Annotated in this window: 44 protein-coding genes and 1 pseudogene; 14 read left to right on the top strand and 31 right to left on the bottom strand. The window is 54.2% G+C overall.

The window, feature by feature from the left end:
- The first annotated feature begins 68 nt into the window (after positions 1–68).
- The 3 genes from RE6C_RS12670 to RE6C_RS12660 all read left to right on the top strand — a co-directional run bounded on the left by RE6C_RS12670 (position 69) and on the right by RE6C_RS12660 (position 2,899).
- Positions 69–488, top strand: a complete 420-nt coding sequence (locus RE6C_RS12670) for an OsmC family protein (RefSeq protein ID WP_008657073.1) — start codon at positions 69–71, stop codon at positions 486–488.
- A gap of 87 nt (positions 489–575) precedes the next feature.
- Positions 576–1,970, top strand: coding sequence for a beta-ketoacyl-[acyl-carrier-protein] synthase family protein (locus RE6C_RS12665; RefSeq protein WP_008657072.1), 1,395 nt, complete (start codon positions 576–578; stop codon positions 1,968–1,970).
- A gap of 170 nt (positions 1,971–2,140) precedes the next feature.
- The gene (locus RE6C_RS12660; RefSeq protein WP_008657071.1) at positions 2,141–2,899 is read left to right on the top strand and encodes a hypothetical protein; all 759 of its coding nucleotides are present in this window, start codon (positions 2,141–2,143) and stop codon (positions 2,897–2,899) included.
- 147 nt (positions 2,900–3,046) lie between these two features.
- Here RE6C_RS12660 and RE6C_RS12655 read toward each other — a convergent pair whose 3' ends face one another.
- The 5 genes from RE6C_RS12655 to RE6C_RS12635 form a co-directional block, all read right to left on the bottom strand.
- Positions 3,047–4,612 (bottom strand): bifunctional GNAT family N-acetyltransferase/carbon-nitrogen hydrolase family protein, encoded by a 1,566-nt coding sequence (locus RE6C_RS12655; protein ID WP_008657070.1) that lies wholly within the window; start codon positions 4,610–4,612, stop codon positions 3,047–3,049.
- An 89-nt stretch (positions 4,613–4,701) separates the two neighbouring features.
- Positions 4,702–6,708 (bottom strand): biosynthetic arginine decarboxylase, encoded by a 2,007-nt coding sequence (speA, locus tag RE6C_RS12650; protein ID WP_037252186.1) that lies wholly within the window; start codon positions 6,706–6,708, stop codon positions 4,702–4,704.
- 43 nt (positions 6,709–6,751) lie between these two features.
- Positions 6,752–7,273, bottom strand: coding sequence for a hypothetical protein (locus RE6C_RS12645; protein ID WP_008657068.1), 522 nt, complete (start codon positions 7,271–7,273; stop codon positions 6,752–6,754).
- Between the two features lie 199 nt (positions 7,274–7,472).
- The gene (locus RE6C_RS12640; protein ID WP_008657067.1) at positions 7,473–8,480 is read right to left on the bottom strand and encodes an FAD:protein FMN transferase; all 1,008 of its coding nucleotides are present in this window, start codon (positions 8,478–8,480) and stop codon (positions 7,473–7,475) included.
- A 263-nt stretch (positions 8,481–8,743) separates the two neighbouring features.
- Positions 8,744–12,514, bottom strand: a complete 3,771-nt coding sequence (locus RE6C_RS12635) for a CHAT domain-containing protein (RefSeq protein ID WP_008657066.1) — start codon at positions 12,512–12,514, stop codon at positions 8,744–8,746.
- A gap of 295 nt (positions 12,515–12,809) precedes the next feature.
- Here RE6C_RS12635 and RE6C_RS12630 point away from each other — a divergent pair, with 295 nt between their 5' ends.
- Positions 12,810–14,150, top strand: coding sequence for a Gfo/Idh/MocA family oxidoreductase (locus RE6C_RS12630; protein ID WP_236618165.1), 1,341 nt, complete (start codon positions 12,810–12,812; stop codon positions 14,148–14,150).
- A gap of 322 nt (positions 14,151–14,472) precedes the next feature.
- Here RE6C_RS12630 and RE6C_RS12625 read toward each other — a convergent pair whose 3' ends face one another.
- The 7 genes from RE6C_RS12625 to tnpA all read right to left on the bottom strand — a co-directional run bounded on the left by RE6C_RS12625 (position 14,473) and on the right by tnpA (position 21,574).
- On the bottom strand, positions 14,473–14,670 hold the full coding sequence (locus RE6C_RS12625) for a cold-shock protein (RefSeq protein ID WP_037198672.1): 198 nt from the start codon (positions 14,668–14,670) through the stop codon (positions 14,473–14,475).
- A gap of 157 nt (positions 14,671–14,827) precedes the next feature.
- Positions 14,828–16,846 carry a lactonase family protein gene (locus tag RE6C_RS12620; protein WP_008657062.1) on the bottom strand — a complete coding sequence of 673 codons (2,019 nt, stop codon included), beginning with the start codon at positions 16,844–16,846 and terminating at the stop codon, positions 14,828–14,830.
- A complete protein-coding gene (locus RE6C_RS12615; RefSeq protein WP_039961910.1) occupies positions 16,843–17,577 on the bottom strand; it encodes a rhamnogalacturonan acetylesterase in 735 nt (244 codons plus the stop codon). Before RE6C_RS12615 ends, RE6C_RS12620 begins: the two co-directional genes overlap by 4 nt.
- A 100-nt stretch (positions 17,578–17,677) precedes the next feature.
- Positions 17,678–18,964 (bottom strand): 3-keto-disaccharide hydrolase, encoded by a 1,287-nt coding sequence (locus RE6C_RS12610; RefSeq protein WP_008657060.1) that lies wholly within the window; start codon positions 18,962–18,964, stop codon positions 17,678–17,680.
- A gap of 344 nt (positions 18,965–19,308) precedes the next feature.
- Positions 19,309–20,844 (bottom strand): IS66 family transposase, encoded by a 1,536-nt coding sequence (tnpC, locus tag RE6C_RS12600; protein WP_008657058.1) that lies wholly within the window; start codon positions 20,842–20,844, stop codon positions 19,309–19,311.
- A gap of 80 nt (positions 20,845–20,924) precedes the next feature.
- Positions 20,925–21,278 carry an IS66 family insertion sequence element accessory protein TnpB gene (tnpB, locus tag RE6C_RS12595; RefSeq protein ID WP_039961909.1) on the bottom strand — a complete coding sequence of 118 codons (354 nt, stop codon included), beginning with the start codon at positions 21,276–21,278 and terminating at the stop codon, positions 20,925–20,927.
- Positions 21,272–21,574, bottom strand: coding sequence for an IS66 family insertion sequence element accessory protein TnpA (tnpA, locus tag RE6C_RS12590; protein ID WP_008657056.1), 303 nt, complete (start codon positions 21,572–21,574; stop codon positions 21,272–21,274). Before tnpA ends, tnpB begins: the two co-directional genes overlap by 7 nt.
- Positions 21,575–21,633: 59 nt before the next feature.
- On the opposite strand from tnpA, the gene RE6C_RS32860 reads away from it, so the two are divergent.
- The gene (locus RE6C_RS32860; protein WP_008657055.1) at positions 21,634–22,455 is read left to right on the top strand and encodes a sigma-70 family RNA polymerase sigma factor; all 822 of its coding nucleotides are present in this window, start codon (positions 21,634–21,636) and stop codon (positions 22,453–22,455) included.
- 63 nt (positions 22,456–22,518) lie between these two features.
- Here RE6C_RS32860 and RE6C_RS12580 read toward each other — a convergent pair.
- Together RE6C_RS12580 and RE6C_RS12575 are read right to left on the bottom strand one after the other, a co-directional pair.
- A pseudogene (locus RE6C_RS12580) lies at positions 22,519–23,269 on the bottom strand (SDR family oxidoreductase).
- Positions 23,270–23,378: 109 nt separating this feature from the next.
- Complete coding sequence (locus RE6C_RS12575) at positions 23,379–23,936, bottom strand: carboxymuconolactone decarboxylase family protein (RefSeq protein WP_008657051.1); 558 nt, start codon at positions 23,934–23,936, stop codon at positions 23,379–23,381.
- 355 nt (positions 23,937–24,291) lie between these two features.
- Between RE6C_RS12575 and RE6C_RS12570 the strand changes: the two genes are divergently transcribed.
- Complete coding sequence (locus RE6C_RS12570) at positions 24,292–25,134, top strand: transglutaminase-like domain-containing protein (RefSeq protein ID WP_008657049.1); 843 nt, start codon at positions 24,292–24,294, stop codon at positions 25,132–25,134.
- A 132-nt stretch (positions 25,135–25,266) separates the two neighbouring features.
- Here the strand turns inward: RE6C_RS12570 and RE6C_RS12565 are convergent, their stop codons facing one another.
- Positions 25,267–25,863, bottom strand: coding sequence for a c-type heme family protein (locus tag RE6C_RS12565; protein ID WP_236618164.1), 597 nt, complete (start codon positions 25,861–25,863; stop codon positions 25,267–25,269).
- 198 nt (positions 25,864–26,061) lie between these two features.
- Here RE6C_RS12565 and RE6C_RS12560 point away from each other — a divergent pair, with 198 nt between their 5' ends.
- The gene (locus RE6C_RS12560; RefSeq protein WP_008657045.1) at positions 26,062–26,244 is read left to right on the top strand and encodes a hypothetical protein; all 183 of its coding nucleotides are present in this window, start codon (positions 26,062–26,064) and stop codon (positions 26,242–26,244) included.
- A 96-nt stretch (positions 26,245–26,340) separates the two neighbouring features.
- Here the strand turns inward: RE6C_RS12560 and nhaA are convergent, their stop codons facing one another.
- On the bottom strand, positions 26,341–27,663 hold the full coding sequence (gene nhaA, locus RE6C_RS12555) for a Na+/H+ antiporter NhaA (protein ID WP_008657043.1): 1,323 nt from the start codon (positions 27,661–27,663) through the stop codon (positions 26,341–26,343).
- 50 nt (positions 27,664–27,713) lie between these two features.
- Complete coding sequence (locus RE6C_RS12550) at positions 27,714–28,001, bottom strand: hypothetical protein (RefSeq protein WP_039961913.1); 288 nt, start codon at positions 27,999–28,001, stop codon at positions 27,714–27,716.
- A gap of 555 nt (positions 28,002–28,556) precedes the next feature.
- On the opposite strand from RE6C_RS12550, the gene RE6C_RS12545 reads away from it, so the two are divergent.
- Positions 28,557–29,789, top strand: a complete 1,233-nt coding sequence (locus tag RE6C_RS12545) for a two-component system sensor histidine kinase NtrB (protein ID WP_008657041.1) — start codon at positions 28,557–28,559, stop codon at positions 29,787–29,789.
- The gene (locus tag RE6C_RS12540) at positions 29,786–31,207 is read left to right on the top strand and encodes a sigma-54-dependent transcriptional regulator (RefSeq protein ID WP_008657040.1); all 1,422 of its coding nucleotides are present in this window, start codon (positions 29,786–29,788) and stop codon (positions 31,205–31,207) included. The genes RE6C_RS12545 and RE6C_RS12540 overlap by 4 nt, the downstream gene beginning before the upstream one ends.
- A 181-nt stretch (positions 31,208–31,388) precedes the next feature.
- On the opposite strand, the gene RE6C_RS12535 is transcribed toward RE6C_RS12540, so the two are convergent.
- Entirely contained in the window at positions 31,389–32,204 is an 816-nt protein-coding gene (locus tag RE6C_RS12535) for an HPP family protein (RefSeq protein WP_039961907.1), read from the bottom strand.
- A 645-nt stretch (positions 32,205–32,849) separates the two neighbouring features.
- On the opposite strand from RE6C_RS12535, the gene RE6C_RS32855 reads away from it, so the two are divergent.
- From RE6C_RS32855 to RE6C_RS12505, 5 genes are all read left to right on the top strand, one after another.
- On the top strand, positions 32,850–33,212 hold the full coding sequence (locus RE6C_RS32855; RefSeq protein ID WP_236618163.1) for a RedB: 363 nt from the start codon (positions 32,850–32,852) through the stop codon (positions 33,210–33,212).
- A 2-nt stretch (positions 33,213–33,214) separates the two neighbouring features.
- Complete coding sequence (locus RE6C_RS12520) at positions 33,215–35,170, top strand: PAS domain-containing protein (RefSeq protein WP_008657036.1); 1,956 nt, start codon at positions 33,215–33,217, stop codon at positions 35,168–35,170.
- A complete protein-coding gene (locus RE6C_RS12515) occupies positions 35,167–37,005 on the top strand; it encodes a putative bifunctional diguanylate cyclase/phosphodiesterase (RefSeq protein WP_008657035.1) in 1,839 nt (612 codons plus the stop codon). Before RE6C_RS12520 ends, RE6C_RS12515 begins: the two co-directional genes overlap by 4 nt.
- 199 nt (positions 37,006–37,204) lie before the next feature.
- Positions 37,205–38,221, top strand: coding sequence for a TolB family protein (locus tag RE6C_RS12510; RefSeq protein WP_236618162.1), 1,017 nt, complete (start codon positions 37,205–37,207; stop codon positions 38,219–38,221).
- A 155-nt stretch (positions 38,222–38,376) separates the two neighbouring features.
- Positions 38,377–39,126 carry a polysaccharide lyase family 7 protein gene (locus tag RE6C_RS12505; protein ID WP_008657033.1) on the top strand — a complete coding sequence of 250 codons (750 nt, stop codon included), beginning with the start codon at positions 38,377–38,379 and terminating at the stop codon, positions 39,124–39,126.
- A gap of 58 nt (positions 39,127–39,184) precedes the next feature.
- Here RE6C_RS12505 and RE6C_RS12500 read toward each other — a convergent pair whose 3' ends face one another.
- The 13 genes from RE6C_RS12500 to RE6C_RS12430 form a co-directional block, all read right to left on the bottom strand.
- Positions 39,185–40,183 (bottom strand): Kelch repeat-containing protein, encoded by a 999-nt coding sequence (locus tag RE6C_RS12500; protein ID WP_008657032.1) that lies wholly within the window; start codon positions 40,181–40,183, stop codon positions 39,185–39,187.
- Between the two features lie 40 nt (positions 40,184–40,223).
- Positions 40,224–41,552, bottom strand: a complete 1,329-nt coding sequence (gene xseA, locus RE6C_RS12495) for an exodeoxyribonuclease VII large subunit (protein WP_008657030.1) — start codon at positions 41,550–41,552, stop codon at positions 40,224–40,226.
- Positions 41,549–42,844, bottom strand: a complete 1,296-nt coding sequence (locus RE6C_RS12490; protein ID WP_008657029.1) for an aminotransferase class V-fold PLP-dependent enzyme — start codon at positions 42,842–42,844, stop codon at positions 41,549–41,551. The genes xseA and RE6C_RS12490 overlap by 4 nt, the downstream gene beginning before the upstream one ends.
- Positions 42,841–43,275 (bottom strand): Fe-S cluster assembly sulfur transfer protein SufU, encoded by a 435-nt coding sequence (gene sufU, locus RE6C_RS12485; RefSeq protein ID WP_008657027.1) that lies wholly within the window; start codon positions 43,273–43,275, stop codon positions 42,841–42,843. The genes RE6C_RS12490 and sufU overlap by 4 nt, the downstream gene beginning before the upstream one ends.
- A gap of 118 nt (positions 43,276–43,393) precedes the next feature.
- Complete coding sequence (locus tag RE6C_RS12480; RefSeq protein WP_008657026.1) at positions 43,394–44,122, bottom strand: polysaccharide deacetylase family protein; 729 nt, start codon at positions 44,120–44,122, stop codon at positions 43,394–43,396.
- Complete coding sequence (locus RE6C_RS12475; RefSeq protein ID WP_039961906.1) at positions 44,115–45,434, bottom strand: glycosyltransferase; 1,320 nt, start codon at positions 45,432–45,434, stop codon at positions 44,115–44,117. The genes RE6C_RS12480 and RE6C_RS12475 overlap by 8 nt, the downstream gene beginning before the upstream one ends.
- 154 nt (positions 45,435–45,588) lie before the next feature.
- A complete protein-coding gene (locus tag RE6C_RS12470; protein ID WP_008657024.1) occupies positions 45,589–47,241 on the bottom strand; it encodes a GumC family protein in 1,653 nt (550 codons plus the stop codon).
- Positions 47,242–47,973: 732 nt separating this feature from the next.
- Positions 47,974–48,633 carry a hypothetical protein gene (locus RE6C_RS12460; protein ID WP_008657021.1) on the bottom strand — a complete coding sequence of 220 codons (660 nt, stop codon included), beginning with the start codon at positions 48,631–48,633 and terminating at the stop codon, positions 47,974–47,976.
- The gene (locus RE6C_RS12455) at positions 48,630–50,564 is read right to left on the bottom strand and encodes a cation:proton antiporter (protein ID WP_008657020.1); all 1,935 of its coding nucleotides are present in this window, start codon (positions 50,562–50,564) and stop codon (positions 48,630–48,632) included. Before RE6C_RS12455 ends, RE6C_RS12460 begins: the two co-directional genes overlap by 4 nt.
- Positions 50,565–50,737: 173 nt before the next feature.
- Positions 50,738–51,142 carry a hypothetical protein gene (locus tag RE6C_RS12450; RefSeq protein WP_008657019.1) on the bottom strand — a complete coding sequence of 135 codons (405 nt, stop codon included), beginning with the start codon at positions 51,140–51,142 and terminating at the stop codon, positions 50,738–50,740.
- A gap of 115 nt (positions 51,143–51,257) precedes the next feature.
- Positions 51,258–52,220 (bottom strand): alpha/beta hydrolase family protein, encoded by a 963-nt coding sequence (locus RE6C_RS12445; protein ID WP_039961905.1) that lies wholly within the window; start codon positions 52,218–52,220, stop codon positions 51,258–51,260.
- 153 nt (positions 52,221–52,373) lie between these two features.
- Positions 52,374–52,733, bottom strand: coding sequence for a hypothetical protein (locus RE6C_RS32850; RefSeq protein WP_236618161.1), 360 nt, complete (start codon positions 52,731–52,733; stop codon positions 52,374–52,376).
- A gap of 235 nt (positions 52,734–52,968) precedes the next feature.
- Positions 52,969–53,325, bottom strand: a complete 357-nt coding sequence (locus RE6C_RS12430; protein WP_236618160.1) for a hypothetical protein — start codon at positions 53,323–53,325, stop codon at positions 52,969–52,971.
- Between the last annotated feature and the right edge of the window lie 213 nt (positions 53,326–53,538).

Below are 53,538 nucleotides of genomic sequence, written 5' to 3'. Positions count from 1 at the left end.
GCGTTTTTTTGTTGGACAATCGGCTCGAACGATTGTCCGTGATTGCCCATCTCATTCGAAAGTGACTAATGTCAGTCGAGATCACAGCGGTTTACCAAGGTCAACTTCATTGCGAAGCGACTCACGGGCCGAGCGGCACCAAATTGGTCACCGACGCTCCCACGGACAATGGAGGTCGAGGCTCCTCGTTTTCGCCGTCCGACTTGGTTGCGACCGCTTTGGGAACCTGCGTGATGACAATCATGGGATTGGTTGCTGATCGACACGAGCTGGACTTGAGTGGGACCACCATTCGCGTCGAAAAGGAAATGGCGAGCACCCCCGTTCGGCGAATCGCGAGCCTGAAAACGAAGGTCACATTCCCAGCTGGGTTGGATTTGCAACCTGAGATGCGAGATCGACTGGTCGCCGCGGCGAGGAAGTGCCCCGTTCATCAAAGTTTGCATCCAGACATTGATGCACCAATCGACTTTGTCGACCTAGATTGACAGGCACGGTCTGGTTTCACTCCATCGCTCGGATCATACTGCTGCCACCCGCTTGTCCCGTTTCTCTTGTTTTGACCGATTTCTTTCATGAACCGCAGTGACATCGTGATCACCGGCGTCGGCGTGGTCTCATCAATCGGCTTGGGGCGGGAAGCCTTCACGGAATCTCTGCTGAACGCGGCCAGTGGCGTCATCGAACTGGTCGACTCCACCGTTGGCGATCGAAACGCGACGGCACGATACAAGTTTGTTCAGGGATCCGAGGGCGATACAACGCAAGAGTCGCCAGTGGAAATCGGAGCACCGATCACCGGCTTTGATCCGAAGCTCTTCGTCAAACCGCGAAAAGCTTTGAAGGTGATGTGTCGCGAAATTCAAACATCGTTCGCAGCTTCGCAAATGGCAATTGAGGATGCTGGACTGTCATCGCTGTTGCCAGCCGAGCCTGCTGACCAAGCCAAAATTTCCGGTCGCATCGTGGTCGATCGGATCGGTACCGTCTTTGGCAGCGAAATGTTGTACGGCGATCCCGAAGAATTGGCGGATGCCTTTGCCGCTTGCAAAACCGAAGACAACGAAATCGATCGATCGAAGTTTGGCAACGCTGCGATGCGTTCGATCACTCCGCTGTGGATGCTGAAATACCTTCCCAACATGCCCGCGTGTCATGTGGGCATTGCGGTCAATTCTCACGGACCCAACAACACTCTGACGGTCGGCGATGTGTCCGGCCCCAATGCGGTATTGGAAGCGTGTGGTTACCTGCGACGTGGAATCGCGGACATCATGGTCGCCGCGGCGGCCGGTTCGCGAATGAATACGACGCGAACCATGTTCACTGAAGATCAGCCACTCACCGGTGCGTCGGAACAAGTGGAACGAAGCAGCCGACCTCACGCGAAAGACGCCAAGGGAATCGTGCGTGGCGAAGGAGCGGCTTGTGTCATTTTGGAAACCGCCGAATCCGCTGAACAGGGAAACCGCAAACCAATCGCGAAGGTTGTGGGAATGGCATCGCGATTCGTCCCCTCAGCCGCTTTCGCGGAGGGCAGATTCACCAGTTCGTCCGAAGAGAATGCTGGTCGGGGTTCGGCCGCCGCCATCGAAGCCGCTATCGCGGGCGCATTGTCTGACGCTGGACTGACCGCCGATGACATCGGATTGGTCGTCGGCCACGGGATGGGTGACCCGGTCATTGATGCTCAAGAAGCCGAAGCGATTGCGAAAGCTCTGCCGGGTATTCCGGTGACTCTGCCGATTGGGTTGTTGGGTCACACCGGTGCAGCGACAGGAATGCTGGGACTGACCGCCGCGGTGGTTGCGGCTCAGCAAGGCACGGCACCGCCCGTCGCACACGCGTCGGATTGTCCAGACACGCTGAATATCGTTGAGAAATCGGTGCCGCTCAAGCGACCTCACGTGATTGCCCTGTCGCATACCTCTCACGGATCGGCGACAGCGGTCATCGTTTCCGCGACTTGAGGAAAAATGCATCCGTCGTTGTGATTTCGACAAACGGGTCACGCGTCGACTTCTGATCAGGACTTGAGACCATTCTTCAAACTTTCTGGTCGCGTCCAATGGATCCCAGCCGAAGTCAACTCAGACAGACGCGTGAGGCGGTCCTCGCGTCATATCGGACAAGCCACGGCATGTTCGTTCCTGTGCATCCTCCCAATGCCAATCTGAGCGACGCGATGACAAAGAAACGATTTGATTCCATTTTGATGATTGCGGTGGCCGTGCTCGGCTTCGCATCGGTGACCTGGTCGGCATCCTCGGCCCAGGCTGTCGACGGTACCGAGCTGACCAGTCGCAAAGCGATCTGGGCTCCATTGTTGCCCACCTACCAAGGCGACTCAGGCGATTCCGTTGGCTTCCTGACCGACATTCGCGGACACCATCGCTTTGAGGGCTATCGAACCAGCGTGGAAGGCAATTTCACCTACGCCGTTTCTGACAACACAGAAATGTATGGCTTCGATGCGATCATGCGTGACACGTGGACATTCGGCGTTCACGATCTGTCCGCCGGTACTGGTTACAGCCAAATGGAATGGAAACAAGAGATTGGCGACAACGAGCTGGACAACTCGTATCGCGGTGCCCTGGTCGTCGCTGGTTGGGAAACAGTGTTCGGTCGTCGTCCAGTTTGGGTCGACTTGCGTTTGGGGCTGTATGATCTCGATGGCAAGTACGTTGGCAACGATGGTGTGACCACCGGAACGAACAACAAGTTCACCACGACGTTCGGTGTTGACGTCAAACATGACATCACCGTGTGCGGAATCCCTGGTCGAACCGTTCTCGGAATCGACTACCTCAGCGATTACGCAACTTGGGATGGAGCCAACATGGGCTTCGATGATGCGGTCGTGCTGAAGGCCGGCTTCGAGTTGCTGCTCTACTAGAGCCAACAACGCCGACGCGATTCATCATCGAGACAACCTGAATCACATCGGACAAAACAATCAAACGATCAAGAGCGTGTGCGAATCATTTCGCACACGCTCTTTCTTCATGAATACCGCGAGCTGTTTCAAAGAAGCTCATCCCGGCTACTCGCCCGAGTCGGTTTTCGTCTCAGTCAGACGATACAAGTCCAGGCGTCGATCGTTCCAATTTTGAACGCTGCCTTGTTCACGATGTCGACGCAGCAACTCAAGATCGACGTCGTAGATCACAACGGTCTCGATATTTGGGTTGGCCTCCGCCCCAATCCCTTCACGAGCGAACGTCACATCCAACGGCGTCAGCACGGCTGATTGAGCGTAGTGGATGTCCGCGTTCTCGCAGAACGGCAGATTGCCCGTGCAACCGGCGATCGCGACATACACGTGATTTTCGACGCAACGGGCAGCGGCGCAGGTGCGAACTCGCATGTAGCCATGTCGGTTGTCGGTGTTGAATGGCACGAAAATGATCTGGGCTCCCTTCTCCACCGCGAGACGCGAGAGTTCAGGAAACTCAATGTCATAGCAAACCTGGATGCAGATCGGCCCGCAGTCCGTTTGAAGGACTTCGATCCCAGGGCCGCCTGCGACGCCCCACCATTTACGTTCGCTCGGCGTGATGTGCAGCTTATACTGCTTGTCGATTCTGCCGTCCCGGTGGAACAAGAATGCGACGTTGTATAGTTTTTCGTCTTCGATCACGAAGTGCGAACCACCGACAATGTTGGTGTCGAATTTCACCGCCAAGTGACTGAACAACTCCAAATACTGCGGCGTGTACTCAGCCAACGTTCGAGCGGCTTGTCCCGGCCGTTCGTTCGGCAAAAAGGAAAGCAACTGCGTGGTGAATAATTCTGGGAACAACAGAAAGTCACATTTGTAGTCGCCGGCCACATCCACGAAATAGCGAGCCTGCTGAGCGAACTCTTCAAAGTCCTTCACCGCTCGCATTTGGTACTGAACGGAGCCAATTCGCACCGGCCGAACCGTCCGGCGGAACCGCCGTTTTCCAGCCGAGACATAATCCAGGTTCCTCCATTCCAAGAACGTCGCGTAACCGCAGCTTTGCAAATCAGTCGGCAAGTAGTTTGGGATCAAACCTTGCAGCGAAAAACCGTTCGCAATTTGAGCTGTCAGAACTGGATCAAAGAACGTTTTATCGATGACGCGGTCGATATACTCGGACGCCTTCATCTCCTCCGCGTGCAAGTGATAGCCGGGAATACGGCCGCCGACGATCATCTGCTCGATGTTTCGCGAACGACAAAGCTCTTTTCGAGCATCGTAAAGTCGCCGAGACAGTCGCATCCCGCGAAAATCGGAATGCACCATGATCTCGATGCCATACAACGTGTCGCCGGTCGGCTGATGGTTTCGAATGAAACCGCTGTCGGCGATCTTCTTGTAATCGTGCCATTCCAGGTCATCGTCGTAGTGCAACAGCAAGCTACTGCTGCTGGCGACCAGCTTGCCGTCACACTCGATGACGATCTGCCCTTCTGGAAAATGTGCCAACTGGCTTTCGACCTGCTCCTTCGTCCATGGTTGCATGTCTGGGAAGCACGCCTTTTGCATGGCAACCATCGAGTCATAGTCCTCGATGCGCATGTTCCGAAGAATCAGCTCACGTTCAAAATTGGAAACATCAAAGTCAGGTGTGGGTGTCGACATAAAGGCCAGTCAAAGAACCGAAGAGGAGATAACGACTCAACAACGAACCGTGCAATTGTCCTGCCACGGAACCACAGCAGATCCACGAACTATTTCGTCCGCGTCGACAAATACGTGTAGCCACTGAGTGCGCGTTCGTACGCCGCAACCGTCTCGCCTGCTTGTTGATGATCGATGTGCCCGTTTCCAATCGCGGATTCCACCGACTCTTGCAGGTTCTCGATCAACTCTCGATCTTCGTATTGGACGTAACCCAACACTTCTGAGACCGTGTCGCCTTTGACGATCGAACGGACTTTGGTCACGCCATCTTCGATGTCCACGTGCACGGCATGCGTGTCACCAAACAGGTTGTGCAAATCACCCAAGATCTCCTGGTAAGCACCGACCATGAAGACCGCCAACTGATACGGTTCACCGGACTTCAGCGGATGAAGCATCAGAGTCCGTTGACGTCCGCCGCCGCATACAAACGCGTCGACCTTGCCATCGCTGTCGCATGTGATATCGCCTAAAACAGCGTGCCGCGTTGGCTTCTCCAGCAAACGATGGATCGGCATGATCGGGAACAACTGGTCAATCGCCCAGGAATCAGGCATCGATTGAAACAACGAAAAATTCGCGAAGTAGATGTCTGACAACATCCGATCGAGATGCTTCAAATCATCGGGACGATCCTTCATCGATTCCGCCAACTCACGGACTCGGTGGCAAATCGCAAAGTACAAATTCTCCGCCGCGACGCGTTGTTCCAATGGCAAGTAGCCACCGCTGAACAGGTTCATGCACAAATCCAGTGCCACCTGCGCATCGTGAAATGTTTCCATCATGTTGGCCTGCGTCATGTTGACGTAGCCCACCCACAAGTCATGCACCGGTTGCTCGTACGATTCCGGTGGACCTTCCATTTCAGAAGTTTCGATCGCGCCCACGGAATCCATTTCGATCCCGCCGTGATCGGGCGAGACCGGTTCGCCTTCGACTTTGGCCCATGCCGGCAAGTTGGCAACGCCTTGAGATGTCACTCCCAATGTTTCCATCACCAACACGCTGTGGTGAGCAGCGACGGCGCGACCTGATTCCGAAATCAATTCCGGGTGCGGGACACCCGCTTCGTCGCACACCGTTTGAGTGTGGTAAACGACGTCGTTGGCGTATTCCTGCATCGTGTAGTTCATGCTCGATTCGCTGTCGCTGCGCGAACCGTCATAGTCGACTCCGAGTCCACCGCCCACGTCGAGGTAACGCATTCCGGCACCTCGGCGAACCAAGTCGACATAGATTCGAGCTGCTTCCAAGATGGCCGATTTGAGCTGACGAATGTTTCCGATCTGACTGCCGACATGAAAGTGCAGCAACTGAAGGCAATCGCCCATGTCCATCGCGATCAAACGATCCAATTGAGCCAACAGTTCGGCGACGGTGAGACCGAACTTGCTGCGGTATCCACCGCTCGCTTGCCAGCGTCCACTTCCGCGAGTCGCCAGTTTGACTCGCATCCCGATCGTCGGACGCACGCCGATGTCCTTCGCGACGTCCAAAATCAAATCCAGCTCACTGACCTTTTCGACGACGGGCAGAACGTTTCGGCCCAATCGCTGTGCGAGCAATGCCAACCGAATGAATTCTTCGTCTTTAAATCCGTTGCAAACGACCGGCACGTTGGAATCGCCCATCGCCACGGCAGCAACCAACTCCGGCTTGCTCCCCGCTTCGATGCCAAACCCCAACCGGGCGCCTTCGCTGACAATCTGCTGGACCACTTCGCGTTGCTGGTTGACTTTGATTGGAAAGACGCAGCGATAGCGGCTTTGATACTTGTGATCATGAATCGCGTTTTTGAAACAACGATCGAGCTCGCGCAGTCGATCACGCAAAATCCCGTTGAAACGCAGCAGAATCGGAAGGTCCAGGTTCCGCTGCCCTAAACGGTCAACCAACTCTTTCAAGTCGATGCTTTGGGACGGATCCCGATCGGGTGAAACCAGCACTGTGCCGGCGTCAGAGATCGAAAAGTATCCAGCGCCCCAGCGGTCGATGTCGTAAATATCGGACGCGTCGCTGCGAGTCCATTTGGGATCCAAAACCGAGCTCACCCAGAATTCCATGTGAAAGAGGTTTGCGTTTGAAACGTCAGATTCAGAATTGCACCTCTTTCACGCCTCTTGCACCAGTGGGCAACTTCCCAGTTACGGTAATTTCTGTGATCGGATAGCGTCCTGGTACCCAAAACTGGCTGCTCTTGGTCGCAAAAGCCGCCTGACGCAGCACCAACGTTTCTCCCACCGCGAGCGGTTTGTCCTGGTACAGAAAGTACTGTCCATTCAGGTTCATCGTGATATTGGGGATCTCGAAATCAGCTTCGTTGGTGACGACAACCACATCGTCCATCAACTGCGAGTTGCCCTCGACGGTCATCAGCGGACGTCGGTCGATCAGGATCTCGACTGGCAATTCATGCTCGCTCGCCTTTCCAAAGATCACCGCGTAAATACTGAGCCCAAACAGCGGGACAAAACAAACCGTCGCGAGAGCAATGAACAACCCGCGGGTGGAAAGCTGGGGTGTCGGCGCGATCGACCGCGGTGGCTCATGGACTGCCTGATTGCTATCAGGCTCAGGAACGGTTGTCGCGTTGCTGTTGGTTGAAGAATCAGACATGAAGACGTATCAGCGAAAACAAAGCAGACGTAGGAAGTGTCAACGATTTTGTGGCGTGATTTCGATTCGGGCGCCGGTGCGAACAACGTATCAGTGTCATCGCAATGAAACGCGACGCCTTTTCACTGAGCGCCGAACCAGCCCGAAGCATCAAACGCTGGCCACGGGAAATTCCCACCCGAATGAATCCCGGGGGTGCTCAAGTGTTGTGCCAGATCAAGGGGCCCGACTTGTCCAACAGGACCTCCTCCTTGCGTTTCCCGGCACTGACCAAGATCAATCCGATCCCGTGCTCGGTAGCATACGCTTCTGCGTCGTCTTTTCCCATGACAAACAAAGCCGTTGAAAGGGCATCCGCGTCCACCGCGTGAGTCGTCGTCAGCGTCAACGACAGCCACTGGCCAGCCGGGTACCCCGTCCGTGGATCAATGACATGCCCGTATCGTTTGCCTTGATGATGGAAAAACTGTTTCCCACTTCCACTGGTCGACAACGCCTCGTCGCGAAGCCAAAGTCCGCCCATGCGTTTCCCCGGTCGGGTCGGATGAGAGACGCCAACCAGCCATCCCTTGGGGCGTTCTGCGTCATCATCAAGCTCATCCTCTTCTGGCTCCGCCACTGGTTGTTGATCGCCCGCCGCCAGAACGCTGCTGTGCCCAGCATGGACGAGAAAGTCACGCATGCCTTCGGCCCGCAACGCTGCGGCAAGAACATCGATCGCGTGCCCTTTGCCGATCGCCCCCATGTTCAGCGACATGCCCTCGACGGCGAATCTTGCAGTGCGACTTTCAACATCCAAAATTAGGTGCTTCCAACCAACGCGTGCGCGAGCCGATTCGATCTCGTCCGGTTTTGGCTTTCGACCTTCACGCTTGGTGAACCCCCAAGTCTCCACGAGAGGTCCTGCCGTGATGTCGAATGCTCCCTGGGTGCGTTCAGCGAGGGCGTTTGCTTTCTGCAGGAGCTCGAACGTGGCGGGCTTCAAATGAACAGGCTTTTCATACGCCAACGCATTGACGCGAGCGATTTCGCTGTCGCCCCGATAGACCGTCAGCGAATTCTCGATCTCTTCAATCGCTTCCAAGTGACGCAGCACCGCATCAGCGGCCGACCGATTGCCCACACGTTGATTCTCGTCCGGCACCAGCACCACAAAGTCGCACGCCATCGCACGATGCTTCAATTCCAACAATGCAACTTCCCACAAAAGCTTGGTGTATTCAGTGAGGCGGGCGAGGAAGACTACAGAGCGTCATAGCCTTTCCACATTGAACACGGTTTCAATGTTGAGTCCGGATGGCCGATGAGACGCTCTCAGTCGACGAACTGCTCCCGCATGGCCGGCGATGCAGTCCCGCCAGCACATGATACGTCCAAGACCATCCCACTGAGAAACCCCCTTGTTTGCCAAGCGACATACTCTCGTTGCACTGTTAACAATGGTCCTGGCTGAAACGACCGCCGCAAAATTCATCGAGCTGAGTCTGTTTGGCGTAGCTTCCGGATCGCGTCCAAATCATCCGAATGCAGTTTGATTAGCGGGACCTTGCTTAGCATTCCGTCTTCTCTTCGCAAGACAACGTGCTGATCATCCGCAGAAACGAACTTCGCCCGCACCGAAAATTTCCCATCGGCGCTTCGCCACGTGCGAACAACACTTGCGGTTTGAGTGGATGAAACGTCTTCCGAGTTCAATTCATCTAAATCATTTTTAGGTGGAGGACCGGCGATGGTGAAGGCAGCCCATAGCTGTGGTGCAGCATAGTAGCCTGCATCTTCCAGCTTTTCGATGATGGAGAGTTGTGCGTGACGTAGTGCGGCCCCTCCCGTTTCGCCAGCAGCATAGTGCCGGAAGAAGTCAGTCATCATTTCGGCGGTGATTCGGTCGGGGATGGACCAAAGCGTGGCGGCGACATTGCGAGCTCCCGCGAGTTGGAATGCATAACGCAATCCGGTGACACCTTCGCCGCTGTTGGCAGTTCCGAGCCCTGTTTGGCACGCGCTCAATACAACCAGTTCTGTTCCTCGATAATCGGCCGCCAATACTTCCAACCCGGTCAGCACGCCTTCCCCGCTCCCCTTGATCGCCGAATTTGCGTCACAAAAAGCCAATCCGCAAGTCGCGAGGGGATGCTGACCGTCCCGGTGTTCAGCAAAACCGTGTGTGCTAAAAACGGCTACCTTAGGTCGTCGTGCCGATTGAACGATTGATTCTGTCGCTTCCGCTCCCAAATAGACTTCGGGATCACCGGTCGCTAATACCTTTAGCGACGGAAGGATGCCACGTGCTTCCTCGGCTGTACCTGGAAGAGGTGCAAATGGAACCACCTGGGCGTCCTGGTTCGCAACGGTTCCGTAATCGGGGTTTGCGACAACCAAAGGAGCGGACTTCGGTTCGAGCGATGCCTGGTTCAGCAAGTCACGGCCGCTGAGTAGGTATTGAAATTCATGTCGATGAATTAAGAAACGTCCTTCCTCGTCCGGGAGAGCGGCCCAGGGTACCATCCACAGTTGATGGTCAGGTGAAATCAACAGCTTCTTTGCATTCCACACCTCACTGGGCAACCGCTGGGATAGATGTGACGCGATCTCAGTCAAAAGATATTGAGGGGACGAAGCCACGCCGTTTCCGACCAACTGCCCCCGCAGGACCGTTTGAAAGTGATTGATTGGCGTCGCAAGCTGGTTCCAATCCCGGCAGACAATACTCAATCGGACACTCCCCTGCCCGGTGGAAGGCACAACCCAGGCAACAACCATTGGATCGGCAGGCTCAATTCCAATCTTCGATACTCGGCCAGCACGATCCCAATTGGCGCTCCGTATTTTCGTCCTCAATCCGACAACCGCCAACTCGATCAAGACTGTGTCATCGGCAATGTTCTTTCGAACTTGTTCGAGGGTCACCCATGGATCAAGCCTCATTTCGGTCCAACCAGCACTTCCGAGTTGCCACGAGAGATCTGATTCACGCCGCCGAAGTCGATCCAATTCGCTCTGTGGATTCACAAGAGAACCACTCGATTCAGATGATCGTTCCAGTGCAGTGACTGAACGCAAGCCGATTTCGGAGATTTGGTTTCGCACCTGAGCCAAATCTTTGGCAATCGCGCGAACTTGCGGATCCTTTGTCGACGCCGCCATCCGCGTTCGCTCGGCGAGCACCCTGGTTGCCGTGCCCTTCGAATTTAGGATCCATTCGCACGAGTACTTTGCCGCGTCTGGATGCTGTTCAAGTCGCACCGCCATCATCAACGCAGCATTGACCGCCGGCTGAAACTGTTCTCGAAGGAAGTCACTTTGCTCCTGTTCTGACATCAACGGCAGAACGCGTGCAACATGGTCCTTCAAAGCTCGCTGACTTCGGTCCATCGTCCGCAACGCTTCGGTGTCTTTTCCGAGACGTTCATAAAGTTGGGCGAGTTGCAGCGTCGCCTTTGCGGTATGAGGATGGTTGAGCCCAAGATATCGCACATGTTGGGAGACTTGCTCGATCAAAACGTCTTCGATCGGTTCCCAAATATCTGCTTGTTTTGCGTGAGTGACCAATTGATCGTAAATTTGACGCGTTTCATTGCTTAGCGTTCCGGCGTCTGATGTCGATTGATGCCACGCTTTGATGAACCATTTCAACCCATCAGAAGCGGCATCCGGAACTTCCGGATCAAAAATGAGCTGACCGAGCCGAGCATAAGTGGTTCCATGAACGTTTCGATCATTTTTGAGCTGATGGTCGACTACTCTGCGCAGGGTCTTTGCCGCAGAAATACGATCCCCAAGCTTTTCCTGCATCCATGAGATTCTTTCAAGCAAACCCTTCCATCTCAGATCGTATCGATTCCCCGACTCAGACAACTCGAGTGCTTTCTCATACAACGGGAGCGCTTTTTCGGGTAACGACAGTGGGGTCTCATAAGCCAGACCGCAATTCGTAAGCAGCCGTTGGTGTCGTCTCGGCGCGCGTTGCAACCGTCGCTCCCCCGCCGACAAGAGTGACTCAATCTCCTGAACAGCCTGGTCGGTTTTATCTCTGCCAACCAGATCACTAACCTTTCTTTGGATTGCATCGATTCGTTCTTGAAATAGTTCTTCCTTAGTTTTCGCTGTTTTCTTAGGAGGCTCCGGAACGTAGGTGTGTTCGAGGTGCGATGCGGAAGCGATCAAGAGATCGTTCAGGTTTTCGTCGAGTCTCCAGATTTGCGAAAGACGTCCATAGTCGAGACGAATTAATAAGTATTGGCGGTCGGGCGATAGGCGAAGATCGTCGACAAAAACGGCATTAAGTCGTTGAAGACTCTCTCGTAGGCGAGGTGCAAGCGGCAGATACTTGACGTCATCCAAGTTGGACAAGCTTCGCAATTGAACTGCAAGAGGTCCCTTGTCCCCAGAAATACCCGAAATCTTGACAGTGAACAGGTGTTGCGATTCAAAGTCGATTTGCATCGCTTGATGCTCCCGCAAGAAGAGTCCTCGCCTTCCCAATTGCATGTCGTAACTCGCTGCACCGCCTTCCATCAATCCGACGAAGGTCCCGTAGAAGTTCGAACTCTCAGGGTCAATAGCCATGTACCGCATTGAGTGCGTTACCGGAATGTTGGTCGCACTCTCTGACTGGAAGTCCCATTTCCGAGTCAGTTCCCTGCAACTCGAAAGTAGGAACGTTCCACTTTGGTCAAACGACACGCTGGCAACCGACGTTGGATGTGGTGGCAATTTCACAATTTCCTCGCCCGTTGCAAAATTCCAGACAGAGACATCCCGTTGATCGCAGATAGCAAACGCGTTGCCTTCGGGGCTCGCCACCAGAAACGAATTCGGATTGCTCCAGGGCCAGGACTTTATGAGCCTCCCTGTCTCAAGATCAAATAGCTTCGCTGATTTTTTTTCACAAACGACGAAGTATCGGCCATCAGGTGAACACGCAGATCGGCTTGCTGTGAACGATTCGGAATATGGCATCCGGTTGATAACGCGTCCGGATTCGAGTTCGACCACGAGGATCGCCTTCGCTTGAGAGTTTCGCATGCGGTTGACGACAGCGCCGTACTCGCAAGCCACCGCCCGTCCATTGTTGGTCAAATGAATCGCAACCGGACCATCCTCATGACGCATCGCGATCGTCCCGCCGTCGAGAATAATCGGCTTTGCATTCTTCGACTCCTGTGCGCCGACTGTTTGGCAAACGCCCAGCGAGGTCACCAAAACCAATGCAATGCGACTAGCAATTCGAAAATCGTTCATCTCAATCAATTTTACGATCCAAGTTGGTTGGCGTTCTAGATTTAAGTACTCGTCTGGTCGACTGCTGCTTCGGATTCAATTGTTCCACAGAATCGGATGCGATGAGTCCAATTTTTGTTCCCCGAGGTTGTTCTCCCGCTTTCTCAGCGGCCGTTCCTACAGCGTTGCCGTGGCTTTGCCTTGAAACCAATCGACAGCAAGTCTGCCGCCGTTCAGGTATCATGGTCGACACTAAATTGGAACTCCCGTCCCACCATTCTCCATCAATTCGGACCCCACTGCAGTGACCAACACGATGACAAACGCGAGCCGTCGTTCTTTCTTGAAAAAGGCCACCGTCGCAACCGCCGGCATCGGGACTCTTGGCATTCAATCGACGCAGGCCGCTGAGAGCAATGACAAGGTGAACTTGGCAATCATCGGTTGCACCAATCGGGGAGCCGCCATTGGCAACGATGCGGTCAAATCTGGCATGGTCAACGTCGTTGCTCTTTGCGATGCCGACCCGTCACGCACCAATCGTTTCAAACAACAACATCCCGAAGCGAAGGTCTATGACGACTTCCGCAAGATGTTCGATGAGATGGGTGGCAAGATTGACGCCTGCACGGTCGGTACACCCGACCACACGCACTTTCCAATTTCAATGCGAGCCATCTCGGAAGGCGTTGCGGTCTACGTCGAAAAACCGCTTGCGCACACATTCGAAGAATGCGAACTGCTGATTGCGGCTGAAAAGAAGCACAACGGCATCTGCCAAATGGGCAACCAAGGTCACTCCTCTTCACAACGCATGCAGTTCAAAACATGGGTGGAAGAAGGCATTATCAAAAACGTCCGCCGTGTCGACGCTTGCATGAACAAAGGACGACGTTGGCATCCATGGGGAAACGTGACCGGATATCCCGCTGCGGAGAAAATGCCCGCCGGAATGAACTGGGATGTGTGGACCGCAACCGCACCGATGCAGAGCTACAGTGATCGACTCGACAATGGCAACTGGCGTGGTTGGTACGACTACGGCAACGGTGCCTTCGGTGATTGGGGGCCTCACACGTTGGACAGCATCCATCGTTTCCTTGACTTGGGACTGCCGTACGAGATTCGCGCGGACAAATTGGAAGGCCCGAACGATTTCATCTACCCAATGGCAACCACCATTGCATTCGAGTTTGCCGAACGTGGTCCGGGAATGCCCGCGATGTCAATCAACTGGTACGACGGTGTCAAAAACCAGCCACCGCGTCCAAAGGAACTTGGCGAAGGCAAATCCATGCCGGCATGTGGCAAGGTGATGTACAGCGACGATCGGACTTTCCTGGGCGGCACTCACAACGCCAAGCTCAGCATTTTGTCCGACTCTGTCAAAACTCCAGAGATCCCAGCCGGCGAAACGAACCATAGCCACATGAAGAACTTCTTGCTCGCAGCAATGGGCAAAGAGGAATGCAACTCGAAGTTCGCGGTATCAGGTCCGTTGACGCAAGTATTTATGCTGGGCTGCATCGCTCAACGTCTCGGCGGCACCCTGAAGTTCGACGCTGAAAAGCGAGAGATCACCAACAACGAACGAGCCAACGAACTCTTGAAGGGAAATGCCCCACGAAAAGGCTGGGAAGAGTACTACACCGTGTAGGAAAGCCTCCAACGAATCGGCCCAACCAGCTGCTCGGTGTCCGCAGAATCAACCGCTGCGGGGTTTCCATTCTCTTGGAGTGACGAACGGACAGTTGGTTGGCCGGTAAAGGATTGTGGCAAATACACGCGGCATTCAGCCTGTTTTTAATCGATCGTTTGCCGCGAAGTTTGCAGAAAACCAACACGCAAAAAAAACGGCATTTGGCTCATCAAGCCAAATGCCGTTGTGTATTTTACAGTCTTGGTGTGTTCCCGCTCGAATGTCGTCCGCGGAATGCGCTCACGACAGAACAGGAAGCTGGGTGACTAACCCGAGTCACTTACTGAACTTGGACGTTTTCTGCACAAGGCCCTTTTTCGCCACGTGCTTCGTTGAACGTGACTTGTTGACCTTCGCGGAGGTCATCGAAGTTCACGCCTTCAACGCTGGACGAGTGAAAGAACAAGTCCTTCGAGCTGCCAACGTCAATGAAACCGAAGCCTTTGTCGGTGAGACGTTTGATCGTACCTTCTGCCATTTTTCAATCTATTCAAAAGAGTTCTTGGCAGCCGATGCCGGAGACGAAGTTGTCTTAGCTTGTCGACTGCCGCGGGCATCGTAACAGATGTTGCTCACCTAACGGGCATAAAGTGGGGACCAATCGGTAATTCATTGAAATTTCCTCGGCCGCCATCTCACCGAAGCGGTTCAATCGCCCCGGTGGCACGCATAAAGACGACTTCATGGCTGGCACGATTTATCCCCAATAAGACTCCTAAATCATCAAAATCCCAAGCAATTCCCTGTCCGGCGATCGGTGCTGGCACAGTCGCCACGTGTTTGAGTTCGTTTCCGTTGGTCGGAATGTCGAGAAGATAAAGTTCAGCGTGATCATGGCCGGTGACGTACAAATCTCCATTCGGCCCGAAGCAGCCACCTGAATTGCTCATTGGCAAAAACCGCTGAATCACCGATTCGGGAAATGTCCATTCGCCGGTTTCTCTCCACAGTTTGTCGTATCGAACCAACTTGGTCCGACGAACTTCCGCTTCGCCATAAAACGCGAAAGCAACCCACCAAGCTCCTTCATGCCGATCGACCCAGTTGATCGCTCCTTCCGTTTCAGCGAATAGCTTCGACTGCAAATGCTCCATGCGTTCGGCGTCAAATATCTCAATCGAATTCTTCAGCGGCTTGGTCGGCCAATTGGAATTCGCACAATACAGCCTTCCATCTTTGACGATTCCGCTGTTGAGATGCTTGATTTCTGATCCGTCAGGAGCATCCCAGCGAGCGACACGCTTGCCGGATTGTTTGTCGTATCGAGCGATCGCTCGATTGGAGATCGCATAAATCGAAGACTCATCCACCGCCACCGCCTGATGGGCTTCGGGTGCGGCAACACGACGTATCTCGTGAACCGATTGATGATTTTCAGCGAGATCTACAAAGGTGATGCAAGACGGATTGCCGACCGAGGCATAGTTCCCGGTGAACTCCAGCAACCCAGAGTCTCGGTCGATCCGAAATGCCGTGACGTTGTCCGCACGTTGATTGCATACGTAAAGAAAACGACCGCTAGGATCAAAGTGGAAACTGCGGGGGTAGTCACCACGAGTCCATTCGTTGCCAACCTGCCGCAGTGTTCCATCTGACTCGATCGCGAAAATTCCGATGCTGTCGTGAAGTCGATTGCCGGCGTAGACAAAACGTCCGTCGTCAGAAACCAAAATCTCGGAGCAGAAGTTGCTGCCTTGGAAGCCAGGCGGCAAGGAGGATATGGTTTGACGCTGTGTCAATCGCCCAGCGTCCGAGTCGTAGTCAAACAACACGATCGTGGATCCTTCTTCTTGGATCGAATACATCCACCGGCCATTTGCATGAAAATCAAAATGCCGTGGTCCATCTCCCGGAGGCAAGGACACGCTTGCTGGCGTGTTGGCGGATAGCTTCCCTGTGGTAGCGTCGAACTTCCAAACAAAGATTCGGTCCATTCCCAAATCTACATGCAGGACGTAGCGTCCCGTTGCATCGGATTCGATCATGTGTGCATGCGAGCCATCGTGACCGCTAATTGCGAAGCTTCCCGGCGGAGCATTGGTTGCCTTGGTGGGCCCGACGTTTCCTTCGCCGTGTTGGACATCAGTCGCGTTGCCCAAACGTCCGTCCGAAAGAATGGGCAACACCGCGATCGATCCACTGAAATAATTCGCGACGAAGAGATAGCGTCCCGACGGATGAATGCTGACATACGTGGGCCCGTCGCCTTCCGAAGCAACCGTATTCAACAACGTCAATTGACCATCGCGAGGATCAATCGCGAAGGAACTGACGGATCCTTGCTCCGCGTCTCCAAAGCGATCCGTTTCATTGCTTGAGTACAATCGATTCCCAGCCGCATTGACCACCAAACAATCCGGACTGACGCCCAAACTAAACGTCCCGGCCGCCTTCAAAGCACCGCTATTGCGATCAACTTCAAAAAGGTGAATTCCTCGACCGTTGCCAGCAGGTAGATCAACTTGCGTTGGTGGAACATCGCCAAGTGGTGAGCTAAACGTTCCGACGTAGGCCATCAGAGGTCGATTTGCGGGCGATCCGTTCGGCTCATCCTCAGCTCGCAGCGTACCGGAGCACACAAACGCAATCAGCAGCACAACGATTCGGAACATCGGGCGGCGAGACGGTCGAAGGAACAGGATCTGGCGATTCATTGTTTGTCTGTATGGGATGACGACGTTTTCAAATACTTGGTCAAACTGGGCACCGCGGATTGCAGCTCGTCGATGACGAGGTCGGCCATCGCTTCGCCACCCTTTTCGTTGAAGTGGGTCAGGTCGCCTTCCTTAAAATTGAACTCCATGCTGGCCTCCGGTCCGATTTTGTTGTGAAGTTCAATGCTTCTTTTGTGCAAATCAACGAACGGCACGTCCAAATCCGTTGCAACCTCCTGCGCTGCGGCGGCCCATGGACCCAGCGTCGTTCGAATCTGGTCGTTCTCATCGAAACGACGTCTCGTCACCGAACTGACGATGATTGGAATTGCGCCGATTGACTTCACTTCCGCGACGTAGCGTTTCAGCTGGTCGCGATAGGTCGTGGCGGGATCGGTTTCTCGCTTCGGACCTTTTCCTGGCTGGTCATTGTGTCCGAACTGAATCAGCACGTAGTCCGGATTTGCGTCCAAGACCGGCGGCATACGATTGCCGTCATACCAACTTTTCGAACTCGCTCCGCCTTTTGCGAAGTTGAGTACCTCCGCTTGGTCGCCGAATCGCTTCCGAAAAGCCACGCCCCATCCAGAATAGTCCTCGACGGTCGAGTCACCAATCAAAGCGATGGTGATCGAGGCATTTTCAGACGAAGGTGAAGCAGCGACTCGATCCGTCTGTGCTACGACGACGCTCGAGACGAGCAACGATGACGCGGCCACTAGCCAACGCATGCCTAGGAAGCCGTGCATTTTGAGATTGGTAGTTGAAATGGTGAGATTCCTTGATGATGCGGGAAAGGATACAGACGCGAATGAACTGCGAGTTGTTATGTCACTCTCGCTCGATCAGCTTGGCCATCTCCTTCGTGATTGGCATGACTTCAAAGTCCTTGAAGAACATTTCGCAGTCGGTGCCACCATGCATTTGCAATCCGAGCTTGCCTGTCTTCTCACATTCTTCATCGATGATGTCCGACGTGCAGAATCCGTTGAGCGTTTGAACGAGTCGATCGCCGTAAGCGGCGGTGCAGGTTGTATTCCATTGGTCATCTTTGTTGCGCACCTTCTCGACCAACTCATCATTGGTAACGATCCAGCCGCGGCCTGGGATGGTCTTCCCCTCGATGATTCCGGCGGTATGCCAGAGAGCAGAGTCCTTGCCATTGTTTGCGATTTCATTTTGAAAACCACGCAACACCCACGGGGCACTGGTTTCCTCTGCTCGAAAGTACAACGCGCTGTTGCCACCATGCATTCGATACGTCACTCGAGCGATGAAGTTGTCGTAGTTGTCATCGGAAATGACCAGACCGTCTTTCCCCTGGCTCTTCGAATGAACGCCATGCAAGATGCCGTCTTCAGTGAACGACCATTCTTCAGGAAGGACGAACCTCGCACCATCGAGCTCGTAACCTCCGTCGTTCTTGACGAAAAACGATTGCCAACGGCTTTCGCCCAAGTCTTTGATGCGGATGTCCTTCCACGCCACCGAACCCGATTTGCCCGAATGGATTTGTAGTCCGATGAAGCCTTTCATCGAGAAACTATCAAACAGATCGACGACCAATTTCCCGTTCAGCCAAGTCTTGATCGATGGACCCACGCACTGGATTTCGAGCTCGTTCCATTCACCTTCTCGGCAGCTTTCCTGAGCCACATCGAGACGGTCTTGCGGTGTGAAGGCGTCCAGCCAAATGATTCCGTGCTTGTGCCCACGACGGCCTTCGTCGTAGATCCGGCCGGTCATGTCGCCTCCGGGCCGCATTTCAGCCTGATAGCCAAAGACCCGCTGACGCTCTCCTTCTTCACGCGACGCAGAACGGAATTGAACGCCGGAATTTCCGCTTTCCAAAAATTTGTAGCGAAGCTTCAAGACAAAATCGCCAAATTCTTTCTCAGAGCACAGGAATGTATTGCCCGGCGTGTCGGGCACGCATTCGCCGACAATCGCACCATCGTCAACGCGATACTTCGCTGAACCACCACGTTTGACCCAGCCACTCAGGTCCTTGCCGTTAAACAGGGAGACGAATCCGTCCTCTGATTCCTTCGCCGTCGCAGTCACGGCAATGGTGGCGCAAAGCCAAGTCGTGATTGTCAATGCAAAACACGTTTTCATTGTTGTCTCTCTATGAAGTGATGGTGCTAGCCGATATCGGCAACTTTTTACCGTAGCGATTTCGTATCGCGATTGACGCTCGCTAACCGTGAGCGTTGCCAGGCCGAGATAGCTCCCAAATCGAACGGGACTTGTTCGCATCCAGCAAAGCCGATCGCATTCTACACAACCCGCGTGTCGAGACGTGCGGCCTGAACATCGAGGTTCGTCGGACTGCAAATAGCCAAGACAATCCGGGAAAACGGAACGGATTTTTGCCACCAATCGGTCCCCTATCGACAGTATTGGTGTTCACTCGTCGGGAGCGATAAGTTTGACAGAGGTAACCGTTCGGTGAAGCGGTGTTATTTCTGCTTGCCGTGGTCGGTGAGTTTTGCTTCGGGGTGAGCTTGCAGCCAGCGGTCGGGAAGGAATTCTTCCAGGTGGTCGGTTTGGCGACGTGGCAGTTCTGTCAGCAGAACACGAAGGTACCGATAGGGATCCACACCAAGCAGCTTGCAAGTCGCGATCAAGCTCATTAGCGTCGCGGCGGTTTGTCCACCTCGGTCGCTCCCGGCAAACATCCAGTTCTTACGACCGATCGCAACACATCGAATCGTTCGCTCGGACAAGTTGTTGTCGATCGATAGCTCTCCGTCTTCGGTGTAACGACACAACGCCGTCCATTGATTACGAGCGTAGTTGATCGCCTTGCCAAGCGGGCTCTTGGGCAAGATTTCGACCGACTGTTGATCCAGCCATGATGCAAACGCCTCCAACTTTCCCACCGCATGTTTTTGACGAAGCTGCCGTCGCGCCGCAGCATCCAGCTTGGAAGCCTTGCGTTCGAGACCATACAGCTGACCAATCAGGTTGAGCGCGTGCGTAGCACCGACCCGCGCCGAGTCTTTCGCTTCGTGGAACTTGCGACGTGCGTGTGCCCAGCAAGCCACCTCGGTCATGTTGCCATGATCGCACAGTTGGTCGTAGCCCGAGTACGCGTCGGCTTGCAGGTAACCGGAGTACTCACCCAAGAACTCTCGCGGCCTAGCCCCTTTCCGATCCGGCGTGTAATCGAACACCGCATAACGATGGCGAAGATCGCCAATGTAGACCCACATTCGGCCTGTTTTGGTTTTGCTTTGAGTCGGATCGAGCACCGGAACGGTCGTGTCATCGGTCCAGATCACACGGCTGGCCAGAATCTCCGACTTCATCCGTGACACGACTGGATTGACCAGCTCAGCGATCCGACGCATCCAATCGCACTGCGTGCTCCGCGAGACCGACAAGCCACTGCGGCCGAGGATTTCTTCCATTCGGTACAGTGGCAAGTGATCGCCGTACTTGCCCACCGCGATCGCCGCCAACAGTCCCGGGGCGGCCAGGCCTTTGTCGATTGGCTGAGCCGGCTTGGGAGTAGTCACGACGTTCTCTTCGCAATCGCCACAGGCATACTTGGCCCGAGCGTGCTCGATGACATAGAGCTTCGCCGGTTCGTATTCGACCTGTTCGCTGGTCTCCCAGCCAATCCGCTTTCGGGTTTTTCCACAGCAGGGGCACTGCTGATCGCCTTCGGGAAGCTCATGCTCCACGCGAGTGCGAGGTAAATCGGCGGGAAGTCGACGGCGCCCGTGACCAAGACGTGGTGGTCTTGGTTTGTCATCTTCTTCGGCCGGTTCGTCGCCGGTCTCGTCCACATCCTCACGACCGAGGTCAAAGAGTTTCAACTGGTCAGGATCAAGCTTCTCGCTGCGAGGACCATACTTACTTCGCAGTAGCATCGCCAAGCGATGCTCGAGCTGTTCTTTGTCGAGTTGATGTTCACGGATCAATTGCTTCATCATTGACTTCAGCTGAGCTGCGTCATCGGGAAGCGATTCGACGTCCATGTCCGTCATGGTTTCGGCGCTGACGAGAGAATGAAGTGAACGATGACATTATAACGAATTGCCATTTCACCTCGATGGCGGATCTCCAATCACGCAGCCCGTTTGTATCGCTTCCGTCGCTTGACCGATGTCAGGTCGATGCCATCGAGCAGCATCGCCAGTTCACCTTGCGAGATGATGACGCTCGACTGCAGTGCTTTGGCTTGTGGGATTTGAAACGTGCCTGCTTCGAGTCGCTTGTACCAAAGTGCGTATCCGTCGCCGTCCCAAACCAACAGCTTGATGCGGTCACGCCGACGATTGGCAAACAGGAAGAGGGCTCCCGAAAGCGGATCTTGGCCCAACGAGTCGGTGACCAGTCCGCAGAGCCCATCGAAGCTCTTCCGCATATCAGTCGGCTCACTGCAAACGAAGATCCGAGTGTTTGCGGCAATACTCAGCATGACGCCTGTTCCAGGCATCGCAGCACGGTTTGAAGGTTGTCCGCATCTACAACGCCGGTCAACCGAAGACGCTCGCCACCGGACAGTTCGATCTCAATGGAACTTGATTCAGCTGCACGCTCGACAACGAGCTCGGTGAACTTCGGCTGGCCCTGGGCCCCAATCCTCTTCCGCCAAGCGTAGAAAGTTGGCACGGAGCAACCCTCGACTTCGCAGAACTCCGCCACCGTCAAGCCTGACCGCTCGAACCGATCAAAAGCCTCTTCCCAAAAATCACGCCCAAAACTCGCGGCCATCGAATCACCTTTCTGAAGCGAAACAAAATCAATCCACCCAAGCTAAACCACCATGCAAGATGCACTTCACCGAACGGTTACTGACAGAGCAGAAAACACGATTGGCGTTTGAGATCCTGGCCCGCGAAAATTCGCGGATGCTGATGGTCTATCTGCGCAGCCTGTTTCGCGATGAAGCGATCATCGATGACCTGTTCCAGGAATCGATGATTGTGGCTTGGCAAAAGTTGGATGAGTGCGATCTAGAGCGTCCATTTGGCCCATGGCTTCGTGGGATTGCTTCTCGCATTGTGATGGCCCACTACCGAAAGCAGAAAACCATCCCGTTGGAGATGCAGGAATCGGTGCTGTCAGTCGATGATCGCCACTTTGAAGCGATCAATATGCTGGCGGGCGACACGTGGGACGACATACTTGCCGCTCTACATGAATGTGTTGATGCACTACCCGCTCACCAAATGGATGTCATCCGGGGCCGCTACTTTGACAGGCACAAAGGTCCTGATGACAAGTGTCACTATCACGCCGCGGCGACGTTCCAGTTCGTGACTCCTCAAGAAACTGAAACAGAACACTACACGCCACAACAGCGGGGCGGTGGTGAAGGACGTCGCGACGCAGGAGCGAGCAAAGCGTTCGCTGGCTATGATACCGACGACGATGGACAACTCACGCAGTCAGAACTTTCTGGCCGTGGCGGTTCGCGTAGTGCAATGGCGGGATTTCTGAAGGGACACGCCAAAGAGATTGATCGCGACAATGACGGGATCGTTTCGAAGAAGGAAGCGATCTCGAATGCGGAGCGGATGTTTCAAAAAATCGACACGAGCGGCGACGGCGAGATCCAACCAGATGAGCTTGATGCCTCACGCAGGAAGTGAGCTACAGGGCATGCGAATGAAGCATGCCCGAGTTGCTGACATCAAGTGACAAATGGACGTGGCTCAAGCCACGCCCTCTTGCATATCTGCTTCCACGACTTTTTCGGCAAAGCTTTGGTAGGCTTCCCCGATTTGTTGTGCCATCGGATCGGGCCAAGCATGGAAGCGTCCTTCCGCGAGTGCATCAAAGATTGCCGTGGCGACCAATTCCGGCGAGGCGGCGATGTCTTCGAAGCCAGCGTTTTTTGCCCATGTCGGTCGCGATCGGACCTGGATGCACACTGACCACCTGTGTGCCTTGGTCACGCAAAGTTTCACGCAACCCTTGTGTAACTGAATAGCTGGCTGATTTCGACGCGCAGTAGGTGGTGAGGTCTCCGAACGTTTTGACCGACGCCACACTGTTCAGTTGAGCGATCGCGCCTCCGCCGTTTGCTTTCAACACGGGAGCAAACGCTTGCACCATACGAATCAGACCGTAGACATTCACGTTCATTTCAAATTGCAACGCTTCAATCGCGTCGTCATCCAACGCATTCTTGACCTTCAAGACGCCAGCGTTGTTGATGACGAGGTCCACGTCGGTTGCAACTTTCGCGGCGGAGGTGATGGATGCCGGATCCTCCAAGTCCACTCGGACTGGGACAACTCGGTCGCCGTGTTCGTTCACAAGGTCATCGGCTGAGTCGGTGTTGCGGACCGCGGCGTACACTTTGGACGCACCGCGTTTCAAGGCCTCTTCCAAAATCACTTTGCCGATGCCGCGGTTCGCTCCGGTGACCAGCACGACTTTGTCTTTCACTTCAAAATTCATCTCGAAACCCATTTCCGTGTTTGTTTTATCAAGTTTGCTTGATCGGCGGCACTTGATAGCGCCAGCCTTGTTTGCGTTTCATCTTCCGTCTGCTGAGCAACCGCACAAACTACGCTTCGGCGTGCCATTCGTTTTTTGAAAAGGCATCATCAAGTGGCGTTTCCGCGATGTGATTGGTGTAGTTCGAGAGCACCTTGTAGGCCGTCCCCACGATCACCTCGAAAACGGTTGCGTTTGTGTAGCCCGCCGCCAACAGCGCTTCGATGTCTCCGTCTTCCATCCAACCACGTTGGACGTTGACCTTTTCAGCGAAGACGCGAAGTGCTTCGAGCTTTGGATCGGCGATCGGTGTGCCCGTTCGCAAGGACTCGATCACGTCGACCGGTACCTTGAGCGACTGCATGATCGACGTGTGAGCGGCCATGCAGTATTCGCATCCATTCAGCCGGTTGTTGGTCATCGCGATGATCTGACGCTCAGTCGCATTCAGATTGGTCTTCGTATCAAAGATCCCCGCGATCGTTCGATAGGCTTCCAACAACGCAGGCGACTCCGCCATCGCGGCGTGCAGATTCGGAACAAATCCGTATGTCTTCTGGCTGTGTTCCAGTTGTGGTTTGCTGGCTTCAGGAGCGGATTCGATCGTGTGTGTTTGAAAATCAGTCATCGTCTTGCCTCAGTTTTGACCACTCGGTCCAAATGGGATCTGGAAATCAGAGGAAACATGTTCCTTCGGGGCGTGAACCACTGCGGTTGTGTCTGGAAAATGCATGTTTGAATGGCCGGACCGCCATTCGACGACCAAGTCGCGAGAAAAACCTCGTGGCATCGGGGTTCGCTAGTGCGCTCAAAACCGTCATCGGTGAGTCAGGCTGAACTGGACTGGCCCCTTGCGATCGATTGACACCATCCGCCTGGGCGAATCCCAAAAATCTGCGGTGGATTCTTCCTTCGCCGGTCTCGTCCACCTCGTACGATAGAAGGCGATTCCGCATGTCTCTCAACGTCGTCGAAGATCTGAAATGAACACCGTCCATGTCGGGTGCCAACTGAACTACCTCGTGAAGTCGCCCTCGATCTTCCTTTTGAACTGTTCTGTCGCCAAAAATCCGCACCAAATCGTGACTTCAGAGTCGCTCGAGGTGCTGCCGTTTTCACCGGTCGAAGAATGTGACGTCAGCCCACTCGGCAACCGGGTCGTTCGATTGAACGCTCCTCCGGGAGAACTGCAGATTCGCTACGCGGCGACCGTGGGCCTGCAGACGGAATCCGTCGACTCGAATGACTTGATGGAAACCGATTACGAAAAGCTGCCCGGCGACATTCTTTCGTATCTCAACCCGAGCCGATATTGCGAATCGGACAAGCTCTATCGTTTTGCGATTGACGAGTTCGGACACCTCGTTCCCGGATATTCACGCGTCACAGCGATTTGCAATTGGACGTTCGAGCAACTTGCCTACATCCCCGGCAGCACTAATTCCACGACGACCGCTTGCGATGTCTTGTTGCAACGTGCGGGCGTGTGCCGAGACTATGCGCACGTCGCTATCAGCTTGTGTCGTGCGTTGGGAATCCCTGCCCGATACGTGTCCGGGTACGCGGTCAATCTGGTCCCGCCGGACTTCCACGGTTTCATGGAAGCCTACTTGGACGGACGTTGGTTCCTCTTTGATGCCACTCGGTTGGCACCAGTCGGTGGCTTGGTTCGAATCGGCACCGGACGTGATGCCGCCGACGTGGCTTTCGCGACCATCCGCGGTGAAGTCGATTGCACGGGAATGGGCGTGTGGGCAACGGATGCAAACCCGACGGACGAAAGGTTGAGTCCTGACAATGTGCAAACCGGAGTCAGCTCTGCTTGAGTGACTTGACACTTCCGGCGAGTAAGTTCAGCCGATCGATCTCAACACCTGGCATCACGACCGATGTTGCAACAGCCGCTATTAGCCATGCCAGATTTGAATGCGTTTTCAGCTTCGATATTCGTTCAGCAATCATGGATCACTTGGATCCTGAGATAGCGGGATGCTGATCACCAAAGCGGCCGCCCGATCGTCATTGCTGGATCGGCGCGAAGCGTGGCAACTGAGGCAGGTCGCTGACAATCGGATTCTTCCCGCGAAACGGTAGACGTCTTTCTCGGTCTCATCGAAACTCGGCTTGCCAGTCTTCAGCGATTTCACCGCTCGCTCTTCAAAGCCTGTCTCGGGTTCATTGTCGACATTCATCGCTTTTAAATCGACCGCGATCCATCGCAATTGAATCCCGTGGCTCTTCTCGAGCTCCGCAAAAACATCTTCCAAGGAACGAGACGGGATGCTGAGCCCTTCGTCTTCGCGGAAGAAGTCGCGGTGCATGACCTGGAGAGTTCCGTGCAACGTCTCATGCAGGATGGCCGCACGGGTTCTCGCTTCAACCAGCGTCGTTTTCGGATGATCACGCGAAGACTCATCGTCCGACGTGCGGACCGTCGTCGCATTTTTCGCTGGAGCATCGATTGACTTTGTCTGACTGACTGCCAACTCAGAAGTCAGCAACCAACCCAGCGTCATTGCGCCGGCAAACGCGATCGTGCGAATGAATGACCTCAAAGGATTGCCTCGACAAAAGGAGGGAGAAGCGTCGCGAAAGGTTGACGCGAGGAAACGTTGATTGACGCATTGGAAGGATCGGTGAATCGCAAGCAGGGCATTCTGACGCGAATACACGGTGTTTCCAAGCAAAATCACAGAATACCAGGCGACGGCATCACGCTTGCAATGAAATAGGTTGATACCACGGACGGGGCAATGCCTTCTCTCATTCTTGGAATCGAAACCATGTTGATGCGAAACCCCCACGAAGAAATTGTTGTCACCAAAACGAGTTTGGTTGCACCCAATTGCGAGTCACCAACGGTTTACCTGTTTGGACAAACCGTTCTCTTGCTGTTGTTCTTGGTTGCGATCCTGCTTCGTTCGTTGACATTCTAAATCTCTGACCTTCGGTAGGAACGCTGCGACCGCAGATTGATCCTGCGATCGCAGCGTTCCGCCATTTCAAATCATTTTGCGAGACGCCAACTTCCTTCATTCGCGAATTGGCTTTGGCAGAGTCCACAAGAGCAGACCCATTCCAGCGATCGCACTGATGGCGGACCCGACCAATACACCCGTCTTGGCTGTATCAAGTCCATCGGCTCCGAACGCCAAGCCGTCGATGAACAATGCCATCGTAAATCCGATCCCAGCGAGAAAGCTACCCGATATCAAAATGGGCCAGTTCAGTCCGCTCGGTAAACGTGCCACGCCCAATCGAATCACCAACCAACTCAACAGCACGATCCCGAGTGGTTTTCCGACGACCAAACCGATCACGACCGCGATAGCAACCGAGTCGCCCAGGTTTGCTGGTTCAATCAACACTCCCGCATTCGCGAGCGCAAAGACCGGCATGATCACATACGCGGTCCATGGATGCAGCGATGACTCCAAGTACTCCAGCGGCGAGACCGTTTCTCGTGTGAGTTGCTGGACTTCTCGAACCACCTCGGCGCGGTGCAACCGGCGACGCCACTTCTTGGGTTGGAATTCGTGCTCCTTCTCGTGCAAGTACTCACGAAAACGTTCGGGAACCAATGTGGGTGTGGCAGGCGTCATCAGCCCGAGAATCACGCCGATCAGAGTCGCGTGAATACCGGATTCGTGAAGAGCAATCCAAGCAAGAATTCCGACGATTACATACGGCGGAAAGCGACGCACTCCAATTCGCGAAAGCAGATGCACCACGCCGACGGCAGCCGCAGCGAGGAACAAATAGCGGCCGTCCAGCGACTCGGTGTAGCCAACTGCGATCACCAGAATTGCACCGATGTCATCAACAATGGCGAGCGATAGCAAGAGAACCCGAAGGCTGTGTGGCACGCGAGAACCGAGGATCGCCAAACAGCCAACGACAAATGCGATGTCTGTCGCCATCGGAATGCCCCACCCTTGCATTCCAGGTTGGCCGTACTGCATTGAAAGATAAAGTGTGGCCGGCACAATCATTCCACCGATCGCAGCGGCGATGGGCAGAGTTGCTTCTTTCAAATCCGAAAGGGAACCATGAGCAAGCTCCCGTTTGACTTCCAATCCGATCACAAAGAAGAACACCGCCATCAAACCGTCATTGATGACATGGTGCAGGGAGTGGTGAAAGACAATGTCCCCGATGGCAATCGTCAGATCGGTGTGCCAAAACGCCAGATAGCTCTCCGCCCAAGAGGAGTTCGCCGCGACAAGGGCGACCACCGTACACAAAATCAGCACCAGCCCGCTGGTCGCCTCGATGTGTAAGAAGCGTGCAAACGGACGCAGCCACCGATCAATGGGTTGAATCGGTAGCGGAAGTCTAGTTTCGATGTGATTCATGCAAGCAGTGTGAGGGGTCTCTTGGGCGAGAAATGGAGCGGGAATACGACCTATGGCAGATCAGGACGCACGGTCATCCCGTTGGTGAATGCGTCAGGGGAAAAGATCAGATAGACAAACATCATCGCCGCTGGCAGCAACAGCAAAACCAGCATGGTGCAAATGACTCCGACGACATAGTTCTTTTCATCGTCGTCCGTCAGAAGCTGGCTGGGCGGCGTGTTTTGCTTGTCATACATGTCAGGTCCTAATTCGTCGATGAAATAGACCGTCTTTTCTGAGGCGTCTTTCGCCTCATTCGTTGGGGACGTCGGGCTGGTAATCAATGCCGGCAGCATCGGCTTTCTCCTCCAGTAAGAGTTCCCTCCGACGGTTCGAAAAACGGTTTGGCCCCAAACGAAGAGCTTTCCCGAAATGATTTCCGAACCCGGATTCACTTTCGAAGACTCTGATGCAGGTAGGATGCCGATCAGAACCATTCCGAGCATCGCCATGATGCCGCCTGAACCAGGTGGCGATGTTTGACATAGATATAAGCGGGCAATCAAAGCGTACGACGACGCGAGCGGAAGCTGGTTGTTTTTTCGGAGCCGGATTTCGAAACACAACGAGAGAAGCTGGAGCGTCAACCGGGGTTTCCGGCGTGTCCACTTCGGTTGCCAGTTTCGTTGCTTTAGCGAACTGATGTTGCGGTAGAAGTTCATTCGAATCCCGCTTGCCCCGGGTAGATCTCGGTCAGCTTGCATTGCTATATCTCGCCCCCACGTCGCGATTGAGCTAGGCGGAAAGGTTGTTGCGAACCATGTTCCCTCGCAAAGTGGAACAATCCAGTGACGGCGTTTGTTCACCCGCCATTTTGCCGGTGAAGACTCGATATCAACTACGATGAGTTCATGACGCAAAGACACGACCTACCGGCACAAGTCCTCCCTCGTCGCGGGCAATCGATCCCGCCGGAGTTCTTTCGTGCAATCGCCGAAAGCACGGTGGACTGGGAAAGTTGGCAATCCGCCAACGGTCAGGTTGTGTGGGTGAACCAAGCGGTCGAGCGATTCACCGGATACACACCCAAAGAATGCCTCGCGATGGATGACTATCCGTTGCCGATGATTGCCGCAGAAGACCGCGAACGCATGGGGCGTCACCTGGAGGAAGCATCGAAGGGCAGCACCGGCAACAACGTCGAGTTCAAAGTCTTGCATCGTGATCAATCCACCTCCTGGGTCGCCGTATCTTGGCAGCCCATGACTGACCGCGAAGGCAATTCACTTGGCTTCCGGGCAAGTTTTCGCGATGTGACCGAGCGTCGTCAAATGCGTGAACAACTGCGGGAACAGAACGCCGAATTGGAACATCTGGTGCAGATGCGGACAGCCAAGATTGCTCAGCTAGAAAAGCATCGACTCAAGATGGAGAAGCTGGCCGCGCTGGGAGAACTTGCGGCCGGCGTTGCTCACGAGATCAACAACCCGCTGGCCGGGATTCGCAACGCATTTGCACTCTTGAAACGGCATCTGCCATCAAATGTAAAGCACTACGACAAACTCGATTTGATCGATGGTGAGATTGAACGAATCCGTGGTATCACGCACCAAATGTTTCAGCTCTATCGTCCGAGTCAACAAAAGGCCGACGTATTCAATGCTCGTCGGTGTTTGGAAGAGCTGATGTCGCTTGCTTTGCCGATGTCACGCAAATTCAAGGTGAAGGTCAAGCTGGAACGGGCGGAACTGCCGGCGACAAAGGAACTTGGTGTGGATGAGGTCTTGCTTCGTGAAGGCGAACTGAAGCAAATCCTATTGAACCTGGTGCACAATGCGATCCAGGCTTCATCGCCGGGTCAGGAGGTCCGGTTGGTCGTGACCGCGAACAACGACACGTTGGTCTTGCGAGTGATCGATCGTGGATGCGGGATCGCCGATGATGTGATTGATTCGATCTTTGATCCATTTTTCAGCACCAAGACAACGACCGTCGGACAAGGCATGGGATTGGGGCTGTCCGTCACCCGCGGTCTGATCGAGGCGATGAGAGGAACGATTGACGTTTCTAGCCAACCAAATGAAGGAACTGAGTTTTGCGTCCAACTACCGAGATGCCTGAAGATGGAGCCAGAAGAGAATTGAATACAACAACCGCTCAACGCATCTTGATTGCGGACGACGAACCGCTCTTTCGGGAGACAACGGCGGAATTCCTTCGCGAAGAAGGGTACGAATGCCTATGCGTCGAAGACGCGAACGATGCGATCTCGGTGTTGGAGGAACACAAATTCGATTTAATTCTTTCTGACCTCAACATGCCGGGCAATCTGAAGTTTGAGCTGTTGAAAGAAGGACGCACCAAACACTCCGACGTGCCCATGATCGTCGTGACGGGAGCCCCTTCACTGCCATCGGCAATCGAAAGTGTTCGACTCGGTGTGACGGACTACCTGCTGAAACCGGTGAAGCTGGAAGAATTGCTCACGGCAGTCCAGCGATCAATCTCTCAGGCGGGCAATCGGAAAGCAATCGAAGATAGCGAGGCTCCGTCACCCAGCGATGACCACTCGTCTGCGAATTCACCGGTTTGGTCGAAAGATCTCGGCATCATCGGTGAGAGTCCCAAGATGCTGGAAGTGCTGGAGATCGTTGAACGTGTGGCGATGAGCGACACCAACGTTCTGATCACCGGAGAAAGCGGGACGGGCAAAGAGGTCATCGCGAAAGCGATCCATTGCCGGAGTCATCGGCGAGAAAATGCGATGCAGGTGATCGATTGCACCTCAATTCCAGAGTCGCTGTTCGAGTCCGCTCTGTTTGGCCATATCAAAGGATCGTTCACCGGTGCCGTGAAAGACCAAGCTGGGCTACTGCGAGCTTGCGACGGAGGCACCGCCTTTATCGACGAACTCGGCGAGTTGCCGTTGTCGTCGCAAGCCAAGCTGTTGAGAGTCATTCAGGAGCAAACTTTCACGCCGGTCGGTGACAGTCAACCGATCCGGGTCGACACCCGATTCGTTTGTGCCACGAATCGTGACTTGCAGCAGGAAGTTGATGCTGAACGGTTTCGGCATGATCTCTACTACCGTTTGGCGGTAGTGCACATCGAGTTGCCGCCGCTGCGAGATCGTGGCGATGACGTGATTCTGCTGGCCAATGCGTTTCTGCAGAAACATCAACCAACCGGTGACAATCCCATTTCGTTCGCCGACGAAACTTTGGAGTGTTTCCGAAGCTATCGATGGCCCGGAAACATTCGTGAACTTCGAAATGTGGTCGAACGGTCATTGGCTCTTGCAAAAGGCCCTGTAATCGAGGCGAGTGACCTGCCCCAACCGCTTCGTGATTCGATCAACGAGAAACCTTCCGAAACGCTGGATCTCGCCGAAGTTTCTCGCGATGAGGCTCTCGACACCGCCGATCGTGCGTACCTGATTCAGCTTCTCGGAAAGCATCACGGGGTGATCGCCAGCGCCGCGCGTCAAGCAGGGCTGTCACGCCAAGGCATGAACAAGTTACTCAAACGCCACCACATCGACGCGAATGATTTTCGCAAGTGATATTTACTGGATACGATTGCTCAATCATTGCAAACGAGGTAGACGATCGCCTGTTCAATTTAGCGAACGGGGTTTAACCCAAACGGCTGATGGATATGCACAGATATTCGGACTTGTTTCGTGGCCTGATCTTGATCTCGCCTGCATGCTCACTGATCGATTGGCTTCTTGTTTGTGTTCTCTACCGCAGAATTTGATCTGAGTGGTTGGATAGCCTTCGCTTCAGAATTTCATCCGGTTCATCGGTCAGTTCAATCGTGTGTTTCTCTGATTCACCCAATGAAACCTGGTGTTGAAAATGATCGTTTGATTTGAACAGCAATTCATCGGCACTGCCCAACTCACGCACGAGTCGGATCAGATCTTCTTCGCTCACGTCGACAAACGAGTCGAGCGAACGGATGGCTGCCAACACTTGTTCGTGGGACGGGGCCGAGCCAACACGTTGTGGAGCGTCGTCAGCATTTTCAGACTGAAACAAACCGGCCGGATAGCGTCGCCAGCGGAATGGTGCGTTGATCGCAACCGCGAGTGCTAGCATCAAACCAACGTTCAACAGAATTGGGCTGAGAACGTACATATACCCGAGCTCATGAATGGCTTCGCCGCCCATGACTGCGGTGAACGCGGTCGCCCCTCCTGGCGGATGAATGCAACGCAGTTGGTACATCACTCCGATGGAGATTCCGACCGCGAGTGCTGTCGCCAGTGCAGGGTGGCTGATCCATTGATAGCACGTCACGCCAATGCATGCCGAGAGCGTATGCCCCGCGACCAGGGGCCAAGGTTGAGACAACGGTCCATGGGGAACCGCATATAGCAGGACGGCGCTGGCTCCCATCGACGCAATCACTCCCGCCGCGGCTAGGTTCGGCAGGCACAGGTTGGTGACGTAAAATACACCGTAGATCGCGCAGGCAGATCCAACCGTCGAGATCAATTTCTCATGCAGGCTGACTTCAACAAGTTCAACGCCCAACCATCTGCTTCCTAACATGTGGGAATCAGCTTCAAATGCGTAGTGCCCAGGCACATTGCCACGCCATGTCCGCTCATGGTGGGTCGATGTGTCGGTCGGTCAGTCAGACTAGGCGAAACTGATTCTGCGTCAAGCCGCAGGGCCAGGTGTCATCCAAACGACTCTGCAACTGGACAGAATGGCCGGCGGCATTCACGCACCGTTTCGCGGGTGGTGCTGTCCCGCGACGAAGCTAGCAAGGTCGATATGACCGGCTAGATCGGCCTTCCAAGTGAACCATCTGATAGTTGCAACTCAATCCATGCCAACCGGATAGTTTGTCGCGTGCAACGTTCTTGTTCAGAAGATTGGGTATGCATCGATCTGAAGCGACCGGCATGATCGAAAGCCACCCGAGTCGAACCGTCTCTCGTTGTTTTGTCGATTGCATTCATGGGTTGGAAAATTGCTTTTTCACTAATCCTTTTGCCGGGATTGGTCGGACTGACACAGCTTGTGTCGTATTCCAATCGACCAGGCCAGGTCGGCCAATCCATTCCACAGTTGTTGCCTTGCAGCTTATCAGGCGACGAACCATTTCGAAGTGCAGATCAAACAACCGTCTTGATCTTCTATCACCCGCATTGCCCATGCACGAGAGCGACAATCCGATGCATGGAAAGGATGATCGCCTCGTTCGCGAAAGAACCGACGATCGTCGCATACGCTTTCGTTCCGACCGGCAAGACTGAAGGCTGGATTGAATCAGAAACGACCGACAAACTGCGAGCGTTTGGCAATGTATCCATTGTTGCCGATCACGACGCGAAAGCATGCCAACAATTTGATGTCGCAACATCGGGACATTTGCTGGTCTATAACGACGCAAAGCTAAGTTTCAGTGGTGGCATCACACCTTCACGTGGTCACGAGGGAAACTGCGACTCCGGTTTAGCTTTCCTTCGCAGTGTCAACGGTGTTTCAACCAGGCGTATTGAATGGCCAGTGTTTGGATGCGCGATCGTTGAACGTAGCGAGGGTGCCTGACCATGCAAAATCCAGCTGGCGTCACTGCAACAAACGATCTGTTTCAAAAACGTTACGAGCATGAATGCTTGTGGGTCCACCGATTCATGACATGGATCATGATCGGGCAATGGGCGCTGGGATTGGCATTTGCAGCATTCCTGTCGCCGTTGACTTGGATTGGACAGCGCAACGAGGTCCACTTTCACGTCTGGGCAGCGCTTCTGATTGGATTGTCATTGTCCGGTTTCGCAATCCTTTGGATGCGGAAGTTCCCTCGCGAAGCATTCACGCGGCACGTCATCGCGGTCATTCAAATGCTTTGGTCCGCATTGCTAATTCATCTGTCAGGCGGACGGATCGAGACACACTTTCACGTCTTTGCGTCACTCGCAATCCTCAGTATCTATCGCGATTGGCGAATTCTTATCAGCGCGACGGTGGTGGTCGCCTTGGATCACTTCGTGCGTGGCGTGTTCTACCCCTTATCTGTGTTCGGCATCTTGACCGAGAGTCCCTATCGATGGATTGAACATGCGGCGTGGGTCTTGTTCGAAGTGTCGTTCTTGGCACCAGGATGCTATCGACTCCGCAAAGAGGTTTGGGAGTTATGCGTTCGTCAAACCGAAATCGAATTTTCAAAACGCTCGGTCGATCAACAGGTCGCAGAACGCACCAAAGAACTGTCGGAGGCCTATGATTTGCTGGCCCAAAAGACAGCGGAAACTGAAAAGCTTTCCCTTGTCGCTCGCTATACCGACAACGCGGTCATCATCACGCATGCGGACGCGACCATCGAGTGGGTAAATGAGGGATTTACACGAATCACCGGCTATGAAGCGGACGAAGTCGTGGGAAAACGCTGCGCCGACTTTCTGCACGGACCTCAGACCGATCCGAAGGTTTGCAAAATCATGCGTGATGCGATCGCGAACCAGACGGGGATCAACGTTCAAACAGTCAACTATCGGAAGAATTCGGAACCATATTGGGTGGACATCGAAGTCCGCCCTATACAAGACGCGGATGGTATCGTGCGACGGTTCATTGCCATCGAAGCGGATGCGACGGAACGTGTTCGACAAGAACAAGAAAAAGTTCGCTTGAACCAAGAGCTGCTTGACGCTTCACGACAGGCGGGAATGGCGGAGATCGCGACCGGTGTTCTTCATAACGTGGGGAACATCCTCAATAGTGTCAATGTTTCAGTCTCGGTCATCCGCAACCAGTATTCCAAGAGCGCCATGGCTAACCTCGAAAAGGTTTCTACCCTCATCGCAGAGCATGAGGATACTTTTCCAGAGTTTGTTTCCTCTGATCAACGCGGAATGAAAATTCCCGCCTACGTTCAACGAGTCACCCAAGCACTCAGTGGTGAGCGTCAAACAATCGATTGTGAACTCACGGACTTGGTCAAAAACATCGAGCACATGAAGGAGATTGTGGCGGCTCAGCAATCGATGGCAAGCTCATCCGAGATGATCCAAGAGCTCGATTTGCGAAGCCTGATCGAAGATGCGCTCGCCGCGAACAAAGCCTCCTTGATGAACCACGACATCACTATTTCGTTGGATCTGGAAGAGGCGGACAAAATGATCGTGACTGATAAACATCGCTTTTTGCAGATCGTGATCAACCTAATCAAAAACGCGAAAGACTCTTTGGTTGAACACGAGATTTCGGATCCGCAAATCATGATCCGGGCAATTCGAAACAATGATTCGAACACGATCTCTGTAATCGACAATGGGATTGGAATTTCGGGTGAAAACCTTCAGCGAATTTTTCAACACGGATACACAACCAAGACGAATGGCCACGGTTTCGGTTTGCACAGCAGTGCAAACACCGCCGGTGAGATGGGAGGTCAGTTGACCGCGTTCAGCGATGGTCCTGGATGCGGTGCCCGCTTTGACTTGAAACTACCCATTGTCCAAAAAGAAGAATTGAGCGTTAACAAGTTTGAGCTAGCTGTATGAATACTTTGAAATTGAACCAATCGCACCGAGTGCTAATCGTCGATGACAATCCGTCGATCCACGCAGACTTTCGCAAGATCTTTACTCCGCGGCCAACTGAACTACCGGACATCGATGACTTTGACCTAGAGGAGCTCCCAGATGCAGTTCAGCAAAATGGCCTGCGATTTGATTCTGCGCATCAGGGTTTGGACGCGGTAAAGATGGTCGAATCAGCAGTTGAAAACAACGATCGCTATTCGCTCGCCTTTGTCGACATGCGAATGCCACCCGGCATGGATGGACTGCAAACCATTGGGGAGCTTTGGAAGATCGACCCCGAACTGCAGGTCGTCATGTGCACCGCCTACAGCGACCATTCTTGGGAACACGCGGTTTCGGTGTTAGGACACACTGAAAACCTGTTGATTCTGAAGAAGCCATTCGATGATGTCGAAGTCCTCCAGATCGCAGTTGCTTTGACTTGCAAGTGGGACTCTGCACGCGCGGCCGGTCTGAAGCAACGTGAGCTTGAGGAACTAGTGCGAATCCGCACTGCTGAGCTGGAACGCGTTGCGTTGCACGATGGTTTGACCGGGCTCGCAAATCGAATCAAATTCAATGACCGCCTTTGCGATTCCCTTGTTAATGCGAGCGCGCAACGGCCAGCGGTTCTGCTCATCGACCTCGATCAATTCAAGTTGATCAATGACACGTTGGGACATCCAGCGGGCGATGAGCTGATCCGAATTGTCGGACAACGATTGTCTGCGGTCGTTGGAACAGCAGGTCTGGTTGCACGTTTGGGCGGTGATGAGTTCGCCGTTGTGCTGGATCGGGATCCGACTCAAAGAATGATCGAATCAATCGCTGATCGAATCCAATCGTCGATTTCGGAACCGGTGCTATTAGATGGAGTGCCTTTCAGTGTGACGGCCAGCATTGGCATTTGTGGATCTCCGGATGAGAATTGCGATGCCGATGATTTGATTCGCAGTGCAGACATTGCCATGTATCGAGCCAAAACAGACGGACGCGATTGCTGCCGCTATTTTGAGAAAGGAATGGACCAGCAGATCCGTCATCGACAAATAATGGAAGCGAATTTACGGGCGGCGATCGCGAACGACGAGTTTGTGCTTCATTTTCAGCCTCTGTTGCTTCCGAACACGAATCAAGTCTGCTCGTTCGAAGCGTTGCTTCGTTGGGAGCATCCTGAACGCGGACTTGTTCCACCATTGGACTTCATTCCTTTGGCTGAGGAGACCGGTCTGATACGACAGATTGGTGATTGGGTTCTTCTCGAAGCTTGCAAGGAGGCCTGCAATTGGCCCGAACACATTCGGGTCGCTGTCAATGTGTCAGCGATCCAGTTTCGAGGTGGAACACTACCCAGGAGCGTCTCGGATGCGATCGAACAATCTGGCATCGCCGGCGAACGTCTCGAGATCGAGATCACTGAGTCAGTGCTGATGGAGGAAAACTTGGATGCGTTGGATCAATTACGCTCGCTTCGAGCGTTGGGTGTTCGCATCGCTTTGGATGACTTCGGTACCGGCTATTCATCGCTCAGCTACCTGCGTCGGTTCCGATTCGACAAACTGAAAATGGACCGGTCGTTTGTTCAAAATCTAAATCAAGCCGACGCGATGGCGATCGTCAGCACCATCGCCAATCTGGGCAAGTGCTTGGGGATGGCAACCACCGCCGAAGGCATCGAGACCGAGCAGCAAATGCGATGTGTGATGGAACATGGTTTCACCGAGGTTCAAGGTTACCTCTATGGCCGTCCCATTCCGCCAGAAGAGATCCTAGCGACCCACTTCGACAAAACTGCTCTGACGATCAGCAGGTGAATACCGGCACAGAACCGCTGCAAATTTCGCCTGATGATTAGTTGCTTGCAGCAATACTCACCAAAACACGCATCCCCCCATCTCAACGGGGCTACAAGTTGATAGACTGCACTCCTGTGGAGCCATTAAGCAACCCCGCCAGCGGGCTGCGTTGAATGATGGCCCAGGCTGAATTTCGAACTTGCAGGAGCCGGATATCGTGCGTGATTTACGACAGTCTACTTGTATTTGCTGCTCGCTGTTCGGACTGCTCGCATCACCTTTCTTCGCGAGTGGAAACGATGCTTTGGACGTTGATCCAACCCAGCCCGAACGCCAAATCCTGCATCTCTGCAAACCCGACGGAACGCCGATTCGACCGCTGGTTTTAGACGAAAAGCTGAAAGAGCGTTTCGACAGCCAGGGCAAACCTGAGATCTCGGCCGATGGGAAGTGGATCGCTTTTGATGCGTGGACAAGCGATCCCAAGAGGACACGGCAAGAGTCCAAGATCGTCATTGTCGACTTTGATGGACAAACGACAACCAATATCATCGACGGTTCTTTGCCGTCGTTTTCACCCGACGGGAAACGTTTGGTTTTCAGCCGTCCGCGACGCTACACGAACACCGATGGTGCGGAGGGGACGTCGATCTGGATCATGGATATCGATGGTGGCAATCGGATGATGGTTGCCCATCGAGGAGCGTGGGGTGGACGTTGGTCACCGGACGGCAAATCGATTGTGTTTTTTGGTGGCGAAAACGAGAACGGGATCGCAGTTCCGAAATCGTGCTTGCGTCTGTTTGACATTGAAAGTGAAACGACCACCAACATCTTTTCGCCGGATGACTCGCCCTTTGGGGAATTGAGTGTCCAATTCGAGTGGGCAAAAGACAATTCACGTCGCGTGGTATTTGGCGGACCCCTCAAAGACACGAAGGAACTGGCGACCGGGGTGATCCAAGTCGACGAAGGCATCTCGAGCCTGATGGTGCGAACCGGTGACACGATGGACGCGGGGCTGCTGCACGGAAGTTCGTACAATTGGAACCCAAACGGTGACTCATTCCTGATGGCCGGCACAGTCGGTGACCGAATCTTGCCGATCGCGGTCTCAATCGACCTTCTCGAAGCACCGCAAACGTTCGATGGAATCCCGGAGAACGTTTCCACGTCAGATCCGATCCAGACGCCTGACGGAAATCATCTGATCGTTTCATTTCGATCCCAGTGAATCGGCACCTTCACAACGGGACAGACAGCGTCAGCTTGTTTCTCGCAGTTGAGAATTGATCGCCGGCATCAGTCGCGACTCTCAGTTGAGTAACATGAACGATCTCAGGCGAACATTCTTCGTTCGCCAAATGGTCGTCTCACCCGAGTCAACATATGCGTTTGCTACTGGCTGTTTGCTTGTTTGTGGTTTCTATGCCAACGGTTGTGGCAGAGACGCCTGCCGACGTTCTCGATCTCTCGCGGTGGCGTTTGACACTGCCAATCGAGTCGATAAAACGGGGGACACCGTCGGAGATCCGCCAACCTGAGTTGACCAATTTCTCGCACCCGGAACATTTTCACGTCACAGACCAGCGCGGAGTTGTCTTCCGCGCTCACTGCGGCGGCGTCACCACAAAGGGCTCCAGTTTTCCTCGTTCAGAGCTTCGCGAGATGGCTCCCGACCGAGTCAGCCGGGCAGACTGGAGCACGGACGACAGAACAATCCACACGATGACCATGCGGGTCGCCATCACCTCAACACCGCGAAAGAAGCAGCATGTCGTGTGCGCCCAAATTCACGACGCGGAAGATGACTTGATGATGGTGCGTTTGGAAGGCGAGAAGTTGTTCGTCGAACGCAACGATTTCGGCGAAGTGATGATGGATCGTCACTACCAATTGGGAACCAAGTTCGATCTGCGGATTGAAGCTGGGGACGGACACGTCCGAGTCTCCTACAACGGCGAAGAGCAGATGGATTGGACGGTGTCACGTGATGGGTGCTACTTCAAAGCGGGGTGCTACACCCAATCCAATTTGAAGAAGGGAGACGACGCTGACTCCTATGGCGAGGTCGTCATCTCGATCCTTCAACTCGATGAGATAGATACTGAAGATAGGTACGATACGGAAGGAAAGTGACCGCGAGCATTCTTCAATGCCAGGGTGCCTTTCGTAGTACGATCTTCGAAACTTGCAGCTACTCCTTAAGCAGCAACCGTTCGGTCGATTCAAGTTCGGGCCCGCCGCCGCGATTGCCACTGCCTGATGCGGTGTACAACGATTCGCCAATTTGAACCAATCCTGTGCCATGTCGCCCTTGGTTCATATACGGCCATGCTGACCAGGATTTTGTTTCGGGGTCGAAAACTTCGACCTCGTCATGAGCCTGTTTTTGATCGGCACTCTCACCGCAACCGACGACCAACTTTCCTTCGATCGCGACGACGCTGTTGCCCGCACGCTGGGTCGGAAGATCCGGGCACTGGTCGGGCGATAGCCATTTGCCAGCGTCAAAGTCATAAACATCGATCTTGCTGATCGTTTGTGAGAAAACCGCGTTATCACGTTTTGATGTCACTCGCCCGCCCGCGGCGTACAAACGATTGCCAATGATTGCGGCTTGAAAGTGATCTCTTTCATGCGGTGCATCAGGCAGGATTTCCCACATGCCCGTTTTGGGGTCGTAGCGATCAAACCAACGACGGCAACCATCAATATGACCGTTGGTAATCCCGCCAACCAGATAGATCCAACCATCGTGAAAGATTGCGCCCGCTCCTCCGCGGCGACGTGATTCCGGAATCGAATGAACAAAATCGAAACGATCCTCGGAAGGATGATAGACCACAACTTTCTCAAGGGGAGTCTCTTTCGGATAAGGCCCGGTCATCGCTCCCATCAGATAGATCGCGTCTTCAACAACGACTCCTTGGAAATGATGCAATTCCAATGGTGTTTCGGACTTCGCCGACCAAACGTTGGTCGCTGGATCGTAGACATCAACCGGATTGATGCGGCGACCACCCAGCAAATAAAGCTTGTTCTGAAAACCGACCAGCGCCGCCTCATGACGCGCGGTTGGATGGCCGTTCGTTTCGATGGTTTCCCAAGCACGCTTTTTGGAATCCGGCGAATCCGCGTGGAGCGACACCGCTGAGGAAAACAAAAACAGCGTGCAGAGCAATGAACGCATCATGATTGAGTTGGGTTGGTGGGAATGACTGGACCGGCGAAGGCTAAGCCGACTCGGGTGTGTCTGGTTTCGATTCGTGCCGAGAAACGACTGAGATGACATCACCATCAGTCAGCCGCGTGCGCAGCGTTTGGCCCGGCTGAACATCACCCGTTGATCGAACGACCTTACCTACATCGGTTTGCGTCACGCTGTAACCACGCGCAAGCACGGCGAGCGGTGACAAGGCGGATTGTGCCGCCGCGACGGTCGCAAGTTTCGCTTCAGCTTGTTCCAGCCGTCGCCAAATCGCGGATCGTCCACGTTCGTCCCAATCGTCGAGCTCTCGGCTGCGATCATGAACCATCTCAAACGGGTTTTGAAAAATCGGACGAGACTCCCAGTTTTCCAGACGTTGGCGTTCGGAGTGAATCCGCCGGAACAAGTTGGTCGCCATCATCTGACCAAGTGCATCCAGTGCCGCAACCATTGATTCGCGATCCGGCAAGACACGCGACGCCGCGTCGGTCGGGGTCAACGCTCGAACGTCGGCGACCAAATCCGCCAGGGTGACATCGATTTCGTGTCCAACCGCCGAGACAGTCGGGATTCTCGATGCCGCAATCGCCCGGACCAATTGCTCATCGTTGAATGACCAGAGATCCTCCAGTGATCCGCCACCGCGAGAGACAATCAAGACATCGGGTTGGGGCCGCATCCGGTGGGCCGCTCGCATCCCGTCAATCAACGACTCGACGCTTCCCGGTCCCTGGACGCTGGCCGGGATGAGCACAATTTCGATGCCCGCGTGACGCTGCGCGGCGGCTTGCAAAAAATCCTGGATCGCGGCACCGGTGGGGCTGGTCACAATCGCGACACGCCGGGGAACTCGCGGCAGTACGCGTTTTCGGTCCGGCTCGAACAAACCTTCCGCTTGCAATTTCGCCTGCAGTTGAGCAAACGCGAGTTGCAACGAGCCCATGCCTTGAGGTTGGCATTTGCGAACGACCAGTTGATAAGAGCCTCGTGCCGCGTAGACCTCCACATCGCCCATGCAGAGAACGCTTTGACCGTCATCCAGTTCAAAGGGCAAACGTTCGGCAACACTTCGCCACATCACGCCTCGAATTTGCGAACGTTCATCCTTCAGCGTGAAATACAGGTGACCGCTTCGCGGACGTGCGATGTCGGTGATCTCACCGGCGACCCAAACGCCCGGAAACCCCGATTCGACCGTCGATTTGATTTGACGCGTCAGTTCGCTAATCGAAATCGCATCGTCGCTGCTGGAAGAACGACGCTTCTTCCTGGGGACTTTACGTTTGGAAGCGGTGACCTTTGGCGGCTCGTCATCGCTGGAATCGAACAGCGAAAACTGGGTGCTGTCACTCATGAATTCGAACGACTGGATCGCGAACGACGACGTCGACCTGTTTTCGCAAACCGATCTCGTACATCCGATACCGCTTGCAAAAACACGTCAACTTCTTCGACCGTGTTGTAGAAGTAGCAGCTCGCACGCGAGGTCGCCGTCACTCCAATCGCGTGGTGCAACGGCATCGTGCAGTGGTGACCGGCGCGGACCGCGACGCCCTGTCCATCCAAAAACTGCGAAACATCGTGCGCGTGCACGCCATCGATGACAAAGCTATTGATTCCGCCTTTGTGTTCCGCAGTGGGACCGATGACACGAACGCCGTTGATTTCGCGAAGCCCCGCATCCGCTCGAGTACCGAGCAAACGTTCATGAGCATGAATGTTGTCCATGCCTACATCGGTCAAATAGTCGATGGCGGCTTCCAGTCCGATAGCTTCAACAATCGGTGGTGTTCCGGCTTCGAACTTCTCCGGCAACGCGTGCGCGGTGAATCCGTCGGTCGTGACCGTTTGAATCATTCCACCTCCGCCTAAGAACGGAGGCATCGAGTCCAGCAGACTTTCGCGTCCCCAAAGCACTCCGATACCGGTGGGGCCGCAGACTTTATGGCCGCTGAAGACGATGAAATCAGCATCCCAATCTTGAACGTCCATCTTCCAGTGCGGTGCCGCTTGAGCAGCATCGATCAAAACGGTTGCTCCGGCGTCGTGAGCCATCCGCGTCCAACGTTTGACGGGATACTCCGTCCCGAGCGTGTTGCTCGCGGCACCAAACGCGAATAACTTTGGTTGGTGCATTCGAAGCGCAGAAGCGACCGCTTCGTCGTCAATCAAGAACTCTTCATCAACGGAGATAAATTCGACTCGGCAACCAACACGTTCGGCAAGCTGATGCCACGGAACAATGTTCGCGTGGTGTTCGCTGATCAACAACAAGATCACATCACCCTGTGATAAGTTCTGGTCGCCCCAGCTCCGTGAGACAGTGTTGATCGCGGCTGTCGTTCCAGCAGCAAAGATGACTTCGTTGGTCGACGAAGCATTCATGAACGATGCCACCGTTGCCCTTGCGTTCTCGTAGGCTTGCGTCGACGCTTCACTCAACGTGTGAATTCCGCGATGAACGTTGCTGTAGTATTCCCGATAGCAACGGCTCATCGCCTCAATGACCGATGTGGGACGTTGAGTACTTGCAGCGTTATCAAAGTAGACCAACGGTCGATCACTGGCAGAGCGAATGCCTAGAATCGGGAAATCTTCCCGAATTTTTGCAACGTCCAGATTGGTTGGGGAAGTTGTCACAATCACTGTTCTTCCCCGAGCGAAGGGCCGCTCGGTGCGGACGAGTCACCGTCTTCGCCGATAGGCGAGTGCAACGCAGATTGCAGAATTTTCCACGACAGGAGGCAGCACTTCTGTCGATTGGGCGTCAACTTGGGTCCGAACAATTCCAGCATCTCTTCGGCGGTGAACGCCTTCACTTCTTCGATCGTCTTGCCTTCCATCCGCTCGATCAGCATCGACGCGGAAGCTTGACTGATAACGCACCCCTCGCCTTCGAACCAAGCCTCGGCGACTTTCCCCGAATCGTCCAATTTCAGCGTGATCACGATCCGGTCACCACACAGCGGGTTGTTCCCCTCATGCATGTGGCTGGCGGTGTCCAGAGTCCCACGGTGGTACGGGTCTTCGTAGTGATCCAGCACGTGTTCTTCGTAAATGTCCTGCTCGTTCGGCATGTTCGAATGGTGTGTCGAGTGTTCGCGGTCGGTGAAGTCGCTTCGAAATTGGCGACGAGGAAACCTGCCAAAAGGGTATCCGTTTTCACCCGTCGCCTATTTAACTCTATGCGAGTTGTCAAAAAAGGGAAGCGGGGTTTTCCAGCGAACAGATTTCGCCATTGGTTGCGGTGACAGCTCGCCCCGACCGAATCGCGTCGGCCAGCATTTCAAACGTCGTTTCCAGGTTCTGCCACTGGTCGTTCGCTTCGATTTCCCAGCTATGCCCCCACAAATGAAACACACCACCCGTTTGTACCGCTTCTTCCAGCATCACCTCGGCCATCTCCACCCAGTTCGTTTTTCCTGCGAATTTCCATGCTCGCTGGAACGGCCCCCAAGCAGCTCGCTTCATCGCATCGCGAAGATACGCCGATCTCGGGTGAGGATGAGCCTGCACGGAAGTCGTCATGGATGACAACTCCCACCCCTTGTCGCCGCGAATGTAGTCACCTCGCACCCGGCGTTTGGGTGGATCGCACTGCAACAATTCCACCGTTCGATATCCGGTGAAACCATGACGAGCGATCGCGTTGACGTGCTCTCGTTGAAACTTGCCCAGCGGTGGACAAAACATCCGACACGCTTGACCGGTCACATCGGCAATCCAAACGCCACTGTCATGAATCTGCCGTTCGGCTTCCACATCGGGCAAACTGGTCAGCACCAGATGATCGATCGTATGAGCACCGATTTCAAACCGCTGGCTCAGCTCGCGAATTTTCTCTTCTGGGATCGTCTCCATCTGAGATTTGCGAGGAATGTAGAACGTGGCCGCCAATTCATAGCGAACCAATAGATCAGCCAAGCGTTGATCCAGTGGATGCCCGTCGTCCCAGCTTGTCGTGACCACGCATCGATTCGGTGCTACGGGACGGTTCTGGTTCGGAGGCATTGTTGCTGGTCAGGGCCGATGATGGTTCAAGCGGAAGTTTCGCGGCTTCGGATTCGGTGGACGACATCCCCGAGTATGGCGGAGTCATCGCGTGTTTTGGATCGACTCGCAAATTAACATCCTTCATCCGGCTCGCATCGGCCCGTCCACGCAAGGTAAGCGCCTGGCAATAGATATCAAGAAGCTGAGCATGATTAATCTCATCAGAATACTTGGCAACAAACTCAGAACGAGCCGCATCACGCATCGCAATGGTCTCTTCCGCGTTCTCTACGAACCGGTCAACCACCGAAGCCAGCTCACTCGCATTGCCGCTTTCGAACAAAGCCCCAACGCCAGGATGCACTAACTCAGCTTGCCCGCCTTGGTTTGCACATACAACCGGTGTTCCACAAGCAAAGGCTTCGACGACAACGCGACCAAATGACTCCGCACAGTGCGATGGCAAAATCAACATCGCCGCGTCGGCCATCGTTTTGTAGACATCGTCTTGATCCAAACGTCCAAGATACTCGACGTTGTCTCGCGAAACATTCAACAAGTGCTGCAGCGGCCCATCGCCGATGATCTTCAACGGAATAGGCTGAGTCAAACGGTCCCAAGCGTCCAATAGCACCTTCAACCCCTTCTCTTCGCTCAATCGACCGACGAACAATGCGTAGCCGCCGTCTCCTTGCCCGAATGGCAGACCTGATTCGACAAAATGAGGTTTGACAACGATCGGTGGCATCGGATGCCCTGAGTCCACGTATCGCTTTTTGACGAACTCGGTTGGTGCGATCGCTAGGTTGAGTGACCGCAGGTATGTCTTTCGGGTTCGATGCAACCAATTCTGAATCGCAACAACTCCCGCGGCCAGTCGGCTGTCGTGGAAACATGCGTTCCGAATAGCCGGCATCGCAAAGCTCTTCGAAATGCAGTCTGTACAAGGTTGCCCATCACGAAAACAAACCGCTTTGGGACACAAAATTCGCGAGTTGTGCAACGTCAACACGGTGGCGGCACCGGCATCATGAGCAGACTTGATGACCGCCGGGGACATTGCGGGGAACGTGTTGTGAAAATGAACCAAGTCAATTTGCTTTGACTTCACAACTTGGCGAATTTCATCCGCGATACCATGGTTCCAGATCGTCTTCCGAGCGTTCGCCAACGCTCCCGCGTCCGATAGGGAATCATTCATTCGCGTGAATCGCGTGACATCGTGGCCAAACGATTCCAGCAGCTGAGTCTCCGCATCAAATACAACATCCTCACCGCCACGAAGGCGGTAGTAGCTGTGAACGGCTAGGATTCGGATGGCGATGATGGGCGCCGTGGGTCAGCGAGGAAGTTGGGGCAAACGAGCGAACATGTCGCTATTCTACGGAAAAATTCGTTCAGCGAGGGACCGCCGTCAATCCACCATTCTCCTCGGATTCCAATGCGGGCTCCGATTCGGGTGGCTTGTTGAAACCGCGAACGCCGTCTGAACTCCGATACCGTCCGAGTCCCGCGTCACTTCGACGGCGAGTTGGCGGGTCGCGGCTAGCATCCAGATCGGCCGAATGAGGCGACAAAAGCAGCCCGCGGAGCAATGCCTGAACGACGGCAAATCCGAACGCTAGCATCGCCGCCAAAACGAGAAGGATTGACCGTTTCGGTTTGACCTTCTTTAGTCCCAGCGACGGTTCCTGTACCACCGCAATTTCACTGACTGCCCCTGACGACAACTGATCGATCAGTCGGGCGTTGTCGCGATTTTCCGCCGTCCGCATGTACTCGGCTTCGGCCAAATTGTTTTCCCAACTCAGTTCAGCCAAATGCACTTCGTCTTGGTTGAGTTGCTTCAGTTCTTCGTGCAGCGACTCGGCCTGCGACTTCAAGGTGTCCCGTTTGGATTCTAACCCGGCGAGCGTTGTGCTGGTTTGCTGCCACGACATCATCAAGGCTTGCCGCACCGGGTTGGTCGACTCGGTGGTCTGAGGCCGCTCACCTTGTTCCGCTTGAGCAATCTCGGTCGCAGCGGCCAGCTGCTCTCGAAGCACCTTCAACTTGGGATGATCTTCACTTAGTTTGACCGATTGTTCCTTGTAACGAACTTCCAGGTCGTACAACGCTTGCCTCATCGAATCACCCGTCGCCTTAGGGATCCCGCGAATCGTTTGTGTTTGCAAGGTTTCCGGTAGCTGTTCGATTTGCTCAACCAAACGATCTCGCTGGGAACTCATCGATGCCAGTTCGTGTTCGACATCGACCAGGTTGCTTTCGACTTGGCTGAGTAATGAACGAAGTGCTGACTGAGCCGAACCAATGTCGATGATCCCTCGTTCCGTTTTCGCGATGCGAAGTTTTTCCTTTGCATCCATCGCTCGCTTGTATGCGATTTTTGATTGCTCTTCGAAGAACTCTGACGAACCCGACGAGCTGTGTGCCATCGCGTGGTGCTCGCGATAGACGTGTACCAAAGCCTTCAACAAATCTCGCGAGAGGAATGGATCCTCCGTGCGAACTTCCAAGTCAATCGTGTAAGCGTTCTTCGCCATGAACAGGTTCATTGACTCCTGAAACTTGTTGATCGCCATTTCTTCTGCGATCTGGGCTTCCACTTGTTCGGCGGTCAGGTCGCCCATAGGTTTGGTGTCGCCACCCGGCATAAGTGAACCGAGACGGTGCAGCGACTTGGAGAGCAAACTGTGCGGTTCCAAAATTCGGTCGACGCCGACTTCATTGACGACCTTCTGAGCGATCGCGCGAGAATGCAACATTTCGCGAACGCTGTTGACCTGCGACGCACGACTGTCCTGCAACGAAACGGTTGGCGACAGTGTCGCGGTTTGATCCATCGAAACGGCTCCGCGTCCCAACCGGATCAGCAGTTGCGAATAGGAATCGAACTGGGCTGGAATCAGAAAGACGCAGAACGCCAACATGGGTAGCAGGAATAGCGTCCAAACGACGACCGACCATCGATGGCGATAGACCGCACGCCAAAGATCACTCAGACGCAAAGGTCGAAAGTGATCGGCTTCGGCAAAGGAACGTTCATTCATGTCGCGTGATGCAGCAAGATACGGGAACGGTTGCAAAGAGCTGAACGAACACGACCGCACCGGGCAGCGTCGTCATGGACTCGAAATGGGATTCCACACCCAGAATCCGACGGCCCCAGTCTAATCCGATGTGCGAGTAGCGAGAGAGGCAAGCGAGCCCGACACCGATTTTTGCTGCTTCAAAAGCAGTCGAAGCATCATTCTCCGCCCCTCGCTCGCGGGCAAACGGCGACAAACGCCTTGGAATCGCCTTCAAAACCGTCCGGAAGGCTTCGATTGCCAATTCACGCCGCAGACCCGCGAATGCTGAACTCAGAATCGTTCGCTGCTGCGAGCGCATGAAAAAACCGACAGGCTGGATCCATCGATCCGACCTGCCGGTCCAATTCGGTTACAGCCACTCGGCGGCAAGAGTGAAGCCGCTGGGAGAAACGCGTGAATCTCGACGTGCTACTGCACAAGTCTTTGATTGATTCAGGCGTGCCCGAAAAATGAACCCTCTGCCGGTGTTATGTGACTGCACCTAACAGACCTCACAAGGTCTGCTGTGTGCATTTTAGGCTCAGTTGCCCATGCAGCAAGGTTGATCGGCCATTTACTTGGCGGATCTGATACGAATCTCGAATTTTGTGAGCTTCACGCCAAACTGTCTCAACCGATTTCGACGCACGTGTCCTTGCAAAAGCAACTGCACGAAAGGTGTTTTTGGCTCGAGATCGACCACTCAAACGCTCAGCGAATCAGCCATTCGCGAAAACCTTCGACAAATTGTTCCCCCCGTCCCATCACCGATCGAACCAGCAAAAACAGCATCGCCAACGCTACAAAAAGTGCTCCCCATCCACGACGCGGTGAGGGCGGCGCAATTCCGCGCACTTGGACTCGCAATTGCCCAAGCAAGTGAGCCCAAAACGAAAGTGGTAGCATCGGCTCGAACGCCAAGACACTGACGCAATCGAAACCTTGATGACCTTCAATTTTCAGGTGTGCCCCGAATTGAGGGAGGTGAACCTGTGCGTTTCTTTCATCGCCGACAGCGGATGAATCGATCGCTTGTGCGCTTCGCAGCAGTGCCGGAAAGAGTTCATTCGCGGTCCGGCCGTAGACAACCAACCGAGGCTCGCGTGTCAAAACCACCAATCCGCAAATGAGCACGTAGAGCAACAACATCGGCAACCAAACGTAAGGTCCGAGCAACGCCGCCGAGGCACCGGGAAAGAAAAGTTGCATCGGGCCGATGGCTACCATGCCGGCCATCGCGAAAAAGAGGGCGGACAGGTCACGCCCACCGGTCGTCACCAACACTCGACCGCTCACGCGAATCAACGAGAGCAACAACAGGTATCCAACGACCGGAAGAAAGACGACGGTCAGAACAAAAGGATCGATCACGCGTTCGCCTCCCCATCTCTGGACGACGCCTCATCGTCAATTTTTACAATATCATTTTGGCTCGACTCTGACCGTTTCTTGGAAGCCTTCACGGCATGCTTCTCTGGAACTGGAGTGCTGCTTACCAGAGCCAAGATAGTTTGCCCCGCCGTGGGAACCAGCGGTGCATCGACCGTGTTGATGTTGAGGCCGCCTTCCGATGTGATCGCACACAATACCGTCGTCACCTCGCCATACTTCTCCTGAAAATCGGCAAACGAGAATGACTCGGTCAACTTTGTCGTTTTCAAACTTGCGCCCGCCGCATGCATCTCGGAAAGGCGGGTGAACGTCAGACCTTCGCCGAACAGTTCCCGTCCCATCAAGTTCTTGGTCAGCCCACGACGGCCGGCCGTATTCTTGCTTTTAAATGTCAACTGATACAAACGAGAGGAATCAAACAGCGTGCGACATTCACGAAGAGCGAGCGAGTTGACTTCGTCGTTGGGTGTCATCGCGAGCAATCGGCCGATGCCCGCCAAATCCAAATCTTCGCGGGCGTGTTCGTTCAGGATGTTGGCACATTCGCCTCGAAGTCCCGCCATACGAGCTTGGCTAATTTTGTTGTAGTTGGTATCGACCAGCAAGACAGGAATCCCAGCAGCCTTCAACTCTGCCGCGAAATCACGCACCCATGCGTCCGCACCCGCGATCAAGACGCCTTGGCTGCTTTCTTCGGCCAGCTTTAGCAAACGAGCCAAAGGTGCTGCCGCGATTCCGTAAACCGCAACCGTCCCGATGATCACCAAGAACGTGACCGTCGCTAATTGGTCGGCTCCCGGAATGTTCAGGTCCGTTCGACTTTCCATCGACAACGCAAACACGCTGCTCACCGCCGCGGCGACAATCCCGCGAGGGGCCAAGCCAGCAATAAAGGTTTGTTCGCGATAATTGAGTGGACTTCGTAACAGTGACAAATAGACCGACAACGGTCGCACGATGAATATCAACGCGAAGATCAATCCGATTCCCGGCAGACCAATCGTCGCCAGGTCGGTCAGGTTGACTCGAGACCCCAGCACGATGAACAAACAACCAATCAAAAGTGTGCGTAGGTTCTCCTTCAGCTCTATGATGTGCTCGACGTCAAAGTGCTTTTGATTGGTCAACCAAATCCCGAGGACCGTCACGACGATCAGACCGGACTCATGAGCAATCATGTTGCTCAATGCAAACAACAAAAGCGCCAGCGATAGTGCCGTGACACCATGCAAATGGTCCGGAACCCAGTAACGGCGGAGCGCTTGTGTCAACAATGCGCCGCCGGCGACGCCCAAACCAACTCCGATTGCTCCCGTGATGGCGAGCGACTTCAAAGCACTTGAGAAGTGGGGTGCCGATTGGGCCAGCACAACTTCTTCAAACACCAACACGGCCAACACCGCACCGATTGGATCAATGACGATCCCTTCCCATTTCAAGGTCGATGCGACTCGACGACTCGGTTTGACCTGTCTCAGCAACGGTCCGATGACTGTTGGTCCCGTTACGACCAAAATTGCCCCCAGCAAAAAACTGAGGTGCCAGGCAAAACCGAGTATCCAGTGGATCGCCAACGTGTTTCCGATGAAAGCCAATGCGGCACCCACCGTACACAGTCGCAGAGACGACGATCCTGATTCGCGAAGCTCGCCAAGTTTGAGCGTCAGCCCGCCCTCGAACATGATGATCGCGACCGACAGCGACACCAAAGGAAACAAGATGTTCGGACCAGCCGTTTCGTCGCCGCCCGTCAATTCAGCCAGCAAGGCATCGGGTTGGACAACGAAGTGCCCCAAACAAACACCGAACAGAAGCAGCAACAGAATGCTGGGCAACTTCGTTCGCCACGCCAACCATTGTGCCGTCACACCAAGGGCGGGCACGAGGGCGAGGTAAATCAAAAAATCCATGTGGCGGATGCGTCGGCTTTAGATGAAGAAGTACGGAAACCGCTCACAGGATATCTGCGGATGCGGGCTCCGGACAGCACCGACGCCGATTGATCAGGCTCTGCGGGTGAATGTTCACCCAAATCAGCGTTCTAGCACTCGGAACCGAAGTGCAAGCCTAATGGTCCGGTTCCTCAACCGTTCGGAACGGTCACGATCGATTGGTCTTGGTACAACTTGATCGACGGCAACGTGATGCCGCGTTTGGCAGCTTCATATTTCAGTGCCCGCTCAAAGAACGGAAACGGATAATGCGAGTTGCGGCGGATCGAATATCGTTCAATCGCAACGACCAATCGCAAATCCAGTTTTCGCTCGTTCACTCGCTTTGTGATCTCCAGCAGGTAATCCTGCTGAGGCTGAGTCGTCGCGTGCAACCGATTGACCAGCCGCTCGTACAACTTTGCTGTGGAATCGCCCTGCGTTCCCAGCTGCGTGCGTGTGGTGATCTGAGCCATCGCAGACGGTGCGTCCGCGATTGCCAAACCGAGACAAACGAACAGAGAAGCGATTAGAAAACGGTGGTGTCGAGCCAGCATGATGCGACCAAAATTCGCGGGAAGACGTGCGAGGATCCTCGAAGTACACGGCTAGCAAAGTCGCCGCCCCCGGATCAAGACAGATCGTTTGAAGACGGCGAATAAAACCTTGCCGTCACTTCCAGCCCCAAACGTCGACATCACCCAACCCGGTTTCAGACAGCGGCCGATTGGATTGCAACCAGTGCTTCGCCGAATCATCGCCCTTCAAATAAGCGTCCCAAAACCGCAGGCTGATTTGCTGAATCGCGGGGTGATGCTTCGGATTTTTTTGCCTGGAACGCAGGCCACCGCTGTCTCCAAATGCTGAGTGCTCCGCACCATCCAAAATCAACTCGTACTTGTCGCCCTTCGGCAAAGCAGCATACACCTCTCGTCGTTTGGCGGGATTGAAAGACGGATCAATCGGACTGGCATCCTTCGTCCCCGTCATGCACAGCATCGGTTTCGCCAAGTGACCGAAACCTCGGTCCGCGGGAAGTCCCTTGCCCGGCTGAGGGCTGAAAGCCACAAAGGCGTCGATTCGCTCTTCTTCGAAACTTCGATTCAGCGGAAGCTTCTGACCTGCCACTGCAAGTGTCGTGACCGCGCCGAAGCTGTGACCGCTCATCCCAATGCGTTCCAAGTCCATTCGATTGTGCAGTGGATGAGATGCCGTCTTGTTCCACACCGTTAACTGATCAATCACAAAGGAAACATCTTTGATCCGATCTTGCGAACTTTGCAAGCTCGCCGCTGACTTGAGTGCCTTCATTCGCTGCAGGGGACGGGCGGTCTTCCAAACCTTTTCGTCACTCCCCGCGTGCTGCATGAATACAGCGACATAGCCAGCCGATGCCCAGTACTCGCCCAAATAAGCATTGTTCTCTCGCGAACCACCAAGCCCGTGTGAGAATAAAACAACCGGTTTGGGTTCCGGTTCACCGTTCCAGTAAATTTTGATCGGTACCTCGCGGTCTCGAAGCTCATCCAGCGGTTCGAATCGCAACACTTCCACCGCCAGATCGACTTCGCAATGTGCTTTGGTTGGGTACAGAACGGTGACTGCGGCTAAGCCGATCATTGTCCAGAAATTCATACGCGAGTTCCTAAGCTGACGAGGCCGAAGTAGCTGACGAGGCCGAAGTTGGCACTTCTTGAAGACAACCTGTTTGCTTTCGGCTTTGCTAGCGTCAGCAGCTGCAGGGAAAGCATTAACGCTGGGGACGATCGGGTAAGAATTGTACTGTTCTCATTTGATTTGAGTTTGCTCTTCATCCGCTCCTCGCGAGACAATCAACGTGGTCGATGTGGTCTCCGAATTCACCAGAATCAGCAGAAGTTCAAACAGCCGTCCCTCTGACTCGTCATGGAACAAAACCGAGCGTCCCTTATCCGGTTGAAGATCGACCTTCTCATCATGCGTCGGATTTCGCGTCAACAATACACGATATTGCTGGATGACTTGTTCCACCGACGCTTCCGTCGTCATCTTCGCCTCAAATAAAGTGGACGGAACCCCAGTCGCATTGACCAGCGCCGTTGTCGCGAGAGCTAAACCGAATGCACGGACCGCCGCAAGCACGTATCCAGTATCTCGGCGTACGAGCATTCCAGCCGGGATCAGGAAGAGCCCGATGAAGCCCCCATCCACCATGACACAGGCTATCCGACAACGGCTGCTCCAAGTCGCTCTGGCGTACTGTGCGAAACTCCAAATTGTTCGAATTTGAGCTTCGGGAAATACTCCGGCGAAATCGAATACGAAACCTGATTGTGAATCATCCCGTCGACGCCAGACAGCGCACAAGCCAACAACAGAAAGACAGGCACGGAAAGCAATCGGATCACTTGTCTGCCTGCGTCAAATCGATCGCGACGGAACGATCACCGCGTCCCATCGGGACCGGAAAGTGAATTCGACACGAGTCCTTTAAGCCAGATTTTGTTTCCTGGTCATACTGCACGACGACCGAGTCAGGCTGGTGATAAGTATCGAAGATTCGAAGGACACTGGACTTTCCCCCGATCGACACGGACACGATGTCATAGTCCACCGTTCGCTGATACGGCAGCTCAAATCCTTCTGTCACTTGATTGCCAGGACTGCAAAGCCACTCCGCAGTCTGCTCGTCCCGGCACGGCATGTACATCAGCGAATCCCGTTCGATCGCAGGTGGCAATTTGACATTGATCCGAAGCATGAATCGGCCGCTCCATCGTGCCGAAGTCAGCAAGAAAGCCGATACGAGCAGGATTGCGACACAAACGCAAATCGCATTCGCGGTCCAAACAAACAGACGTCGCTTTGCTGGTCCGGTCATGGATCAGTCACATGACCGCAGGAGCAACCTTCTTGAACTACGAGGTCGTGCAGTTTTTTGATGCCGCTTTTCGGCTGATTTACACACGGCGTA

This window comes from Rhodopirellula europaea 6C (genome assembly GCF_000338295.1).
In the GTDB taxonomy this organism is placed as follows: domain Bacteria; phylum Planctomycetota; class Planctomycetia; order Pirellulales; family Pirellulaceae; genus Rhodopirellula; species Rhodopirellula europaea.
Note: the sequence above shows the minus strand (reverse complement) of the source record. Positions and strands in the feature narration are given on the sequence as shown.

Coding starts and splice junctions, on each gene's coding strand:
- RE6C_RS12635 (WP_008657066.1), bottom strand. CDS start 12,514: ATGAACGATTTTCGAATTGCTAGTCGCATTGCATTGGTTTTGGTGACC.
- RE6C_RS12625 (WP_037198672.1), bottom strand. CDS start 14,670: ATGGCAGAAGGTACGATCAAACGTCTCACCGACAAAGGCTTCGGTTTC.
- RE6C_RS12670 (WP_008657073.1), top strand. CDS start 69: ATGTCAGTCGAGATCACAGCGGTTTACCAAGGTCAACTTCATTGCGAA.
- RE6C_RS12660 (WP_008657071.1), top strand. CDS start 2,141: ATGTTCGTTCCTGTGCATCCTCCCAATGCCAATCTGAGCGACGCGATG.
- nhaA (WP_008657043.1), bottom strand. CDS start 27,663: ATGAATCACATCGAAACTAGACTTCCGCTACCGATTCAACCCATTGAT.
- RE6C_RS12630 (WP_236618165.1), top strand. CDS start 12,810: ATGACAAACGCGAGCCGTCGTTCTTTCTTGAAAAAGGCCACCGTCGCA.
- RE6C_RS12610 (WP_008657060.1), bottom strand. CDS start 18,964: ATGAAAACGTGTTTTGCATTGACAATCACGACTTGGCTTTGCGCCACC.
- sufU (WP_008657027.1), bottom strand. CDS start 43,275: ATGCCGAACGAGCAGGACATTTACGAAGAACACGTGCTGGATCACTAC.
- RE6C_RS12470 (WP_008657024.1), bottom strand. CDS start 47,241: ATGAATGAACGTTCCTTTGCCGAAGCCGATCACTTTCGACCTTTGCGT.
- RE6C_RS12560 (WP_008657045.1), top strand. CDS start 26,062: ATGCCTTCTCTCATTCTTGGAATCGAAACCATGTTGATGCGAAACCCC.
- RE6C_RS12570 (WP_008657049.1), top strand. CDS start 24,292: ATGAACACCGTCCATGTCGGGTGCCAACTGAACTACCTCGTGAAGTCG.
- tnpB (WP_039961909.1), bottom strand. CDS start 21,278: ATGCTGAGTATTGCCGCAAACACTCGGATCTTCGTTTGCAGTGAGCCG.
- RE6C_RS12545 (WP_008657041.1), top strand. CDS start 28,557: ATGACGCAAAGACACGACCTACCGGCACAAGTCCTCCCTCGTCGCGGG.
- tnpA (WP_008657056.1), bottom strand. CDS start 21,574: ATGGCCGCGAGTTTTGGGCGTGATTTTTGGGAAGAGGCTTTTGATCGG.
- RE6C_RS32855 (WP_236618163.1), top strand. CDS start 32,850: ATGATCGCCTCGTTCGCGAAAGAACCGACGATCGTCGCATACGCTTTC.
- RE6C_RS12535 (WP_039961907.1), bottom strand. CDS start 32,204: ATGTTAGGAAGCAGATGGTTGGGCGTTGAACTTGTTGAAGTCAGCCTG.
- RE6C_RS12445 (WP_039961905.1), bottom strand. CDS start 52,220: ATGAATTTCTGGACAATGATCGGCTTAGCCGCAGTCACCGTTCTGTAC.
- RE6C_RS12655 (WP_008657070.1), bottom strand. CDS start 4,612: ATGTCGACACCCACACCTGACTTTGATGTTTCCAATTTTGAACGTGAG.
- RE6C_RS12515 (WP_008657035.1), top strand. CDS start 35,167: ATGAATACTTTGAAATTGAACCAATCGCACCGAGTGCTAATCGTCGAT.
- RE6C_RS12500 (WP_008657032.1), bottom strand. CDS start 40,183: ATGATGCGTTCATTGCTCTGCACGCTGTTTTTGTTTTCCTCAGCGGTG.
- RE6C_RS12620 (WP_008657062.1), bottom strand. CDS start 16,846: ATGAATCGCCAGATCCTGTTCCTTCGACCGTCTCGCCGCCCGATGTTC.
- RE6C_RS12450 (WP_008657019.1), bottom strand. CDS start 51,142: ATGCTGGCTCGACACCACCGTTTTCTAATCGCTTCTCTGTTCGTTTGT.
- RE6C_RS12430 (WP_236618160.1), bottom strand. CDS start 53,325: ATGCTTCGGATCAATGTCAAATTGCCACCTGCGATCGAACGGGATTCG.
- RE6C_RS12505 (WP_008657033.1), top strand. CDS start 38,377: ATGCGTTTGCTACTGGCTGTTTGCTTGTTTGTGGTTTCTATGCCAACG.
- RE6C_RS12520 (WP_008657036.1), top strand. CDS start 33,215: ATGCAAAATCCAGCTGGCGTCACTGCAACAAACGATCTGTTTCAAAAA.
- RE6C_RS12665 (WP_008657072.1), top strand. CDS start 576: ATGAACCGCAGTGACATCGTGATCACCGGCGTCGGCGTGGTCTCATCA.
- RE6C_RS32850 (WP_236618161.1), bottom strand. CDS start 52,733: ATGCTCGTACGCCGAGATACTGGATACGTGCTTGCGGCGGTCCGTGCA.
- RE6C_RS12455 (WP_008657020.1), bottom strand. CDS start 50,564: ATGGATTTTTTGATTTACCTCGCCCTCGTGCCCGCCCTTGGTGTGACG.
- RE6C_RS32860 (WP_008657055.1), top strand. CDS start 21,634: ATGCACTTCACCGAACGGTTACTGACAGAGCAGAAAACACGATTGGCG.
- tnpC (WP_008657058.1), bottom strand. CDS start 20,844: ATGACGGACATGGACGTCGAATCGCTTCCCGATGACGCAGCTCAGCTG.
- xseA (WP_008657030.1), bottom strand. CDS start 41,552: ATGAGTGACAGCACCCAGTTTTCGCTGTTCGATTCCAGCGATGACGAG.
- RE6C_RS12645 (WP_008657068.1), bottom strand. CDS start 7,273: ATGTCTGATTCTTCAACCAACAGCAACGCGACAACCGTTCCTGAGCCT.
- RE6C_RS12550 (WP_039961913.1), bottom strand. CDS start 28,001: ATGCTGCCGGCATTGATTACCAGCCCGACGTCCCCAACGAATGAGGCG.
- RE6C_RS12575 (WP_008657051.1), bottom strand. CDS start 23,936: ATGACTGATTTTCAAACACACACGATCGAATCCGCTCCTGAAGCCAGC.
- RE6C_RS12615 (WP_039961910.1), bottom strand. CDS start 17,577: ATGCGTTGGCTAGTGGCCGCGTCATCGTTGCTCGTCTCGAGCGTCGTC.